Source organism: Streptomyces sp. NPDC046870, assembly GCF_040704595.1.
In the GTDB taxonomy this organism is placed as follows: Bacteria; Actinomycetota; Actinomycetes; order Streptomycetales; family Streptomycetaceae; genus Streptomyces; species Streptomyces argyrophylli.
The window spans coordinates 251533-308987 of record NZ_JBEYXM010000002.1 but is presented as its reverse complement, the minus strand read 5'-3'; the positions used below and the strand labels follow the sequence as shown (position 1 = coordinate 308987).

The following is a 57455-nucleotide window of genomic DNA, read 5'->3' as shown; positions in this document are numbered from 1 at the left end:
GGGGCTCCACTGGACACCACCAGAGCCGACAGGGGAGGTGCGGCCGCGCCCGGGGATCGGGGTGGAGTGCTGCGGCGCTTCCTCGGGTCGGCGGGCAGGCCGAAATCCGTGACCGACACCGCTGCCGACAGCCACGCCGCCGGCCTCGCCACGGGCGAGACCCAGACCGCGACCTTCGCCACCGACGCGGACGCTCAGGCGTGGACTCCGCCCGCGTGGGAGGAGATCGTCAGCACACACAGCGGCCGGGTCTACCGGCTCGCCTACCGCCTGACGGGCAACCAGCACGACGCCGAGGACCTCACCCAGGAGGTCTTCGTCCGTGTCTTCCGCTCCCTGTCGACCTACTCGCCGGGCACCTTCGAGGGCTGGCTGCACCGCATCACCACCAACCTCTTCCTGGACATGGTCCGGCGCAAGCAGCGCATCCGCTTCGACGCCCTCGGCGAGGACGCGGCGGACCGCCTGGCCAGCCGGGAGCCCACCCCGCAGCAGCTCTTCAACGACGCCCACTTCGACGCCGACGTCCAGCAGGCCCTCGACACCCTCGCGCCCGAGTTCCGCGCCGCCGTCGTCCTGTGCGACATCGAGGGCCTGTCGTACGAGGAGATCGCCGCGACCCTCGGCGTGAAGCTCGGCACGGTCCGCTCCCGCATCCACCGCGGCCGCTCCCAGCTCCGCAAGGCCCTCGCGCACCGCTCACCGGAGGCCCGCGCGGCCGAGCGGCGCTCGTTCCTGACCCCCCGTGTCCCCGCTCTGGGGGGAGGGGGCGCGACCGCGTGAGTGGATCTCGGCCGAAACCTGTCGAGGAGGCGCGCCTCGCAGAGCAGCACCTGGGAGACCGGCTCTCCGCCCTCGTGGACGGAGAGCTCGGTCATGAGACGCGTGAGCGCGTCCTCGCGCACCTGGCGACCTGCGCCCGGTGCAAGGCGGAGGCGGACGCCCAGCGCGCGCTGAAGAACGTGTTCGCGGAGGCGGCCCCGCCCCCGCCCTCGGCGAGCTTCCTGGCCCGCCTCCAGGGCCTTCCCGGGGGAGGTGACCCGGACGGCGGCGGCACGCCGTCACCCGGGGGCGGACTCCTCGGCGACGGCCCCACGGCCGGACCGCCCGACGGCCCCGGGCCGTTCGGAGTGAGCCGCGGCGAGCGCCTCCCGTTCGGCTACGTCCCCGCCCGCGCCCCCGGCTTCCTCCCGGCCCGCGCGGACCGGGTCGCCGCGCCCGAGGACCGCGGCTTCCGCATCCACCCCGTCGGCCGCACCGACGACGGCCGCTCCGCCTGGCGCGGACTGCGGTTCGCGTTCGCCGCCGCCGGCGCGGTGTCGCTGGCCGCGGTCGCTCTGGGCGGCGTGACCACCTCCCTCCCCGGCGACCTGACCACGGACGCCCGCGGCGGCACCGGTACCGGCAGCAACGTGACCCCGGCCCGCCCGGCCGGCACCGGCGCGGGCGGAGGCGCGGCCACACCGGACAGCCAGCGCCGGCGCCAGGTCGGGCCGCTGCTCGGCCAGGCCGGCACCCTGCTCGCGCCGGCCCCGGCCACCCTGTCCGCGCCGCTGCTCCCCGGCGGGCCGGCCCCGGCCGCGGGACAGGACCGGACGGAGCCGGTCCGCCCCGTCACCGCGCCGATGCTGGCCGGTGTGGCGGCCGTCTCCCCGCTGATACGCAAACTCGACGAGACCGTGGCCCTGCCGCTCGCCGACTGGTCCACCGCCCCCGGAGTCACCGGCTCCGGGCTGCTGTCCGCCCCCGTCCCCGACACCACCCCCGCTCCCTCCGCCCCCGCTCCCGCCGTGCCCCACCAGTCGCCCTGACCGGCCACTGCGCCCCGGCCCGCGAACCTGGTTGAATCCTGTGAGACCGCTCCCGCGGCGATGACCCGGGGGTGGTGGACGACGTTGCATGGCCGCGGCAGCGCGCGGTCGCGGCCCAGCCGTGGGGAGAGCATGAACGAGGGGAACCGTGTCCCGCCGGTGAACGGACCGGAGGGAGCGGCGGGGCCGGCACCGGCCGACCGGACCGGGGCGCCCGGGGATGCCGTACCGGAAGCCACCGGGTCCGACGGCGACTTCGAACTGGCCAGGCCGGCACGGCCGCCGGCGGGCGCGGACGGAGGGGAGCCCCACGGCACCGGCACGGAGGGCGCCATCGGGGGCGGTCCCGGCGCAGGAAGCGGGCCGGCCCCCGCCGAGCGGCCCAGGCCGCTGCACGACCCCGACCCCTACGGCACCCCGCCGTACGGCCAGCCCGGCCCCTGGGCGCCCGCACCGCCGGTGCAGCATCCGGCGGCGACCCCGGCGCACGGAACGGCCGTGTCCGCGCCCACGGCTCCACCGCCCGCCGCGCCCGCGCCGCACCTGACCGGCCCCGCACCGGCCCCGGCCGCCCACGCACCGGCGCCCGTCGCCCCGGCCCCTCCTGGCCCCGCCCCCCAGGGGACCGACCCCTGGAGCCGGTACGACCCCTGGGCCGCCGGTTCCGCCAAGGAGCAGGCGCTGGCCCGGGGGCCGCTCCAGCAGACCGGCGAGGCCGTGCCGACGGAGCAGCGGCGCAAGAGGAGCGCGCGGCGCCTCCTGTTCGCGTGGACCCTGGTCGTCGCCCTGTTCTCCGCGGGCGTCGGCGGAGTCGCCGGCGCCTATGTCCAGCGCGAGGGGCTGGGCGGCGGCGTACGGCTGCCGCAGGCCGGGAGCGTGCCGGCCGGCCGGGCGCCGGACAGCGTGGCCGGGATCGCGGCCCGCGCCCTGCCCAGCGTGGTCACGCTGCACGTCCGAGGGGCCGACGAGGCGGGCACCGGCACCGGCTTCGTGCTCGACGCCGAGGGGCACATCCTCACCAACAACCACGTGGTCGAGCCCGCCGGGACGGGCGGCGAGATATCCGTGACGTTCAGCAGCGGCGACACCGTCAAGGCCAGGGTCGTCGGCCGGGACAGCGGCTACGACCTCGCCGTGGTCCAGGTGCACGGCGTCCACGGGCTCACCCCGCTGCCCCTCGGCAACTCCGACGGCGTCCAGGTCGGCGACCCGGTCGTCGCCATCGGCGCCCCCTTCGACCTCGCCAACACGGTCACCTCGGGCATCATCAGCGCCAAGGAGCGGCCGATCACCGCCGGCGGGGAGAAGAGCGACGGCAGCGATGTGTCGTACGTCGACGCGCTGCAGACCGACGCCCCCATCAACCCCGGCAACTCCGGCGGTCCGCTGCTCGACTCCCGGGCCCAGGTCATCGGCATCAACTCCGCCATCCGCTCCGCCGGCAGCGGTTCCGAGGCCGAGGGCGGCCAGGCCGGGTCCATCGGCCTCGGCTTCGCCATACCCGTCAACCAGGCCAAGCGTGTCGCCGAGGAACTGATCGACCACGGCCGCGCCACGCACCCGGTGATCGGCGTCACCCTCGACATGGGCTACACCGGCGACGGCGCCCGTGTCGGCAGCAAGAGCGCGAACGGCGGTCCCGCCGTCACCCGGGGCGGTCCCGGCGAGCGGGCCGGGCTCAAGGCGGGCGACGTCATCACCGGGGTCGGCGGTGAGCGCGTCCACACCGGTGAGGAGCTGATCGTCAAGATCCGTGCCCACCGGCCGGGGGACCGGCTGCGGCTGACGGTCGAGCGTGACGGCACCGAGCGGGAGGTGTCACTCGTGCTGGGCGCGTCGGAGCAGAACTGACAGAAGTCTCACCTCGGGACGGTACCGGTCGGACAGGAACGCCGGGTACCGTTGAGCGACCGAGGACATCGCAAGGAGCGTCAGGTGTTCAATGACATAGGACCACTGGAGCTGGTGACGATCATCGTGCTCGCCGTGCTCGTCTTCGGTCCGGACAAGCTCCCGAAGGTCATCCAGGACGTGATGCGCACGATCCGGAAGATCCGCGAGTTCTCGGAGAGCGCCAAGCACGACATCCGAGCGGAACTGGGTCCCGAGTTCAAGGACTTCGAGTTCGAGGATCTGAACCCCAAGACGTTCATCCGCAAGCACCTGGACAACGACGAGCTGGGGCTCAAGGAGATCCGCAACGGCTTCGACCTGAAGAAGGAGATGGCGGAGGTCACGGACGCGGTCCACGGCCGCGACGGTTCGTCCGCCTCGCCCTCGTCCTCCTCGTCGTCCTCCGGTGGGCGCGTGGACATGACCAAGAAGCCCGAGACGCCCGGGGACGACGAGCGCCCGCCCTTCGACGCGGACGCCACGTAGACGCGTCCCACCTGGGCTCCCGCCCGCCGACACGCGCACGTCCGCACGCCGCGCACGTGACGCGTTTCATAGCGCACGCCCGTCGTTCACGACCCTGAACAGGCCGTACGCGCGACCCACCGCCCAGCGCCTGCCCTGCTGTCTTCGGCGGTGTGGATATGCTGCCGAGTTGTTGTGCGGACCGTGCGCGTACGCCCGAATGGGGGGCGGGCCACCGCGGTCCGACGAGAGCGAGGAGGCGTCCGGGCAGATGGAGACGACGAGTCGGGTGGGCGCGCAGGTGCCGGCCGCGGAGGGCGGACAGCAACTCCCCTCCGGCCGGCGTACGGTCGACGGCTACCTGCGGGCGCCCTTCCCGTGGTACGGGCTCGACGAGGCGTTCACGGGGCCGCGCTGGCTGATGCAGGTCGGCACGGCCGCCGACGGCGCCGTCGAGCACGGCTCGATCGGGCACGGCGACGAGCCCTCGGTGCGGGGCGAGACCGGCTCCGCCGGTGAGCCCCGGGAGAAGTTCGCGGTCGTGGTCACCGTCGCCGCCCAGCCGTCCCGGCGGAGCGCCGACGGCACGGGGCTGCTGGAGGCCACATCGGTGTCCTCGGCGGCGTGGCTGGCCGGGGTGGGGCTGCTGTCGTTCACCTGGCCCGGGCAGATGGACCACAGTCTGCGGGACGACTGGCTGGACCAGCAGACGGAGACGGCGTGGGCCCTGGCCGACGACCTCCAGGGCCCGGAGTGGTCCCGGCTCTCCCTGCCCGTCGACGGGGTGTCCGCCTCGTTCCACTACCGGGAGTCCGAGTACGGCTGGGTACTGGCCGGCACCACGGAGGCGGGGGTCCACCTGGGCGCGTACGGCCGGGGGATGAGCGCGTACGGCCTCGGCTTCTCGGTGATCAAGGACATCGCGGCCTACGCCTGACGGGCCGGGCCCGGGCGTGCCGCCGCCCGGGCCGGTCCGTGCGTTCAGCGGGTCAGGCTCTTGAAGATCGTCACGATGGCCACGAGCTGGGCCAGGATCCAGGTGACCCCCACGGACAGGCCGCGTAGCTGGTGGATGGAGAGCAGCAGGGCGAAACCGCTGGGCCAGTACTTGCGCTCCCTCTGGAACGTCGCCAGGTCCATCCAGACGCTGGTGAGCGTCAGGATGACGAGGAGGAGCGCGGCGTACAGCAGGAGCTGGCGCGGGTCCGTGTCCATGAGGTGGATGAGCGCGGCGGCCAGCACCGCCGGAAAGCCGTAGGCGGCCGTGAGGAGCCAGGCGCGCCCCTGGCTGCGGTGTCCGGGCAGCAGACGCCACAGCGCCCCCAGCGTGAAGCCGGCGACGGCCCACCCCAGCTGGTAGAGGACCAGGTCCGCGGCGAACTCCGGAAGGCCGATCGGGGAGTGCAGGGCCTGCTGGCGCGCGTAGGAGTCCTGTGCCTCGTAGTAGACGAGCAGCGCGGTGGCGGGCGTCCCGAACCAGAACGCCAGACGCGCCGCGCGGACCGCGTTGGACCACCAGTGTCCTTCCGGTCCCCAGGCCAGCGCGATGTCCAGCACCGAGATCTGCTCCGGTGGGTCGTCGCCTTCGTAGGCGGTGACCACCCACTGGTGCAGCCGGTTCAGTTTCTCTTCGAGCTGCTCGCAGGTCACCTGGCCGGCGTGCCCCTGGTCCAGCAGGTGCATCTGGTGGTTCGCGTTGCGGTACTGCCGGGCCTTCTCCAGCAGTTCGCTCCTGTCCCGCTCGCCGCTCAGCCGCACCCTGCGGAAGCGCTCTCCCATCCGGCTCAGCACGGACCACCGCCGCCCGAGGGCGAGAAGGGCGTACAGGGCGAGGATGTTCAGTCCCAGCCACAGGCCGTACAGCGCGCCGGCGCCCGCGAACCTCGCGGCCCGGACGCCGACGAAGAAGGCGAACAGCGAGACGGTCAGCAGGAGATCCGGCTTGCTCGGCCCCAGCGGGAACCGCTCCAGTCCCTGGCGGCCGGGTGCCCCGGACGCTCCGCTGCGGAAGCGCAGCAGAGCCAGCAGGGCGATTCCCGTCAGCACCCAGCTGTAGGCGAAGAGCCATCTCAGGTCGGTGTAGAAGAAGTTCGCGAACATCTGGCTCAGGGCCGCGTTGTGAGCAGCAGGGTCGGGTTGCTCGACGAGCCAGTTGACGCGTTTCCACCGTCGTTCGTTCACCCACCAGGCGCACACGAAGAGGGTGACGGCGACGGCGGCCAGCAGGCTTCCGACCACGGCCACGCACCGGACCGGGTCGTCGTCCCAGCACCTGGTCCAGCGTCGCCCGCGGAGCAGTCCTCCTTCGCGCACGAAGCGCCAGGCCCAGGCGGCCATCGCCGCCAGCCACAACCACACGGTCACCAGTCCCAGCAGGGCGAGCCCGGAGCGGCCGAAGGCGGTCGTCGTCCTCGCCCCCAGACCCGCGGGCAGTCCGAAGACGTCGTGGGCCAGGATCACCAGCAGGCCGGTGGCCGCCACCGCACCCGTGGTCGTCATGACGGCGCGTGCCTGACGACGCCGGCTGTCCGCCGTCCGGGCCGGCGCCTGCGGTCCGGCGCCGGCCGGGGTCCGTGCCGCGCCCGGGCTCCACGGGCGGGCGGCGAAGACCAGCGCCACGCCCGCGGGGATGCACAGTAGGGCGTGCGACCGGGGGGAGAAGCGGTCCTGCGGGACGAACAGGAGCAGTGCCAGAGCGACCCCCGCGCTCAGACCGGCCCATTCCAGCAGTGTGCGCGTGAAACTGACGTCCTGTCCGGAGCCCGTGTCCGAGGCGTGTGCCGTGGACCGCTGGGCCTCCTCGTCCGGTACCGGCCGCCGTGCCGCTCCGGGCCCGGTCGCTCCCTCGGCGGGCTCGGCGCGCAGAGCGGCCACGGCGATCAGGATCGAGGCGCACACCCACCACGAGGCGATGCCCGCGGTGGCCCAGAGCGACTGGCCGAGCTTCATCGGCAGCAGGCGCTGCCAGGGCGGATCGACCTCCACCTGGACCTCTTCGGGCAGCTTGTTCTTCCACACCAGATGGTTCCCGGTGGACAACGACGCGTGTTCCACGAGGTCGTTGAAGTTGAGGCCGTCCAGATCGACCTCGATCCGCTCCCACCGGACGGTCTGGAGCGTCGGCGGCCACAGGTAGATCATCCAGGTCCTCCCCGTGGGGATGACCTGCCATGGCCCCACGAGGACGGGATTCTCCGAGGTGATCCAGTTGTAGGCGACGTAGTGCACCGTGACCGCGGCGTCGGTGGCGGTCACCACCGGGTGGTGGGGGCGCCATTCGCTCCGGTCCCCGGGGGCCTCGTCCCCGAGCAGCAGGCACCGCATCGCCTGGCGGTACTGCGGGGACTTCTCACCGAACGTCAGATGCCTGGCGTGCGGCCACTGTCGGGGCACCCGTACCGTCATGTCGGACGTGAGCCGGGGGGCCGAGCGCTTGTGCTGCTCCAGCCGCAGGGTGGCGCTGACGGTGCTTCCGCCGAGGCCGTCCGACATGCAGTCGGTACCGGCATCGCGCTGCCGTGCCTGGGCCGGACCGCACCCCCCGGCCCAGGCCACCAGCACCAGGAGTGGCAGCAGCAGTCGCCACCACCGAGTCATCGCCATAGGGCCGCCACCTCTCCCTGTCCCGGCGAATGTAGACAAAGCGTTGTACATGTCATGCTCGGACACACGGCGCAGTGCCGTCGCCCACCTGCTTGGGCGTGCCGGTGGCATTTGCGGGGGCTGGTCGGGCGTCCGACAATGGAAGCCCGGTGACCGTCAGTCGATTGACGGAGGACCCATGACCGACACCGAAACGGGCGTCCCGCGCACTCCGCTTCCCCGGTTCGAGGAGGCAGAAGGACTGGGGCCCCAGGACGCCGAGTTCGTCGAGGATCTGGTGGCGGTGCTGGCCAAGCACGGGAATCTGGACCGGTTCGGCCTCTGCCTGCTGCACGACCACTTCCCGCTCCGCGCCGGTGAAGTGCTGGTGGAGACGAACGACCCCGTGGCCCGCACACTGCACGCCCACGTCGAGAACGCGGACGGGACACGGCACGCCAAAGCGTCGCAGTGGCGGTTCGTGCCGCATGCCGGCCAGGAGCCGGGCGACGCCGGGTCCGCGGGCGGCTCCTTCCAGGAGATCATGCTGTGCACCACGCTCGACCTCTGCCCCGGGCGCGCGAACGACCACGACGGCCGTTGAGGACGCCGGGTACGCCCAGGGCGCCGGGCACGGCGAAGGGGCGCCGTCCGTGCGGACGACGCCCCTTCGGCGTGGCAGACCCAGGGTCCTTCGTTCGGATCAGGCCGGATCAGGGCGCGGTGCCAGGGCCCGCGGGCCCGGCGTGATCCAAACGAGAGGCCCTAGAACTTGTTCTTCGGCGTGATCCCCAGCGCCAGCCCCGCCAGGCCCCGCTGCCGTCCGCCCAGCTTGCCGGCGATCGCGCGCAGCGCGGAGCCCGCCGGGGAGTCCGGGTCGGTCAGGACGACCGGCTTGCCCTCGTCGCCGCCCTCGCGGAGGCGGACGTCGATCGGGATGCTGCCGAGGACGGGAACGGACGCGCCCGTGGTGCGGGTGAGGCCGTCGGCGACCAGCTGGCCGCCGCCCGTGCCGAAGACGTCGACCATCTCGCCGCAGTGCGGGCAGGGCAGGCCGGACATGTTCTCGACCACGCCGACGATCTTCTGGTGGGTCTGCACGGCGATGGAACCGGCCCGCTCGGCCACCTCGGCCGCCGCCTGCTGCGGGGTCGTCACGACCAGGATCTCGGCGTTCGGGACCAGCTGGGCGACGGAGATCGCGATGTCACCGGTGCCGGGCGGCAGGTCCAGCAGCAGGACGTCCAGGTCGCCCCAGTAGACGTCCGCCAGGAACTGCTGCAGGGCGCGGTGCAGCATCGGGCCGCGCCAGACGACCGGGGCGTTGCCCGGGGTGAACATGCCGATGGAGATGACCTTCACGCCGTTCGCGGACGGCGGCATGATCATGTTCTCGACCTGGGTGGGCCGGCCGTCGGCGCCCAGCATGCGCGGCACGCTGTGGCCGTAGATGTCGGCGTCCACGACGCCGACCTTCAGGCCGTCGGCCGCCATCGCCGCCGCCAGGTTCACCGTCACCGAGGACTTGCCGACGCCGCCCTTGCCGGACGCGACCGCGTAGACCCGGGTGAGGCTGCCCGGCTTGGCGAAGGGGACCTCGCGCTCGGCCTGGCCGCCGCGCAGGGCCGTCGCCAGCTCCTTGCGCTGCTCGTCGCTCATCACGTCCAGGGTGACGTCGACGCGGGTGACGCCCTCGACCCGGGAGACCGCCTCGGTGACGCGCTGCGTGATGGTGTCGCGCATCGGGCAGCCGGACACCGTCAGGTACACGGTGACCGCGACCGCTCCGTCCGCGCCGATCTCCACCGATTTGACCATCCCGAGTTCGGTGATCGGGCGGTTGATCTCGGGGTCGTTCACCGTCGCCAGTGCCTCGCGCACCGCGTCTTCCGTAGCCATAAGGACGATGGTACGGCGCACCGGGGGGCGTCCGGGATGCCCCTCAGCGGTCGTCTGTGTCACGTCCCGGCGGCCGTTCCGCCCGTTCCGCCGGGAATACGACGTGACCTGGGTGCCCGTCGTGGCGGCGGCGCTCCTCCAGCTCCTTGACCAGGTCCTGGAGCTCCGAGCGGATCCAGTCGCGGGTGGCCACCTCGCCCAGGCCCGTGCGCAGGGCGGCGACCTCCCGGGTCAGGTACTCGGTGTCGGCGATGGACCGCTCGTTCTGCTTGCGGTCCTGCTCCAGGTTGACCCGGTCCCGGTCGTCCTGCCTGTTCTGCGCGAGCAGGATCAGCGGGGCCGCGTAGGACGCCTGGAGGGACAGCATCAGGGTCAGGAAGATGAACGGGTACTCGTCGAAGCGCAGGTGGCGGGGGGCGGCGACGTTCCACACCACCCACACGATGATGACGACGGTCATCCAGACGATGAAGCGTCCGGTGCCCAGGAAGCGGGCGATCTTCTCCGACAGCCGGCCGAAGGCCTCCGGGTCCCACTCGGGCAGGATCCGGCGGCGTGGCGTGCGCGGCTGGTCCAGCCGGGTGGTCCGGGGCCGCCCGGCGGCCGTGGCGCCCGCCGGATGACGCTCGCGGGTCGCGGTCTCGCGCTCAGGAGCCATGCGTGGGCGCCTCCTCTCCCTGCTCGAGGTGGAACTCGGTCTCCCGCCAGTCGTCGGGCAGCATGTGGTCCAGTACGTCGTCCACGGTCACCGCGCCGAGCAGCGACCCGGACTCGTCCACCACGGGCGCCGCCACCATGTCGTACGTGGCGAAGAACCCGGCGATGACCGGCAGGGCCGCGTCCGGGGACAGCGGCTGCAGATCGTCGTCCACGAGCGAGCTGACCAGGGTGTACGGCGGGTCGCGCAGCAGCCGCTGGAAGTGGACGGTGCCCAGGTACTTGCCGGTCGGGGTCTCGTCGGGCGGGCGGCAGACGTAGACCTGGGCGGCGAGGGCGGGGGACAGGTCCGGGTTGCGGACCCGGGCGAGCGCGTCGGCGACGGTCGCGTCGGGCCGCAGCACGATCGGCTCCGTCGTCATCAGACCGCCGGCCGTGTGCTCCTCGTACGACATCAGGCGTCGCATGTCGGCCGCGTCGGCGGGCTGCATCAGGCTCAGCAGCCGCTCCTTGTCCGCCTCGGGCAGTTCGGCGAGCAGGTCGGCCGCGTCGTCCGGGTCCATGGCCTCCAGCACGTCCGCCGCGCGCTCCTCCTTGAGCTTGCCGAGGATCTCGATCTGGTCGTCCTCCGGCAGCTCCTCCAGCACGTCGGCGAGCCGGTCGTCGTCCAGGGCGGCGGCGACCTCGGCCCGCCGCTTCGCGGAGAGGTGGTGCAGGACGTTGGCGAGGTCGGCGGGGCGCAGCTGCTCGAAGGTGGCGAGCAGGCTCTCGGCGCCCTGTCCGTGCTCCTCCAGCGAGAACCCGGTGACGGCCGACCACTCGGCGGTCAGCGTCTCCCCCTTCGCCCGGCGGAAGGCGCCGCCCTTCCTGCCCTTGCGCAGGAAGACGCGGTCGACCTCCCAGTCCCGGCGGGCGGGCAGCTGCTGCACGGACACGTCGAGGACGGTGACCTCCTCGCCGGTCTCCACCAGCGTCACGCGCCGGTCCAGCAGTTCGCCGAAGACCAGCCGCTCGGTGGGCCGCTGCTCGAACCGGCGGACGTTGACCACGCCGGTGGTGATGACCTGGCCGGACTCGATGCCGGTGACCCGGGTCATGGGCAGGAAGATACGGCGCCGGGTGGACAGCTCGACGACCAGCCCGAGGACGCGCGGGGGCCGTCGCCCGACGCGCAGCATGACGACCAGATCGCGGACGCGACCCACCTGGTCGCCGGTCGGATCGAAGACGGGGACCCCGGCGAGGTGCGAGACGAAGATCCGGGGGGCGCCGGCTGCCATGGCTCTGCTTCCTTTGCCTGGGAGTCGCTGGGAATTGCCTGGGAGTCGCTGAGGACTGCTGTGGGTGGAATTTGCTCGGATTTGCCCGCGCGGGTGCGCTTCAGGCTAGCCCGTACCGCTCGGATACGCCCTGGTGGGGGGTCCGGACGGACTGGCTCCGCCGGGCGGGCGGGGCACCGGTACGCTGCGGTACGCCGCTCAGGAACCGTCAGAAAGGCGATCCCACCCGTGACTGCGATGCCCCGGGGCCGTGCCCGCCGGACCGCGCTGCTGACCGCGACCTGCGCCCTGGCGGTGGCGGGAGCGATGGTGCTGTCGGGGTGCGGCGGCGACGACCCGGACGCGGGCACCAACGGGGTGGGCAAGCTGCCCGCCGACAGGATCCAGGCGAAGACGCGGGCGGCGGCGGAGTCGGCGTCGGCCGTGCGGCTGGCCGGGACCGTGGTGACCAGCGGCCGTACGTACCGGCTGGACATGCGGCTCAAGGACGCCGGCGGGACCGGCTCGGTGACCTCGCAGGGGGCGACCTTCAAGCTGCTGCGGATCGGCGGGGAGCTGTACCTCAAGGCCGACGCGGACTTCTGGAACCACGCCGACGGCAGCGACGGCGCCGCGGGCAAGCTGGACGGCAAGTACGTGAAGGTGCCGCAGGGGGATCCCTCGTACAAGAAGTTCAGCGGTTTCACGGACAAGGACGTCCTCCTCGACGGTCTCCTCACGCTGCACGGCACGTTGGCGACGGACGGCCACCACACCGACGGGACGGGTACCCGCACGATCCGCATCACCGGCGACAAGGGCGCCGGCGGCACGCTGGACGTGTCCCTCGAGGGCACGCCCTACCCGCTGCGCCTGGTCCGCGCCGGCGACGCGGGGACGCTCCGCTTCTCCGACTGGGGCAGGAACTTCAGCGTCGAGGAACCGGCCAGGTCGGAGACCGTGGACTACGGCAGGCAGCTGCCGGCGTCGTAGGGGAGCGGTGGGGCCGTAGGACGGTTGCCGCGGGGGCCGCCGGTCACTTGCCCTTGCGGCGTCTGAGCAACAGTTTCGGCAGGCCTGCCGGCACCGGTCCGCGGGTGGTCGCCGGCGTCGTGACCGGGCGCTGCGCCAGGTTGCCGTCCGGCAGCGGGGCCACCGGCCCGGTCGGCGCCAGGCGGAGCACCCGGCACTCGCGGGCCCAGCGGGCCGGCATCCGCTCGCCGTCGGGGGCGTTCAGCCGCTTGCCCTTCAGCTCGGCGACGGCCGCCTCCCACTCCGGCGAACCGGACGCGAGCTCGGACACGGCCGCCGTGAACGTCACCAGCCGGCCGCCCTTGTCCTTGCTGCGCACGCTCACCTCGGCGGAGCCCCCGTCGGCGAGCCCCTCCAGCGGCTGCTCGCCCGGCCCGTCACCGACCACGCACACCGCGCCCTCGTGCCACACGTGCCACAGCGCCCGCGCGGCCGGAGCCCCGGCGCCCCTGACCCAGATCAGGCCGGACTTCTTCGCGGCCTCCTCGATGAGGGCCCGGTCGAGCAGCTCGCTTGTCATGCGCCCCAGCCTAACCAGGCCGTACCGGCCCGCTCACAGCCAGCCGTTGCGCTTCAGCGTGCGGTGGATGCCCACACACAGCGCGGCCGTGATGCCCATGATCACCGGGTAGCCGTACCTCCAGTGCAGCTCGGGCATGTACTGGAAGTTCATGCCGTACACCCCGCAGACCATCGTCGGCACGGCGATGATGGCCGCCCACGCGGTGATCTTGCGCATGTCCTCGTTCTGCGCGACGGAGGCCTGCGCGAGGTTGGCCTGGAGGATGGAGTTCAGCAGTTCGTCGAAGCCCAGCACCTGCTCCTGGACCCGGGCGAGGTGGTCGGCGACGTCCCGGAAGTACTTCTGGATGTCCGGGTCGATCAGCCGCATCGGCCGCTCGCTCAGCAGCTGCATCGGCCGCAGCAGCGGCGCCACCGCCCGCTTGAACTCCAGCACCTCGCGCTTGAGTTGGTAGATCCGCGCGGAGTCCACACCGCGCGAGACCCCGCCCCGGCGGCCGGGTGAGAACACCTCGGTCTCCACCTCGTCGATGTCGTCCTGGACGGCGTCGGCGACCGCGATGTAGCCGTCCACGACGTGGTCGGCGATGGCGTGCAGCACGGCCGAGGGGCCCTTGGCGAGCAGCTCCGGGTCGTCCTGGAGGCGGTGCCGCAGGGCCCGCAGCGATCCCTGGCCGCCGTGCCGGACGGTGATGAAGAAGTCCCGGCCGGTGAAGCACATCACCTCGCCGGTCTCCACGACCTCGCTGTTGGCGGTGAGCCGGTCGTGTTCGACGTAGTGGATGGTCTTGAACACGGTGAACAGCGAGTCGTCGTACCGCTCCAGCTTCGGCCTCTGGTGGGCCTGCACCGCGTCCTCGACGGCCAGCGGGTGCAGTCCGAACTCGCTCGCGATACCGGCGAACTCCGCCTCGGTCGGCTCGTGCAGCCCGATCCAGACGAAGCCGCCGTCGCGGCGCACCAGCCGCATGGCCTCCTGCGGGCTGAGCGGCCCCGGGCTCTGCACACGGGCGCCGTCGCGGTAGACGGCGCAGTCGACGACGGCCGAGGGCGAACCGGGAACGCGGGTGGCGTCGTACGACGTGCTCGTGTCCTTGCGCAGCGAGACACGGGACGACGGGCGGACCGCGGCGCGCAGGTCACGGATCATCGACATGGGCAGGCTCCTTCGCGGGCGGGCAGCGAGGGCACGCGGCGACGGATGGAACTACCCGGAATGGGGACGTCCTGAGTGCGTGTGTTTGGCACGTCCACAAAGCGGGGAGCACCGCACCGTCACGGTGGCGACTTCGCTGCTGACGCAGAACTGATTCAGGTCAGACAGATCAGGCAAAGCGAAACGAAGTGCTCTTCCGAACGACGGAGCGCAAGGGAAGGCGGCGGCCAGCCGGTAACTACATCAGCAGCCGGAAGAGCGAGTGGTACTGCACGGTCGACTTCGATCCATGACAGCCCCACCTCCTCCGGCCGGTCCCTCGTAAGGGAGTCCCATCGGCGTCGGGACCCGACGGCACGCTTCGGCGTGCTGGCCCCGAACCACCGGCTCAGAGTACCAGCCGCCCGTACTGTCAAGGCGCCGCTTTGCCCGCTGCTGACGAGTTCTATGCTCGGCGCATGGCTGATGTTCTTCCTCTGGTCGAGGCCCGGTTGACCACCGCGCTGGGCGCGCCGGACGCGCGCGCCGCGGTCACCTTCCTCGGCACGGACCGCATCGAGGTGCTCCGCTTCCAGGAGGGGGACGTCGTCCGTTACGCCACCCTCGGCATGTCCCAGCACCCCATGGCGGACCCCACGGCGATGCTCGCCGACCCGGTCAAGGGCCCACGTGCCGAACTGGTCCTGTCGGTGCGCGCGGGCCTCGCCGACACCGGCAAGGTGCTCCGCCCGCTCGCCGTGCTCGCCGCGACTCCGCAGGTGGAGGGGCTGGTGGTGACGCCGGGCGCCTCGCTGGACGTGGGCGAGCCGCTGTGGCCCGGCGCCCCCTTCACCTCCGTGCTGGTGGGCGAGCCCGGTGGGCTGGTGGAGGACCTGGAGCTGGACGCCCCGATGGACCCGGTGCGGTTCCTGCCGCTGCTGCCGATGACCCCGAACGAGGCCGCCTGGAAGCGGGTGCACGGTGCCCAGGCCCTCCAGGAGCGCTGGCTCGGACACGGCACGGACCTGCGGGACCCCGCCCGCAGATCCGTTCCGCTGGACTGAACCGGCACCGGCCGCGCGTGACCGATCTCACCAACACAAGGCCGGATCCGGTCAGTTGGCGAAGACGCCGACCCCGTCCTCGGTGGCGTGCCGCGGCTCCAGCTCCTCCGCCTCGTGCGTGAGGGCCCCGCGCCGGACGACGACCACGAGCGCGCCCAGCACCGCCGTGACGGCCGCGACCACGAACGGGACGTGGATGTCGGTCCACTCCTCGATCTTCGGCGCGAAGTAGGGCGCCGCCGCGGCGGCGAACCAGCGGACGAAGTTGTAGCCCGCGCTCGCCACCGGGCGCGGCGCGTCCGACACCCCGAGGGCCAGCTCGGTGTAGACCGTGTTGTTCACGCCGATGAAGGCACCGGACAGGATCGTGCAGACGACGGCCGCGGTGTGACCGCCGTAGCCGAGCACGAGGACGTCCGCCGCGAGCAGCACCAGCGAGCCGCCGAGCACCTTCAGCGAGCCGAACCGGGCCTGCATGCGCGGGGCGACGATCACCGAGAAGACGGCGAGCAGCACACCCCAGGCGAAGAAGACCGCGCCCGAGCGGTACGGGGTCATGTTCAGCACGAACGGCGTGAAGGCCAGCACCGTGAAGAACGTGTAGTTGTAGAAGAAGGCCGAGACCGCCGCCGAGGCCAGGCCGCCGTGGCCGAGCGCCTTGAGGGGGTCGAGGACCGAGGTCTTCCGGGCCGGCTTCGGCTGCTCCTTCAGGAACGCCGTGATGCACAGGAAGCCGATCGCCATCAGCGTGGCCGTGCCGAAGAACGGGTAGCGCCAGCTCACGTTGCCGAGGACCGCGCCGAGCAGCGGGCCGCAGGCCATGCCGAGGCCGAGCGCGGACTCGTAGAGCAGGATCGCGGCCGCGCTGCCCCCGGCCGCCGCGCCGACGATCACCGCGAGGGCGGTCGAGACGAAGAGGGCGTTGCCGAGCCCCCAGCCGGCCCGGAACCCGACGAGCTGGCCGACCGAGCCGGAGGTGCCGGCCAGGCCGGCGAAGACGACCACGAAGGCGAGGCCGAGCAGCAGGGTCTTGCGGCCGCCGACGCGGCTGGAGACGAAGCCGGTCAGCAGCATCGCCACGGCGGTGATCAGGAAGTACGAGGTGAAGAGCAGGGACACCTGGCTGGCGGTGGCGTGCAGGCCCTGCGCGATCGACGGCAGGATCGGGTCGACGAGACCGATGCCCATGAAGGCCACGACGGAGGCGCCGGCCGTGGCCCAGACCGCCTTGGGCTGTCGCAGGATGCCACCGGCTCCCGCGTCGAGGGGGTCCATGTGCTTCTCCCATCGTCACAGAGATAGTTGGGCTATGCACATAGTAAGTTAGGTCGGCTAATTAATGCAAGGCGCATCTATCCCGGTCGGTGAGGCATCCGGAGGGCTCTTCGGTCCGGACGGGTGATCGTCCTTGACGTGGGCGGGCAGGGGTAGGACCGTGGAGCCCTATGAGGGGCGAACCCAGTTGCCCGAGGTGTGGTGGCCGGGTCAGGGCTCCCGGACTCTTCGCCGATGCCTGGCAGTGCGACGTGCACGGCACGGTGTATCCGCTGCAGCCCGTGATCCCGCCCAGCGTCGAGGCGCTCAACGTCGTCGTGCACCGCACGCAGGTGCCGGTGTGGATGCCGTGGCCGCTGCCGGTCGGCTGGCTGTTCACGGGTGTGGCGTACGCCGGCGACGACCGCAGCGGCGGCCGGGCGACCGCGGTGGCCTGCTCCGGCCCCGGACCGCTCGGCGGGCCGGGCGAGCTGATCCTGATCGCCGAGGAGCTGGGCGTCGGCCTCGGCGCGCACTACGCGGGCATCGACGGCCCGGACCCGGGGTCGTACATGAACGTGGAGAAGCCGCCGGAGGCCAAGGTGCTGGCCGCCGGCCGTCCCACCCCGCTCTGGCACGTCTACCGCACCCCGGACGACCGCGCCGTCTTCGCCGGCGAGGCGCTCGGGATGTGGCTGTGGGCGGTCATGTGGCCCGAGCAGTCCGGTCTGCTCATGTACGACGAGCTGGTGCTGACCGACTTGCGGGAGGCGGGGGCGGAGCTGGACCTGGTGCCCTGCGGGGCGTTGTCGCCGCGCCTGCTTCGGCCGTGACGCCCGCGGGGGTGCCGAGTGCGCTCCGCGGGCGGCCGCGGGTGCGTCGTGGCTTGTCGCGCAGTTCCCCGCGCCCCTTCCGGGCGCTGGGGTAAAGGGTGCTCACCGGTTGCGGGGGTGACAGCGCGGTCGAAAACACCGTTATCCTTGGGTGTCCCCTTGCTTCCGCCGGTGTTCTGGAGTTGTCGTGCGCATTGACCTGCACTGTCACTCCACGGCTTCCGACGGTACGGACAGCCCGGCCGAGCTGGTGCGCAACGCCGCCGCCGCCGGCCTGGACGTCGTCGCGCTGACCGATCACGACACCACGCGGGGGTACGGCGAGGCGATCGGCGCGCTGCCCGAGGGCCTGACGCTGATCACCGGAGCCGAGCTGTCCTGCCGGGTCGACGGCGTCTCGATGCACCTGCTGGCCTACCTCTTCGACCCCGAGGAGCCCGCCCTGCTCGCCGAGCGCGAGCTGGTCCGCGACGACCGGGTGCCGCGGGCCAAGGGCATGGTCGCCAAGCTGAACGCGCTGGGCGTACCGGTGACCTGGGAACAGGTCGAGCGGATCGCCGCCGGAGGGTCGGTGGGGCGCCCGCACGTCGCCTCGGCGCTGGTCGAGCTGGGCGTCGTACCCACGGTGAGCGACGCCTTCACCGAGGAGTGGCTGGCCGACGGCGGGCGGGCCTTCGTGGAGAAGCACGAGACCGACCCCTTCGAGGCGATCCGGCTGGTCAAGGCCGCGGGCGGGGTCAGCGTGTTCGCGCACCCGGCCGCCGCCAAGCGCGGCCGCACCGTGCCGGAGTCCCGGATCGCGGAAATGGCCGAGGCCGGCCTGGACGGCATCGAGGTCGACCACATGGACCACGACGCCGACGCCCGGGACCGCCTGCGGGGCCTGGCGAAGGAGCTGGGGCTGCTGGTCACGGGCTCCTCGGACTACCACGGCAGCCGCAAGACCGTGGCGCTCGGCGCCTTCACGACCGACCCCGAGGTGTACGGGGAGATCACCCGGCGGGCGACGGGCGCGTTCCCGGTGCCGGGGACCGGCGGAGCCTGAGGCCCCGGGCCCGACCCGCCGCACCGCTTCACACCCGCGCTCCGTACTGCCTCATGCCCGCGGTCCGGACCGCCTCACGCCCCGTAGTTCCTCTTCCCGCAAGGCCTGTACTTCCCCCATGTTCGACATCGCCGTCTTCGGCTCGCTGTTCCTGACCCTCTTCGTCATCATGGATCCCCCCGGGATCACCCCGATCTTCCTCGCCCTGACCGCCGGGCGGCCGGCCAAGGTGCAGCGGAGGATGGCCTTCCAGGCCGTCTGCGTGGCGGGCGGGGTCATCGCCGTCTTCGGCGTCCTGGGCCACCAGATCCTGAACTACCTGCACGTGTCCGTGCCCGCCCTGATGATCGCGGGCGGACTGCTGCTCCTGCTGATCGCGCTGGACCTGCTGACGGGCAAGAACGACGAGCCCCAGCAGACCAAGGACGTCAACGTGGCGCTCGTACCGCTGGGCATGCCGCTGCTGGCGGGGCCCGGTGCGATCGTGTCCGTGATCCTGGCCGTGCAGAAGGCCGACAGCGTGTCGACACAGCTCTCGGTGTGGTCCGCGATCCTCGCGATCCACGTCGTGCTGTGGCTGGTGATGCGCTACTCGCTGCTGATCATCCGGGTCATCAAGGACGGCGGCGTCGTCCTCGTGACGCGGCTCGCGGGCATGATGCTCTCCGCGATCGCCGTGCAGCAGATCATCAACGGGGTCACTCAGGTGATCCGGGGGAGCTGAGCCGTCGGCGGCTCGGCTCCCCCGGAAAGCTTGAGTGACGGACGGGCCCGTGCGCGGGTCGCCCGTGTGCGGGTTACGAGGCCGGGGTCTCGGCCGGGCGGATCCACAGGCGCTGCCCTACGGCGGCGGCCTGCTGAACGATCCGGTTGACGGAGGCGGCGTCCACGACGGTGCTGTCCACGGCGGTGCCGTCGACCTCGTCGAGTCGCATGATCTCGAAGCGCATGGCTTCTCCCTTCGTCTGGTCATCCTCCTGCGGAGAACTACTTGGTGTGACCTCTGGTGTATCCAGCGTCGTACCTAGTCAACGCGCCGCTTGTTACAAACATTCCCTACGCTAAAGAAATTTTTCGAACAACTAATTACCGACCGGTAAGCGACTTGGCCGAAGCCGGGACGGGACCCACCGGGACCGGTTGTGTCCGCAGTGTGACCACCGGGACAATGGAGGCGATGAACGACGACCTGGCCGGCCTCGGTGCCCGTATCGACCGCACGAACGAGCTGCTGGAACGCATGCTCGCCGAGGTGGCCAAGACGCCCTCGACCCACGCGATCTTCGTCGACGCGGGCTACCTGTACGCGGCCGTCGGCCGGCTGGTCGCCGGGACCGAGGACCGGCGCGCCTTCGACCTGGACGCCGAGGGCCTGATCGACGCGCTCATCGACAAGGCGCGCACCATCTTCGCGGACAGCCGGCTGCTGCGCGTCTACTGGTACGACGGCGCCCGGCGCCGCATCCACACCGCCGAGCAGCAGGTCATCGCCGAACTGCCCGACGTCAAGGTCCGCCTCGGCAACCTCAACGCCAACAACCAGCAGAAGGGCGTCGACTCGCTGATCCGGACCGACCTGGAGTCACTGGCACGGCACCGCGCGATCAGCGACGCCGCCCTCCTCGGCGGCGACGAGGACCTGGTCTCGGCGGTCGAGGCGGCCCAGGGCTACGGCGCCCGCGTCCACCTCTGGGGCATCGAGGCGCCCGAAGGCCGCAACCAGGCCGAGCCGTTGCTCTGGGAGGTCGACAGCCAGCGCACCTTCGACCTGCAGTTCTTCAAGCCGTACGTCTCCCGGCGCACGGCCGCCGCGTTCGAGTCCGCCGGCGGGGCCCGCCCCAGCCGCGAGGACGTGCGCTTCGTCGGCGCCCAGATCGCGGCACGATGGCTCGCCTCCCGCGGCCGCGATGCGATGGTCGAGCTGTTCCCCGGCCACCCGTACCTGCCCGGCTCCGTCGACCAGGACCTGCTGGTCGAGGCCGAGGAACTGCTCCAGTACTCCCTGCGCGGCCAGGCGGACCTGCGACGGGCGCTCAGGGACGGGTTCTGGGAGCATCTGCAGTCCCAGTACTAGGTCCTGTCGTCCGCGGGACCCAGGCGTTCCTCTACCGGGCGATGCGCGGGGCGGTGTCGTCCCAGAAGTCGGCGAGCGCGCGGGCCGTCTCCAGCGGGCGGTCGGTGTTGGGGGAGTGCTCGGCGCCCTCGATCACCGTCCGGCGCGCCTCCAGCCGCACCGCCATGTCGTCGAGCAGCGGCAGCGGCCAGGTGTCGTCGCGCGCCCCCGACAGCACGTGGAACGGCAGCGGTACGGCCGCCAGTTCGGCGACGCGGTCCGGTTCGGTGCACAACTGGCGGCCCGTGGCGAGGAGTTGCGCCGACCTGGTGCCCAGCCAGCGGCGCCGCAGGTCGGCCCGGTCGTCCAGGCCCGCGTCGAGCGCCGGGGTCTCCGTCTCCTCCGGCGGCTCCATCGCCTGGATGGTCTCCCACACCTCCGCCATGCTCAGCACCGCCAGCGCGTCCCGGAGCAGCTTCACGCGCTCCTGCTGGTGCGCCGAGATCTGTGCCGGGCCCGAGGCCATCAGCGTGAACGACACGAAGGGGGTGTGGTCGAGCAGGACGGCCGCGCGCCCGATCTGGCCGCCGAGCGAGTGGCCCAGCAGATGCACCGGGCCGCCGATCGCCTCCGCCTGCGCGAGCACGTCCCGCGCCAACTCCTCCTGCGCGTAGGCGGCCTCGTCCGTCGCCGGTCCGTCCGACTCGAACTGCCCCCGCCCGTCCACGGCGACGGTCCGGTATCCGCGCTCGGCGAGCGGCACGTGCAGCGGATTGAAGTCCTCCTTGCTGCCGGTGAACCCCGGCAGCAGCAGCGCGACGCCCTTCGGCTCGACACCGACGGCCACGGGCGCGTCGACCACGGCGAACTCACCGCGCGCCGTCCGAAGTGAGTACGCGCGGGCGCCGGGGGGCGGGACGAAGGTGGGGGGCCTGCTCATGGGGAGAGGTTATCGGGAGGGGGCGGGGTCGGCTGATCGGAGCGGGCGGGTGGGGGACGAAGGGCGGCCCGGGGGGTGGGGGTGCCGGGTCCCCCGGAAACGCCGATGGCCGGGTCCACTGTCGTGAACCCGGCCATCGCGCGCTGGATCAGGCCTCGGTAACCTCAACGGCCGCCGTGGCCTTGCGGGTCCGGCGCCGCGGCTTGACCTCCGGCTCCTCGGTGGCCTGCGCCGGAATCTCCGGAGCTGCCGCCTCGGCAACGGCCTTGCGGGTCCGCCGGGCCTTGGGAGCGGTGACCGCCTCCCCGTCGACCGCGTCCACGGCGGCGACGGCCGTCTTGCGCGTGCGACGCGGCTTGGCCTCGGCCTCGGGGGCCTCCGGCGCGGCGGCGGTCTTGCGGGTCCGGCGCGGCTTGGCCTCGGTGGCCTCGGCGGTGTCGACGGCGGCCTCGGCGGCAGCCGCGGTCTTCCGCGTGCGGCGCGGCTTGGCCTCGGCCTCCGTCTCGGTGGCCTCCGGTGCCGTGGCGGCGGTCTTGCGGGTCCGGCGCGGCTTGGCTTCCGTGGCCTCTGCCGTGTCGGCGGCGGCCGTCGCGGCGGCGGTCTTGCGCGTGCGGCGCGGCTTGGCCTCGGCTTCGGCCGTCTCCGGCTCGGCAACCGTGGCCTTGCGGGTCCGGCGCGGCTTGGCCTCGGTGGCCTCGGCGGTGTCGACGGCGGCCTCGGCGGCAGCCGCGGTCTTGCGCGTGCGGCGCGGCTTGGCCTCGGCTTCGGCCGTCTCCGGCTCGGCAACCGCGGTCTTGCGGGTCCGGCGCGGCTTGGCTTCCGTGGCCTCGGCGGTGTCGACGGCGGCCTCGGCGGCAGCCGCGGTCTTCCGCGTGCGGCGCGGCTTGGCCTCGGCCTCCGTCTCGGGGGCCTCCGGTGCCGTGGCGGCGGTCTTGCGGGTCCGGCGCGGCTTGGCCTCGGTGGCCTCGGCCGTGTCCAGCGCCGCTTCCACCGGGGTCGCCGGCTCGGCCGTCTTGCGGGTACGACGGCGCGGCTTGGTCTCCGCGGCCGGGGCGGCCTCGGCGGCGGGCTCCGTCACCGGGGCCCTGTCCACGGTCTGCTCGGTCACCGGGGGTTCGGCCTGAGCCGGGGTCACGGCGGACTCGGTCACCGGGGACTCGGCCGCGGCCGGCCGGCGGGTGCGGCGACGGCGCGGCTGCTCCGGGGTGTCGAGCGCCGCGGGGCCCTCGGCCGTGGCCACCGTCTCCACGGCGGTCTCAGGAGCGGTCGTCGGCGTGGCGGCGGCCGTCACCGGCTCCGCCGACGCTCCGCCGCGCGTGCGGCGACGGCGGCGCGGGGTGCGGGTGGCGCCCGGCGTCTCCTCACCGGAGGTCTCCGTGGCCGGCGCGGCCGGGGAGGCGTCCAGCGGGGTGCCGCCGCGCGTGCGGCGACGGCGGCGCGGCGTACGCGCGGGACGCTCTCGCTCGGCCGGGGCCGACTCGGCGCGAGCACCGCGGCCACTGCGGCCGCGACCGCCCCGTCCGCCGGTCTCGCCCAGGTCCTCCAGGACCTCCGCGTCCAGCCCGGCACGGGTCCGCGCGGAGCGGGGCAGGGTGCCCTTGGTGCCCTCGGGGATACCGAGGTCGGAGAACAGGTGCGGGGAGCTCGAGTACGTCTCCACCGGGTCGTTGAAGTCCAGCTCCAGCGCCTTGTTGATCAGCTGCCAGCGCGGGATGTCGTCCCAGTCGACGAACGTGATCGCCGTGCCCTTGGCGCCCGCGCGGCCGGTGCGGCCGACGCGGTGCAGGTACGTCTTCTCGTCCTCGGGGGACTGGTAGTTGATGACGTGGGTCACGCCCTCGACGTCGATGCCGCGGGCGGCGACGTCGGTGCAGACGAGGACGTCGACCTTGCCGTTGCGGAAGGCCCGCAGGGCCTGCTCGCGGGCGCCCTGGCCGAGGTCGCCGTGGACCGCGCCGGAGGCGAACCCGCGGTGCTGGAGCTGCTCGGCGATGTCGGCGGCCGTGCGCTTGGTACGGCAGAAGATCATCGCCAGTCCGCGGCCGTCGGCCTGGAGGATGCGGGCGACCATCTCCGGCTTGTCCATGTTGTGCGCGCGGTAGACGAACTGCTTGATGTTCGCGACCGTGGCACCCTCGTCGTCCGGCGCGGTGGCGCGGATGTGGGTGGGCCGGGACATGTAGCGGCGGGCGAGGCCGATGACCGCGCCCGGCATCGTGGCCGAGAACAGCATCGTCTGGCGCTTGGCCGGCAGCATGTTGACGATCTTCTCGACGTCGGGCAGGAAGCCCAGGTCGAGCATCTCGTCGGCCTCGTCGAGGACCAGGCACTTGACGTGCTTCAGATCGAGCTTCTTCTGGCCCGCGAGGTCGAGCAGGCGGCCCGGGGTGCCGACGACCACGTCGACGCCCTTCTTCAGGGCCTCCACCTGGGGCTCGTAGGCCCGGCCGCCGTAGATCGCGACCACGCGCACGTTACGGACCTTGCCGGCCGTCAGCAGGTCGTTGGTGACCTGGGTGCACAGCTCGCGCGTGGGGACGACCACGAGCGCCTGCGGGGCGTCCGTGAGGGCCTCGGGGGCGGCGCGTCCGGCCTCGACGTCGGCGGGGACGGTGACGCGCTCCAGGAGGGGAAGACCGAAGCCCAGCGTCTTGCCGGTGCCGGTCTTGGCCTGGCCGATGACGTCCGTGCCGGAGAGGGCGACGGGGAGTGTCATCTCCTGGATGGGGAAGGGGGTGGTGATGCCGACGGCCTCCAGGGCCTCGGCGGTCTCGGGGAGGATTCCGAGTTCTCGAAACGTCGTAGTCAGGGTGCTGCCTCTTCTGTGTGCGCGGTGCGAGGCGAGCGAGCGGGGGTCGTGTCCGACCGTGCCGGGGGACGTCGGCTGCCGTACGGACGAACCACTCGGGCAAGTCGTATGACACGGGACCTCTGCCGACGCTCTAGCGCTCGTACCGCTGAGGGTTCCCTCCTGCCGTCGTACGATCACTGCCGTACGGCCTTTGGAGGGCTGTCGGGTCGGAGCCGATCGGGCCACCGACCGGGCATCCTCATGCGTGCGGCCTGTCGCGACACGTCGAGCATCGTCGACGCACTCTGGCAGGCGCATTACCACCATACCCCGGATTCGCGCACATGCGGTGGCCGATTTGGTCACGTAGTCGTGGTCACACTCGTTGACCAGGGCTTGAGCGGGGCGTGGAGCGGGCTATTGTGCGCCTCATGACTAGCTCTGACAAGCCTGAGAACGCGTCCGCCGAACCCGCCGAACCCACCGGTGTCGCCGCCCAGGACTGGGCGCGGGCGTCCGCCGACCCGCAGTACCGCGCCGCTGTCGTGGATCTGCTCGGCGCTCTCGCGTACGGGGAGCTTGCGGCGTTCGAGCGGCTCGCGGAGGACGCCAAGCTGGCGCCGACCCTCGCGGACAAGGCGGAGCTGGCGAAGATGGCCTCGGCCGAGTTCCACCACTTCGAACGGCTGCGGAACCGGCTGACCGAGATCGGCGAGGAGCCCACGGCCGCGATGGACCCGTTCGTCGCCGCGCTCGACGGCTTCCACCGGCAGACCGCGCCCTCGGACTGGCTGGAGGGCCTGGTCAAGGCGTACGTCGGCGACTCGATCGCGAGCGACTTCTACCGTGAGGTCGCGGCCCGGCTCGACTCCGACACCCGCGAGCTCGTGCTCGCCGTCCTCGACGACACCGGGCACGCCGAGTTCGCGGTGGAGAAGGTGCGGGCCGCCATCGACGCCGACCCGCGCGTGGGCGGCCGGCTGGCGCTGTGGGCGCGGCGGCTGATGGGGGAGGCGCTGTCGCAGTCCCAGCGGGTGGTCGCCGACCGGGACGCGCTGTCCACGATGCTCGTGGGCGGGGTGGCCGACGGGTTCGACCTCGCCGAGGTCGGCAGGATGTTCTCGCGGATCACCGAGGCGCACACGAAGCGGATGGCCGCGCTGGGCTTGGCGGCGTAGCGCTCCGGCGGGAGCGGTCGCGGGATGCCGGACGGAGTCGCGCGGCCGCGGGTGCGCCGTGGTCGCTCGCGCGGTCCCCGCGCCCTTCGGGAACAGCCCTCACGCCGTCGCTGATCGGCGGCGGAGGCGGCCCGCGGGGCGCAGGAGCAGGGACAGGGACGCGACCGAGATGACCGCGGCACCCAGAAGGCTGAGCAGGGCCGTGCCGGGGCCGAGGGCGGTGTGGGTGACGAAGTCGCCGAAGAGGGCTCCGGCGATGCCCGTGCAGTACACCAGCGGGCGGGCCGGCAGCCGGTGGGCGAGGCGTTGGGCCGCCGCCCACGCGAGGAGCAGACCGAGCACGGCGGAGCCGAGTGCTTCGAGGATCATGTCGGGGGTCCCTCCCACGGCCGGTCTGGCTCGACGGTCGTAGCCCGTCTTACCCGTGACCTGCGGATTGCAATCCTGCCCTGTGAGGGACCTGTGCTCCACCCGTGTGCACGTCACGCGGAAGGGCCCGGCGGCACACGGCCGCCGGGCCCTTCTCACGACTGCGGCCTAGAGCGCGCCGAAACCGACCTTGCGCACGGTCGGCTCGCCGATGTCCACGTACGCCAGACGGTCCGTCGGCACGAGGACCTTGCGGCCCTTCTCGTCCTGAAGGCTGAGCAGCCCCGTCTTGCCCGTCAGCGCCTCGGCCACCACACGCTCGAGCTCCTCGGCGCTCTGACCGCTCTCCAGAACGATCTCGCGGGGCGCGTGCTGCACGCCGATCTTGACCTCCACGGCTATGTCCCTCCGACGGTCAGTGATGTGCGCGATCTTCCGCGCCCTACGCTGCACACATTAGCCCGGTGAGGGGGGCGTACACGCTGCGGGCCGGAACGCCAGGAGCGAACACCGCGCGGGAACAAACGGCCGTCAGTGGTGCTCGCTGCCGTGCAGCGGGAAACCGGCGATGCCGCGCCAGGCCAGCGAGGTCAGCAGCTGCACCGCCTGGTCGCGCGGCACGCTGCGGTCGCTGTGCAGCCAGGAGCGGGCGACCACCTGGGCGAGTCCGCCGAGACCGGAGGCGAGCAGCATCGACTCCGCGCGCGAGAGGCCGGTGTCCTCGGCGATGACGTCGCAGATCGCCTCGGCGCACTCGTTGGTGACCTTGTCCACGCGCTCGCGCACCGCGGGCTCGTTCGTCAGGTCCGACTCGAAGACCAGGCGGAAGGCGCCGCCGTCGTCCTCGACGTAGGCGAAGTAGGCGTCCATCGTCGCCCGGACGCGCTGCTTGTTGTCGGTCGTCGACGCGAGCGCGCTGCGCACCGACTGGATCAGCGACTCGCAGTGCTGGTCCAGCAGAGCGAGGTAGAGGTCGAGCTTGCCGGGGAAGTGCTGGTAGAGCACCGGCTTGCTCACGCCGGCCCGCTCGGCGATGTCGTCCATCGCCGCCGCGTGGTAGCCCTGCGCGACGAAGACCTCCTGAGCGGCGCCCAGCAACTGGTTCCGCCGGGCTCGGCGCGGCAGACGCGTGCCCCGTGGGCGTGCCGCCTCAGTTTGCTCGATGGCTGTCACGCCGCCTCCCAAAGTCGTCCACATGCGGTGTAGGCCGCGCGGCCATCGTACTTTTCGGTAACCGTGGTGTGCGCGGTGCGAGCGCAGAATTTCACGTACCGGACGGGTGGCGAAAGCCGTACGGCCCGCCGGCCGGGACCGGGCGGCGTCCGCGTGGACCAGCGAGGTCGGCGCCGGGCGCCCCTCGCCGGCGCGGACGGTGGCCTTCCCCGGCGCGGCGGTGGGCGTCCTCGGCCTTCGTGGCGGCCAGTCCCGGCGCGGTCAGGGTCTTTCGTTCGGATCAGGCCAGACCCCGCGAGCCCGGCATGATCCCAACGAGAGGCCCTAGCGGTAGTCGTCCTCGTCGAGCGAGACCACGCGCGCCTGTTCGACGAGATCGGCCTCGTTGCCCCGGTACGGGTCCACGCCCGTCAGCGGGTCGTCACGGTCCGGCGCGATGTCCGTGTGCTGCTCGGCGGCGTCCACCTCGGGCGCCTCGACGTCCCTCTCCGCTGCCGCGTCGGCCTCCAGGTCCTCGATCTCCTCGATCGCGTCGGGCTCGGTGGGGTCATAGGCCATGGTGGGCTCCCTTCCTACGAACGTCCCTGGAAGCGTCAGGGGCCACACGCGGGTGCCCTCTGTACGAGACTAGGAGACGGCTTATCCGGACGCCATGCCGTCGGGCCCGTTCGGTGCCTGGTTCTCCTGATCCGGCCGGTTCAGTCTGTGACGGCGAACACATCAATCCTGACGTGATCACCTCGTAACATTGCCGCATGTCTTCGACCGAGTCGCCCTCCGTGCCGGCCGCCAGTGTGCTCCCCAGGGTGGCGCCCGTCCGGGTCGGCGAGGGCGAGCGGCTGCGGTCCGTGGGCCTGCCCGGCGTCACCCTGACGGTCCGTTCGCGGCCCCCCGCGCGCGAGGACCTGCCGCCCGCGCTGTACGTGCACGGGCTCGGCGGTTCCTCACAGAACTGGTCGTCGCTCATGGCGGAACTGGACGGTGTCGTCGACGGTGAAGCGCTCGACCTCCCTGGTTTCGGCGACTCCCCGCCCCCGGACGACGGCGACTACTCCGTCACCGGGCACGCGCGCGCGGTGATCCGCTACCTCGACGCGGCCGGCCGCGGCCCGGTGCACCTCTTCGGCAACTCGCTCGGCGGCGCGGTCGCCACGCGCGTCGCCGCCGTACGGCCCGACCTCGTCCGCACGCTCACGCTCGTCTCGCCCGCCCTGCCCGAACTGCGGGTGCAGCGCAGCGCGGTGCCGACCGCCCTGCTCGGCGTCCCGGGCATCGCCGCGCTGTTCACCCGGCTCACCAGGGAGTGGACGGCGGAGCAGCGCGTACGCGGTGTCATGGCGCTCTGCTACGGCGACCCGGGCCGGGTCTCGCCGGAGGCGTTCCGGTACGCCGTGGAGGAACTGGAGCGGCGCCAGCGCCTCCCGTACTTCTGGGACGCGATGACCCGCTCCGCGCGCGGGATCGTCAACGCCTACACGCTCGGCGGGCAGCACGGGCTGTGGCGCCAGGCCGAGCGGGTGCTGGCCCCCACGCTGCTGATCTACGGCGGCCGCGACCAGCTCGTCGGCTTCCGCATGGCCCGCAAGGCCGCCCGGGCCTTCCGCGACTCCCGGCTGCTGTCCCTGCCGGACGCCGGGCACGTGGCGATGATGGAGTACCCGGACGTGGTGGCGGGCGCGTTCCGGGAACTGCTGACGCAGACGTCCGGCGCCGGCGCGGCCGGCCACCCGGCCGTCACGGACACGAGGAGCTGAGGTCCGGGGTGGGACGCCACAGCCGCCGCGGACCGGCCCCGAAGGGCGACTCCGCGGACATAGCCGCAGGGCGTGAGCGGCGCGGTGCGCGCTCCGAGGACGGGCGCGGCGCGCATGCGGAGGGTGACAGGGGCGACGGGCCCGGCAGGGCCGACCGGCGCGACGGTGGCGACCGGGGCGCCGGCGGTGGCGCGGCCCGGCTGCCGGGAGGCGGCCCCGCGGGTGCGCCCCGTCCGGCCGGGGGCACCCCGGCGCGCGGTGTGCCGAGGGTCGCCGACGGTGCCCCGGCACGTGGGGTTCCGAGGGCTGCCGACGCGACGCCGGCGCGCGGTGTGCCGAGGGTTGCCGACGGCACTCCCGCCCACGGCGTGCCGGGGTTTGCCGGTGGCGCGCCGGTGCGGGGTGCGCGGGGCGGCCATCCCGAGCAGCGGGAAGCCGGCGGGGGCTGGGGCGAGTTGGCCGGGCGGCGGGCCGGCACCGGCGGGCCCGGTGTGGTGTTGCCCCGGCAGCGGCAGGCGGAACCGGGTGCCCCGGGACCGGGCGGGGCGCGGCGCCGCCAAGGGCCCCGGCGGGAGTACCTGGAGGCCTTCGACGGCTCCGGCGGCTCCGGAGACGGCCCGCGGGAGACCGGGAACGCCGCCGCCCCCGCGCCCGGCACCGGTGTGCCCGCGCAGCGCGGCGGGACCAAGGGGTGGGCGTTCACCGGCATCGCGGCGGCCGCCGTCACCACCGTGCTCGCGGTGGTCGTCGCCGGGCAGGTGACCAAGGGGCAGGACGGCACCGGCGCGCGGTCGCGGCCGGCCGCCGGCGCGGCCGGTGAGGCGCGTCTCCCGGGGGACGTGGCGGGAGCGACGCCCTCCGCCGCACCCGCGGTGACACTGACGTACGACCAGAAGATGGGCCGCACGTACCCGCTCGACGCCACGCTGAAGGGCCCGGGGAAGTTCGACGCCGTGCCCGGGTTCGACAAGGCGCCCGGCGCGGGCCGCAAGTACCGGTACCGCGTCGACGTCGAGGAGGGGCTGGGACTGGACGGCGCGCTGTTCGCCGAGGCCGTGCAGCGGACCCTGAACGACAAGCGCAGCTGGGCCCACGGCGGCGCCCGTACCTTCGAGCGGATCTCCTCCGGGAAGCCGGACTTCGTGATCACCCTGGCCAGCCCCGGCACCACGGCGACGTGGTGTGCCAAGTCGGGCCTGGACACCACGCAGGACAACGTTTCCTGCGACTCGGCCGCGACCGAACGCGTCATGATCAATGCGTACCGGTGGGCTCAAGGAAGCAAGACATACGGTGACCGGATCCATGCGTACCGGCAGATGTTGATCAATCATGAGGTCGGCCACCGGCTCGGTCACGGACACGTCAGCTGCCAGAAGGACGGCGAGCTGGCGCCCGTCATGCAGCAGCAGACCAAGTTCCTGGACCACGACGGGATCCACTGCCGCCCCAACCCATGGCCCTATCCCGCCAGTTGACAGGCACCGCATATGTCACATTGACATCAGCCGCAGGGTCGTCCATATTTCTGCCCATGTGGTCTAGTCATGCCGTCTGCAGCAGCGCCGCCATCGAGCTGGCGCTCATCGGCGTGACCGCACTCTGCGTGGCCGACATCCACTGTCGCTGACGCCGCCTCCCCGGCGTTCGCGTCGCGACCTTCTCCTCCTTCTCGTCCGTGACCGCGTCACGGATTTCTTCGACGACCCGACGCCGGGGCCGACGTCTGTCCGCAGACGTCTCACTCCTCGTCCACATGTCTCATCAGTCGAGAAACCCTCGACGAGCCCCACCACGTCACCCCGAGAGGTCGTCATTCCGATGCGTCAACCGTCCGTCATAGCGCGCCGCGTGGCCGTGGCATCCGTCAGCCTGGCCGTGGCAGCGGGCGCCGCCGCCTGCGGCCCGGAGGACAACGATGCCAAGGGCTCCGGTGGCGACTCCACGCCCCACAAGGGCGGCACGCTCACGGTCCTGAACTCACAGCCGCAGTCGGACTTCGACCCCGCGCGCCTGTACACCTCCGGCGGCGGAAACGTTCCCTCGTTGGTGTTCCGCACCCTCACCACGCGCAACCGCGAGAACGGCGCGGCCGGCGCCAAGGTCGTCCCCGACCTCGCCACCGACACCGGGCGCCCCAACAAGGACGCGACCGTGTGGACGTACACCCTGAAGAAGGGCCTGACGTACGAGGACGGCACGCCGATCACCTCGGCCGACATCAAGTACGGCATCGAGCGCTCCTTCGCCCCCGAGCTGTCCGGCGGCGCGCCCTACCTGCGGGACTGGCTGGTCGGCGCCGCCGACTACCAGGGGCCGTACAAGGACAAGAAGGGCCTGTCCGCGATCGAGACGCCGGACGCCCGGACGATCGTCTTCCATCTGAACAAGCCCGAGGGCGAGTTCCCGTACCTGGCCACGCAGACGCAGTTCACCCCGGTGCCGCGGAGCAAGGACACGGGCACCAAGTACGAGTCGCACCCGGTCTCGTCCGGCCCGTACAAGGTCGTCAAGAACGAGAACGACGGCGAGCACCTCGTCCTGGAGCGCAACACGCACTGGTCGGCGGCGACCGACGAGGAGCGCAAGGCGTACCCGGACCGCATCGACGTGCGTTCCGGCCTGGACTCCTCGGTGATCAACCAGCGGCTGTCCGCGTCCCAGGGCGCGGACGCCGCCGCCGTCACCACGGACACCAACCTCGGCCCGGCCGAACTCGCCAAGGTGACCGGCGACAAGGAGCTGGCCGCGCGCGTGGGCACCGGCCACTTCGGCTACACGAACTACCTCGCCTTCAACCCGAAGGTGAAGCCGTTCGACAACCCCAAGGTGCGCCAGGCCGTCGCGTACGCCATCGACCGGTCCTCCGTGGTCAACGCCGCCGGCGGCAGCGCCCTCGCCGAGCCCGCCACCACGTTCCTGCCGGACCAGAAGTCGTTCGGCTACACGCCGTACGACCCCTTCCCGGCGGGCAAGTCCGGCGACCCGGCGAAGGCCAGGGAACTGCTGAAGCAGGCCGGCTACGCGAACGGCCTCACCATCACGCTGACCCACTCCAACAGCAAGGACTTCGAGACCAGCCCGGAGATCGCCACCGCCGTCCAGGACGCGCTCAAGAAGGCCGGCATCACGGTCAAGCTGCAGGGCCTGGAGGACAACGACTACCGGGACAAGGTCCACAGCGTGAAGACCGAGCCCGGTCTCTTCCTCGCCCACTGGGGTGCCGACTGGCCCTCCGGCGGCCCCTTCCTCGCCCCCATCTTCGACGGCCGGCAGATCGTCAAGGACGGAGCGAACTTCAACACGGGCCAGCTCAACGACAAGTCGGTCAATGACGAGATTGACGCGATCAACAAGCTGACCGACCTCGACGCCGCGGCCCAGCGCTGGGGCGCACTGGACAAGAAGATCGGCGACAAGGCCCTCGTCGTGCCGCTGTTCCACCCTGTGTACAAGCGCCTGTACGGCAAGGACGTCAAGAACATCGTCATCAGCGACTGGACCGGCGTCCTGGACATCTCCCAGGTCGCGGTGAAGTAGCACCGTGAGCGAGGCACTTGCCGTCGTCGAGACCGCCGGGACGGGCACCTCCGTCCCGGCGGTCTCGGGGGCACGTCAGTTCTGGCGGCGGCTGCGGGCGCAGCGCGCCGCCCTGGTCGCCGCGGCCGTCGTCGCGCTGCTCGTCCTGGTCGCGCTCGCCGCGCCGCTGCTCACCGCGCTGGAGGGCCAGGACCCCACGACCTACCACCCCACCCTGATCGACTCCGCGCGCGGCGGCGTGCCCATCGGCTCCTTCGGCGGCGTCAGCGCCGACCACTGGCTGGGCGTCGAACCGCAGACCGGACGCGACATGTTCGCCCGGCTGGTCTACGGCGCGCGGGTCTCGCTGGGCGTGGCGCTCGCCGCCACGGTGGTCCAGGTCGCCATCGGCGTCGCAGTCGGCGTGGCCTCCGCGCTCGGCAACCGATGGGTTGATCAACTGTTGAGCCGGGCCACGGACATCATCGTCTCGATGCCCTTGATGATCATGTCGTTGGCACTGCTGGCCATCGTGCCGTCCAGCTTCCCCCGGCCGGTCCTGGTGACCCTGGTCATCGGTCTGATCGCCTGGGGCACCATCGCGAAGATCGTGCGGGCCCAGACCCTCTCCCTGAAGGGCCTCGACTACGTCTCCGCCGCCCGGCTGAGCGGCTGGGGCACCTGGCGGATCGCACGCCGCGAACTCCTGCCCGGCCTCGCCGCGCCCGTCATCACGTACGCCGCGCTGCTGGTGCCCATGAACATCTCCGTCGAGGCGGCGCTGTCCTTCCTCGGCGTCGGCGTGAAGCCGCCCACCCCGTCCTGGGGCCAGATGCTGACCGCCGCGGACGTCTGGTACCAGGCGGCACCCCAGTACCTGCTGCTGCCGGCCGGCGCCCTGTTCGTCACCGTCCTCGCCCTCACCGTCCTCGGCGACGGCGTGCGCACCGCCCTCGACCCGCGCGCCGCCTCCCGCCTGCGCGTCGGCACCGGCCGCAAGGCCGCCACCGGGGCCGGGAACGCGGCCGGGACCGCGACCGAGAAGGAGGCCTCCGCATGAGCGGCTTCGGCGGATTCCTGCTGCGCCGCACCGCCGGCGCGGTCGTCACCCTGCTGGCCATCTCGGTGATCGTCTACGTCGTCTTCTACGTCACCCCCGGCAACGTCGCCCAGATCACCTGCGGCCCGCGCTGCTCTCCGGAGCAGGTGCACCAGGTCGCCGAGCAGCTCAAGCTGGGCGACCCCCTCTACCTGCGCTACTGGCACTTCCTCGAGGGACTGTTCGCCGGCCAGGACTTCTCCACGGGCACCTCGGTCGAGCACTGCGCCGCGCCCTGCCTCGGGCAGTCGTACCAGACCGACCAGCAGGTCCTGGACATCATCCTGGCGAAGCTGCCGGTCAGTGTGTCGCTGGTCGTCGGCGCCATGGTGCTGTGGCTCCTCCTCGGCATCGGCACCGGAGTGCTGTCCGCCTGGCGACGCGGCCGGGTCTCCGAGCGCGTGCTGACCGCCGTCACCCTCGCGGGCACGGCCACGCCCGTCTTCGTCATCGGCCTCGTGCTGATGATCGTCGTCTGCGGCCAACTGCGGCTGCTGCCCTTCCCGCAGTACGTGAACTTCTCGGACGACCCCGAGCAGTGGGCGTGGAACCTCCTGCTGCCCTGGCTCTCGCTCGCCCTGATCGAGGCGGCGGCCTTCGCCCGTCTCACCCGCGCGTCCATGCTGGAGACCCTCGCCGAGGACCACATCCGCACCTTCCGCGCGTACGGCGTCGCGGAGCGCTCCATCGTCGGCCGGCACGCCCTGCGCGGCGCCCTCGCGCCCGTGATCGCGCTGAACGCCAACAACGTGGGCGCCGCCGTCGGCGGTGCCGTCCTCACCGAGACCCTCTTCGGCCTGCCCGGCATCGGCCAGGAGCTGGTGCACGCGGTGAAGGTCGTCGACCTGCCGGTGGTCGTCGGCATGGTCCTGGTGACCGGCTTCTTCGTGGTCCTCGCCAACGCCGTCGCGGACGTCCTGTACGCGGTGGCCGACCGACGGGTGGTGCTCGCATGAGCCTGGTGGAAGCGGCGGACACGCGCGAGGCAGCGGCGGACGACAGCCTGGTGGAGGTGTCGGACCTGACCGTGGAGTTCGGTGCCCTGCGCGCCGTCGACGGACTCTCCTTCCGCCTGGCGAAGGGCGCCGCCCTGGCCCTGGTCGGCGAGTCCGGCTCCGGCAAGTCCACGGTCGCGGGCGCCCTGCTGGGCCTGCACCGGGGCACCGGAGCCCGGATCGGCGGCTCGGTGCGGGTGGCCGGCACCGACGTACAGGCGGCCTCCGACGAGGAGCTGCGCCGGCTGCGCGGCGCCAGGGCCGCCATGGTCTTCCAGGACCCGCTGTCCTCGCTCGACCCGTACTACGCCATCGGCGACCAGATCGCCGAGGTCCATCGCGTCCACACGCGCGTGTCGCGCCGTGCCGCACGCGCGCGTGCCGTAGAGGTGCTGGAACGGGTCGGAATCCCGGACGCCGCCCGCCGGTCCCGGTCCCGGCCGCACGAGTTCAGCGGCGGCATGCGCCAGCGCGCCCTCATCGCCATGGCCCTCGCCTGCGAGCCCGACCTGCTGATCGCCGACGAGCCGACCACCGCACTCGACGTCACCGTCCAGGCGCAGATCCTCGACCTGCTGCACGGGCTGCGCGCGGAGACCGGCATGGGCCTGCTCCTCGTCACCCACGACGTGGGTGTGGCCGCCGAGTCCGTGGACGACGTCCTCGTCATGCGGCACGGCCGGGCCGTCGAGCGCGGCCCCGTCGGCACGATCCTCACCGCACCCGCCGAGCCGTACACCCGGGAACTGCTCGAAGCCGTCCCGCGCGTGGACGCCCGCCGCACCGGCTCCCCGGCCGGCGACGAGGTCGTGCTGGAGGCCACCGGCGTGCGGCGCGAGTTCGGACGCGGCAAGCGGGCGTTCGCGGCCGTGGACGACGTCTCGGTGACCGTCCGGCGCGGGGAGACCCTCGGCGTGGTCGGCGAGAGCGGCAGCGGCAAGACCACGCTCGGCCGCATGCTCGTCGGGCTGCTGGAGCCGACCGCAGGGGAGATCCGCTACGAGGGGCGCCCGCACACCGGCGTGGACCCCTCCGTCCAGATGGTCTTCCAGGACCCCGTCTCCTCCCTCAACCCGCGCCGCAGCGTGGGCGAGTCCATCGCCGACCCGCTCCGCGCGCGCGGCGAACGGGACGAGGAGCGCATCCGGGGACGCGTGACCGAACTGCTGGAGCGCGTCGGGCTCGAAAGGGCGCACTACGACCGGTACCCGCACGAGTTCAGCGGCGGACAGCGCCAGCGCATCGGCATCGCGCGGGCGCTCGCCGCCGAGCCGCGCGCCATCGTCTGCGACGAGCCCGTCTCCGCGCTCGACGTCACCACGCAGGCGCAGGTGGTCGCCCTGCTCGGCGAACTCCAGCGGGAACTCGGCCTCGCGCTGGTCTTCATCGCGCACGACCTCGCCGTCGTCCGCCAGGTCAGCGACCGGGTCGCGGTGATGCGGCGCGGCCGGCTCGTCGAGTACGGGCCCGCCGACGAGGTGTACGACAGCCCCCGCGAGCCGTACACCAAGCAGCTCCTGGCCGCCGTACCCGCGCTCGACCCGGAACTGGCGGCCCGGCGGCGCGCCGCCCGGCGCAAGCCGGCAGCGGTGTAGCGGTACAGCGCCGTAACGTTTCACGCTCGGGCGATCACTGTCTGATCCCTTAGCGCGACGGAACGCGACCCGCACGCGAAAGTTACGACCGTTCACCCCTTTTGGTGGTGCGACGGACAACCGTCCGTCGCACCACCGCCTTGTCCCCTTACGTTCGTCCCGCTGCGAGCCGTCAGGACAACGGCGGCTCCCCGGACGGGAGATCGGGGGTGCACACGTGCGCATAGGACTGCTTACCGAGGGTGGCTACCCCTATGTGGGCGGTGACGCCATGCTCTGGTGCGACCGGCTCGTGCGCGGGCTCGACCGGCACGAGTTCGACGTCTACGCGCTCAGCCGCGGCCCGCGCCAGGAGGCCGAGGGCTGTGTTCCGCTCCCACCGCAGGTCGGCCGGGTGCGCACGGCGCCGCTGTGGACGGCCGCGGACGACGGGGTCGTGTACGGACGACGCGCACGCCGGCGCTTCGCCGAGTGCTACGGGGAACTGGTCGCGGCGGTGTGCGCCGGGGGCGGGTCGGCGGGAAGCACCGTGGCCGGGGCCTGGCGCGAGCTCGGGGCCGGGCCCGGACGCGCTGCGGACATCCGGTCGCAGGACGCTTCCGCCGATCTGGCGGACCGTTTCGGCAGCGCCCTGTACGCGCTCGCCGAACTCGCCCGCGAGGAGGGCGGACTCGTCGGCGCCCTGCGCTCCGACGCGGCCGTGCGCGCGCTCGAACGCGCCTGCCGCGCCCCTCGGGCGCTGCGCACGGCGCGCGAGGCGCGCGTACCCGATCTGCTCACCGTCGCCGCGCACCTCGAACGCGCCCTGCGCCCCCTCTCCCTCGACTGGTACGGCGACGACGGCCTCGGCGCGGCCGACCTCTGCCACGCCACCTCCGGCGGCCCCGCCGCCCTCTGCGGTCTCCTCGCCCGGCACTTCTCCGGCGTACCGCTGCTGGTCACCGAATACGGCGTGCACCTCCGCTCGCACTACCTGACCCTGGGCCCCGACACCGCCACCCCCGCCGTACGCGCCCTGCTCGGCGCCTTCCACCGCCGGCTCGCCACCGAGGTCTACCGGGGGGCCGAGATCCTCACCCCGGGCAACGCCCACGCCCGCCGCTGGCAGGAACGCTGCGGCGCCGACCGTTCCCGTGTCCGCACGGTGTACCCCGGCATGCCGGCCGACCGGTTCACCGAGGTCGGCGAGTCCCCGGACCGTGCCGACCCGCACACCCTGGTCTGGGTGGGGCGCGTGGACCCCGCGAAGGACCTGGTGTCGCTGCTGCACGCCTTCGCGGAGGTGCGCAAGGACGAGCCCGAGGCCCGTCTGCGGATCGTCGGCTCGCCTTCCGGCCCCGAGGGCGGGGCCTACCTGGGCCACTGCCGGGCGCTCGCCGCGCAGCTCTTCCCGGACGAGGCGGAGGGCGCGCACGCCGTGGGCGACAACCCCGTCTCCTTCGAGGAGATCGGCGGCCCCGACGTCCCGACGCTGCCCGACGCCTACGCCGCCGGCGCGGTCGTCGTCCTCTCCAGCGTCGTTGAGGGTTTCCCGATCAGCCTCGTCGAGGCGATGTTCTGCGGCCGGGCCACCGTCTCCACGGACGTGGGCGCGGTGGTGGAGGTCATCGGCGGCACGGGACTGGTGGTCCCACCGCGCAACCCCAGGGCGCTCGCCGGGGCGTGCCTGGCTCTGTTGCGCGACCCCGAGCGCCGTGAGCGCCTCGGTGCCGCCGCGCGCGCCCGGGCGCTGGAGCTGTTCACCGTTGAGCAGAACATCGCGGCATTTCACGGCATTTACCTGGAGATCGTCTCGCACTGCCCGGTCCGCCGGGTGGTCCTGGACGAGTCCGGCGAACCCCTGCCGTTCGCCGCCCCCGCCGAGTCCCACGTCCCCGGCCACTGGACCGGCCTCACCCCCCGCGTCCTCCCGCGCGGCCTCCCCAGCTGGGCCACGAGCACCCCGGTCCGGGCGACCCCGCTGGCGACGGAGGGCGCCCGATGAGCGAGCTGGACGCTCGTCCGGCGGACGGGCCGGCCACCGGCCCGGCGCGTGAGCCGGACGGTGCCGACGTCGCCAGGAGCGGCGACACGCCGGGCCGGAGCGAGCCGGCCGGAGCGGACCGGCCCGGGATGCCGAGCGGAGCCGATCCGTGGGACACGCGGTCGGGGGAGTGGCTGGCGGATGTACCCGACGAGCCCTCCGCGCGCGCCACGGGATCGCCGCTCGCCCCGGCCGGGCAGGCCTCTCCCTCGTCGTCTCCGCCCGGCTCCCGCGCCGTACCGGATGCGAGGCCGGGGGAGGGGGGCCGACGGCGGTGGGCGCCGGCGCCCCGCCGTGGGCCCGTCGACCCGGTGAAATCCCTGCTGCACCGGCACAGGGAACTGTGTGAGCGGGCCGTGGACCCGTGGGAGATCGCCGCGGGGCTGGAGGCGCACGGCCTCACCGACCGGACCGTCGCCCGCTTCCGGCACCGTGACGTCTTCTCGCTCGCCGAAGAGCTGTACGCGCGCGTGCCGCGCACCGCCGAGCCACGCCCGGAACCGGAGCCCCTGCCGGCCCCCCGCGTCCGCGCGGGCTGGGCCCTGCTCGCCCTCCTGCCCGGAGTGCTCGGCGCGGCCACGGTGACCGGAGTGCGCCTCACCCAGGGACACCCCCGCCAGTCGGTGGCACTGGGCGGCCTCCTCGCCGTCGCCCTCGCCACGCGCGCGGCACTGCGTCACGGCCCGCTCGCCGGTCCACCCGGCACGCGGGCGTGGGGCGCCACGATCGGCACGCGCGCGTGGACGATCTGGCTGCTCGGATACGCCCTCCTCGGCGACGGCCTCCTGCACGCCGTCCTGACGGGCGGCCCGGACACCCCGCCCACCGCGGCCCCCGACGGCCCCTGGCCCACGGCCACCGCGCCCGTCCTGGCCCTCCTGCTGTCCTGCGCCCCGGCGGCCTGGTCCGCGCACCTCCTCGCCGCGGGCGCCCGCCGCGGACTCGCCCGGAGCCGGGGCCTGGCGGAGTTCACAGCCGCCGCGAGACCCCTGCTGCTCGGCGTGCTCGCCGCGTTCCTGGGGGTCCTCGCCGCACTGCTCGCGCTCTGCGGCACCCTCCTGCACGCGCCCGCGGCCTACCCGCAGGCACTCTCCCTGGGCGCCCTGCTCCTGCTCGCCCGCCTGCTCACCGTGCACCGCCACCGGCACGCCCCCGCGCTCGCGCTGGGCGCCGCCGTGGCCACGGAGGCGGCGGCCCTGGCGCTGCCACTGGCCGGCCGGCTGCCCGGCTGCGCCTTCCTGGCGACTCCCGTCGAGACCCTCGTCGGCGCCTGGGGCGAGGCCGCAGTACCGGCCCTCGCCTGTGGCACCGCGGCCCTGGCCCTGCTCTGGCACGCCGGCCGCACCCTCACCCAGGCCGCGGCGCACGCGCCGACGGGAGCCCCCGACTGAACCCTCCGCCACCGGCCCGAGGCACCGCCGGAGGCAACCGCATCACCCCCTGAAGGAGAACACCAGATGACCACCTCCCGACCCGGAGCGTCCGGCACCCCCGGAACCACCGGAGCGCCCGGCGCAGCCGAAGGAGCCGTCGAGACGGCCGGTACCACCGGCGCGCACACCCCGGGAGCCGTCCGATGAGGGTCCTGCTGATCGGAGCCAACGGATTCATCGGCCGCTTCGTCGCCGACCGTCTGCTCGCCGACCCGGCCGTCCAGCTCACCGCACTCGGCCGCGGCGACGACGCCGACGTCCGTTTCGACCTCGCCACCGGCAGCCCGGGCGCACTCACCCGCTTCCTCGACGCGGTCCACCCCGGAGTCGTCATCAACTGCGCGGGCGCCACGCGCGGAGGCGCCCGCGACCTCACCCGGCACAACACGGTCGCCGTGGCCACCGTCTGCGAGGCCCTGCGCCGCAGCGGCTGCGGTGCCCGTCTGGTGCAGATCGGCTGCGGTTCCGAGTACGGCCCCAGCCAGCCCGGTTCCTCCACGGCGGAGGACGCCGTGCCGCGTCCCGGCGGCCCGTACGGCGTCAGCAAGCTCGCCGCGACCGAACTGGTCCTCGGCTCCGGACTGGACGCCGTCGTCCTGCGGGTCTTCTCACCGGCCGGCCCCGGCACCCCGGCCGGCTCCCCGCTCGGCCGGCTCGCGGAGGCCATGCGCCGCGCCATGCAGTCCGGCGACGGCGAACTCAAGCTCGGCGGCCTCGGTGTCCAGCGCGACTTCATCGACGTCCGCGACGTGGCCCGGGCCGTGCACGCGGCCTCGCTCTCCGCCGCGCAGGGCGTGATCAACATCGGCTCCGGCCGTGCCGTCCGGCTCAGAGACGCCGCCGCCGTCCTCGCGCGCGTGGCCGGATACGGCGGTGCCCTCCACGAACTCGACGCCCCGCCCGGTCCGCTGCGCGGCGCCATCGGCCACCCCCGCGGCGACTCCGAACACGCCCTCCCGGTGGCGTACCCGTACCCGGACGGCTGCGGCAGCTGGCAGCAGGCCGATGTGCGCACCGCACGCGACCGGCTCGGCTGGCGGCCCCGCATCAACCTCGAGGAATCCCTGGCCGACATCTGGATGGAGGCGGCATGCCGCATCTGACCAGCACCGCCGCGGGCACCACCGGCACCGGCGTCCGCACCGCCCTCGGCATCCCCGGGTACGCACACCCGCTCGTCGCCCCGGCCCAGTGGGCGGAACTCGCCCGCCCCGGCACGCCGCTGGACTGGGTGGTCCTCGACGTCGCCGCCGGCCCCGGCACCCGCCCCGACCCGCACTGCCTGGAAGCCGCGGGCCGGCTCCGCGCCGCCGGTGTCCGCGTCCTCGGCCACCTGGACCTCACCCACGGCGCCCGCGCCTTCGGCGACCTGCTCTCCGACGCCCACCGGCACCTCGACTGGTACGGCGTCGACGGCTTCCTGCTGGACCGCTGCCCCACCGAGCGCACCGCGCTGCCCGAGGTGCGCCGCGCGATCACCACGCTCCGGGCGATCAGTGACACCGCCCACGTCGTCCTCGGCCACGGCCGCCACCCGCACCCCGGCTACGCCGAGAACGCCGACCAGCTCGTGACCTTCTCCGGTCCCTGGTCCGACTACCGCTGGTCCCAGGCGGCCGAGTGGACCGCCGACTACCCGCCCGACCGCTTCTGCCACTTCGTGCACGGTGTGCCCCGCGGCCACCTGGACGAGGCGCTGAGGATCGCCCGCTGGCAGGGGGCGGCCACGATCTACTTCACGGACCGTACGGACAGGGACGGTCGCGTGGACCCCTGGGAGACCGTGCCCGGCTACTGGGACGACATCGTCTCGCGCCTCGGAACAGGTGTCTCGGAATGAAGAAGGCCGTGGCAGTGTTACGAGAAGAACAACCGTAGTGATCGACCGACCAACGGAGTCCCCGTGTCGCTGCCACCCCTGGTCGAGCCAGCTCCTGAGCTCACCGTAGACGAGGTCCGCAGGTACTCCCGCCACCTGATCATCCCCGACGTGGGCATGGACGGGCAGAAGCGGCTGAAGAACGCCAAGGTGCTCTGTGTGGGCGCCGGCGGCCTGGGCTCGCCGGCGCTGATGTACCTGGCCGCCGCGGGCGTCGGCACCCTCGGCATCGTGGAGTTCGACGAGGTCGACGAGTCGAACCTGCAGCGTCAGATCATTCACAGCCAGTCCGACATCGGCCGCTCCAAGGCCGAGTCCGCGCGCGACAGCGTCAAGGGCATCAACCCGTACGTGAACGTGATCCTTCACGAGGAGCGGCTCGAGGCCGACAACGTGATGGACATCTTCAGCCAGTACGACCTGATCGTCGACGGCACCGACAACTTCGCGACCCGCTACCTGGTCAACGACGCGTGCGTGCTGCTCAACAAGCCGTACGTGTGGGGCTCGATCTACCGCTTCGACGGCCAGGCCTCGGTGTTCTGGTCCGAGCACGGTCCCTGCTACCGCTGCCTCTACCCGGAGCCCCCGCCCCCCGGCATGGTCCCCTCGTGCGCCGAGGGCGGCGTCCTGGGCGTGCTGTGCGCGTCCATCGGCTCGATCCAGGTCACCGAGGCGATCAAGGTCCTCACCGGCACCGGTGAGCCGCTGGTCGGCCGGCTGATGATCTACGACGCCCTGGAGATGCAGTACCGCCAGGTCAAGGTCCGCAAGGACCCCGACTGCGCGGTCTGCGGCGAGAACCCGACGGTCACCGAGCTCATCGACTACGAGGCCTTCTGCGGCGTCGTCTCCGAGGAGGCCCAGGCGGCGGCGGCCGACTCCACGATCACTCCTAAGCAGCTCAAGGAGTGGATCGACGACGGCGAGAACATCGAGATCATCGACGTCCGCGAGCCGAACGAGTACGAGATCGTCTCCATCCCGGGCGCCAAGCTGATCCCGAAGAACGAGTTCCTCATGGGCACCGCTCTGGAGGGCCTCCCGCAGGACAAGAAGATCGTCCTGCACTGCAAGACGGGTGTCCGCAGTGCGGAAGTCCTCGCGGTCCTGAAGTCCGCGGGCTTCTCCGACGCGGTCCACGTCGGCGGCGGCGTCATCGGCTGGGTCAACCAGATCGAGCCGGAGAAGCCGGTCTACTGAGCCGGTGACCCGGTGTGCGTGGCGGGGGCTTCGGGTGCGTACGGCGCCCGGGGCCCCCGTTCGCGTCAGGAGCAGACCTTGCCGTCCTTCGGCACCGTCCCGTTCAGCAGATAGGCGTCCACCGTCGAGTCGACGCAGTCGCTCCCGTTGCCGTACGCCCCGTGTCCCTCGCCCTTCCAGGTGAGTTCGACTCCCACACCCCGGCCCAGTTCGTCGGCCATCCTGCGGGCGCCCTCGTACGGGGTGGCCGGGTCGCCGGTGTTGCCGACCAGCAGGATCGGTGCCGCGCCGGGTGCGCTGACCTCCGGAGTGTCGTACTGGCCCGGCACCGGCCAGTCGTGGCACCAGCCCGCCGTGTCCCAGCCGAGGAAGTCCCCGAAGACCGGCGATATCCGCCTGAACTCCGCCAGCCGCCCCTTCGTCTCGGCGAGCGTGGGCCGCTGCTTGTCGTCCAGGCACGATATGACCCGCTGGGAGTGCGTCGTCGTGCCGTAGCGCCCCGATGCGTCCCGGTCGTTGTACTCGTCGGCGAGCGCCAGCAGCCCCGAACCGTCGCCCCGCTCCGCGGACTTCAGGGCGTCGGTCAGCCTCGGCCACATCGACTCGCTGTAGAGCGGCAGGATGATCCCGGTGACCGCGAGCGTCTGGGTGAGCTTCCGGCCGGATGACGTCGGCAGTGGTTCGGCGTCGATCCGGGCCAGCAGGCCGGCCACCTTCCGGGAGCCCTGCTCGGGGTCCTGGCCGGTGGACTTGAGGTAGTCCTCCAGGGCCCGTTGGAAGCCGCGCGCCTGGTTCTCGGCGTGGCCCACGGTGTCCGCGGCCGGGTCGACCACCGCGTCGAGGACCAGCCTGCCCACCCGCTCCGGGAACAGGTGGGCGTAGACACCGCCGAGTTCGGTGCCGTAGGAGATGCCGAAGTAGTGCAGTTCGTCGTCGCCGAGGACCTGGCGCATCAGGTCCATGTCGCGGGCGGTGTCGGTGGTGGACACATGGGCCAGCAGCGGGCCGGCGGCCTTCTGGCAGCCCTTGCCGAAGTCGGTGGCGTCCTGGAGGTACGCCTTCTCCTCGGCCGGGGTGTCCGGTGTGGCGTCCACGGATTCGGCGGCCTGGATCTCCCGGTCGCCGCGGCAGCGGACGCCCCCGCTCGCGCCGACTCCCCGGGGGTCCCAGCTCACCAGGTCGTAGTGCTCGCGGAGAGCGGAGACGGAGGGCTCGAAGTACGGCATCGTCGACACGCCGGAGCCGCCCGGGCCGCCGAAGTTGAACAGCAGCGAGCCGATGCGGTCGCCGCCGGTCGCCCGTGCGCGGACGAGGGCGAGCTTGACCGTGCGGCCGTCCGGCCGGGACCAGTCCAGCGGCACCTTGAGTGTCGCGCACCGCCAGGCGTCGCCCGGCGGGGACGAGGTCCCGGTGGCTTCGCAGCGGTGCCAGTCGAGGCGCTGGGAGGTGAGGGAGGACGGAAGGGCCGTCGGTGTCGGCGCGGTCGTGGAGCGTGACGGCGACGGGGGAGCCGAGCCCGCCGCCTTGCCCTCGTCCCTGTTGCCGTCCCCGTCGGACGAGCCCCCGCACCCGGCCAGCAGCAGCCCTGCCGCCAGCGCGGCCGTCCACCGCAGGAATCGCATCATGCGCACCCCCCTGACAGGCCCGCCGCATCGTGCCGCGCCGGGCGTTCAGGCCATCGTAGGCGTCCCGGGCCCGGTCGGCGGGGGCCTGTGGATAACCCTCTGACCTGCGGATTAGCCTGCCTTGAGGGTCTGTGGTTGTCGGGGGTCCGTCAGGAGCAGACCGTGTTGGCCTTCGGCTTCCTTCCGTCCAGCAGATAGCCGTCCACCGCGCTCTGCACGCACTTGTTCTTGCTGTCGTACGCGCCGTGCCCCTGGCCCTTGTACGTCAGCTCGATGCCGACGCCCTTGCCGAGTGCGTCCACCATCTTCCGCGCGCCCTCGTACGGGGTGGCCGGGTCGCCGGTGTTGCCGATGACGAGGATGGGCGCCGCCCCGGGGGCGCTGACGTCGGGGTGGTCGGCCGCGCCCGGCACCGCCCAGTCCGTGCAGCTGACCATGCCCCAGGCCAGGAAGTCGCCGAACAGCGGGGAGGCGGCGCGGAACTCGGGCAGCTTCCGCCGGACGTCGTCCGCGGTGTACCGGGGTTTCTCGTCGGAGCAGTTGATGGCGATGTTCGCCGCGGTGAGGTTGCTGTACTCGCCGTTCTCGTTGCGGCCGTTCATCGCGTCGGAGAGCAGCATGAGGATCTTGCCGTCGCCGTCGTAGGCCTGTTCCAGGCCCTCGGTGAGGTACTCCCAGAAGTCCTTCGAGTACAGGGACTGCGCGATGCCGTTGGTGGCGGCGGTCTGTGTCAGCTGACGCGGGAAGATGCCGGGGATCGGCTTCTTCTCCAGGTCGGCGAGGAGCTGCGCGATGCGGTCCTTCACCTCCTGCTCGGTGCTGCCGATCGGGCACTCCTCGGTCTTCGAGGTGCAGTCCCTGGCGAAGTTGTCGAGCGCCAGCTGGAAGCCCCTGGCCTGCCCGAGCGCGCTCTGCTCCGGGGTCTGCGTGGGGTCCACGACCCCGTCCAGGACGGCCCGGCCGACGTTCTTCGGGAACAGGTGGGCGTAGACACCGCCGAGTTCGGTGCCGTAGGAGATGCCGAAGTAGTGCAGCTTGTCGTCGCCGAGGACCTGGCGCATCAGGTCCATGTCGCGGGCCGCGTCCGTGGTGCGCACATGCGGCAGGATCTTCTGCGAGTTCTTCTCGCAGGCCGCGTTGAACTGTTTGGTGCGGTTCACGAGCTGGACCTGTTCGGCGCGGTCCTCCGGGGTCGCGTCCTGCTGGAAGTACTCGTCCAGCTGCGCGTCGCCCTCGCACTCCACCGGTGCGCTGCGGCCGACCCCGCGCGGGTCGAAGCTGACCAGGTCGTAGCGGGTGCGCAGGGTCGCGTAGTCCGCGCCGAACGCGGGCAGCGTGGTCACGCCGCTGCCGCCCGGGCCGCCGAAGTTGAACACGAGCGAGCCGATCCGCCTGCTCGCGGGCCCACTGGCCCGGGCGCGGATCAGGGCGATGCCGATGGTGTCGCCCTTCGGCCTCCTCCAGTCCAGCGGCGCCTTCATGGTCGCGCACTGCCACTCCCCGCCGTTCGGCAGCGGCGAGGGAGGGCTGCCGCCGCCCTCCGCCTCGGAGGGGGCCGGGCAGGACTCCCAGTCCAGCTTCTGCGCCGTGAGATCCCCGCCCTTGTCGCTGCCTCCGCATCCGGCCAGTACAGCGGAGAGCAGCACAGCGGTGGTGGTCAGCGCGGCGGCGCGCAGCCGGAAGGGGTTCGCCATACCCCCATCGTGGGGGCGCGCCCGCCGGGGCGCGCGGGACGCGGGCCGTAAGAGGTACCCGCCGGCGGGGCCGGGACCGCACCGGGCAAGCCCCCTTACAGGGCTCCCTTGCGGGTGAGGTGGCTGAAGGCCAGCCAGCCCGGCAGCACCGGCAGCCACAGGGTCAGCAACCGGAAGAGCAGGACGGCCGGGGCCGCGACCTCCTTGGGCAGGCCCACGGCGATCAGGCCGACGGTGAGGGTCGCCTCGACCGCGCCCACGCCGCCGGGGGTGGGCGCCGCGGAGCCGAGCGCGTTGCCGGCGAGGAAGACGACGGCGACGCTGGCGATGCTCAGCGACGCCGATCCGTCGCCGAAGGCCCGGATGGAGGCGTCCAGGCACATCACGAAGCAGGCGGTCAGCAGCAGCATGCCGCCGATGCCGGTGACGAGCTTCTGGGGCCGCTGGAGCACGTCGAGCATCCGCGGCACGACACCGGCGAACAGCGACCTCACGCGCGTGACGACGAATTTCCGCAGGAACGGCACCGATGTGACCACGAGGACCAGTACGGCCACGGTCAGCAGACCCGCGATGACCGTGCGGGACGGCGACAGCGACGGCGTCTTCTCGGTGCCGGTCAGATAGCCGAAGGACAGCAGCATCAGGATGTGGCAGCCGAGCCCGAACAGCTGCGAGGCGCCGACGCTCGCCACCGCGAGTCCCGGGCGTACGCCGGCGCGCTGCAGGAAGCGCGTGTTGAGGGCCACACCGCCGACCGCGGCCGGCGCCACGATCTTCACGAACGACCCGGCGACCTGCGCGGCCACGGTCCGCGGGAACGGCACCCGTTCCGGTACGAAGCCCAGCAGGGCCATCGCGGCGGCGACGTAGCTGAGCGCGGAGAACAGCACCGCGGCGGCCACCCAGCCCCACTGGGCCTGCGCGAACAGCGTGGCGAACTCGATGTGGGTGAGCTGCGTCAGCAGGTAGTAGGCGCCGATCGCCCCCGCGATGAAGCTGATGAGGGTGCGCGGCCGGACCCGTTCCAGGCGGGCCGGTTCCACGGGCGCCTGGGGCCTGATCCGCAGGACCTGGTGCCGGATCTGGGTGAGGAGATCCTCCTCGCGCGCCTCTTCGAGGGCTTCGTCGATGGCCCGCTTCTCGGCGCGCTGCTCGGCGCGGACCGCCTTCTTGTCGGGCTTCTCGGGCCCGGGCGGGGCCGTCTCCGACGCCTCCTCCGCACGGGCCAGCTTGGCCTGCCGGGAGGCTTCGAGCACGGCTTCCCGTTCGCGCTGGGCCCGCTCCCGGGCCAGTCGGCGCAGCGTCGCGCGCGTGGAGCGCGTCAGCGCGATCGGCTGGAGCATCGGCAGACAGTCGGCCACCGCGTCCGGGCCGAGCACCTTCACCGCCGAGGCCACCGCCCGCTCCGCACCCACCCGCAGGCCGAGCGTGGTGACCAGCTGGGCGACGTCCATGCGCAGCAGCAGATCGCCGGCCGCGATCTCGCCGCCGCGCAGTTCGGTGAGGATGACCCTGCCGGAACGATCCACCAGGATCGCGTCCCCGGCCAGCCTGCGGTGCGCGATGCGCCGGGACTGCAGCGCCCGCACCTGGTGCCAGGTGTTCCGCAACAGCTCGTCGGTGATCTCCTCGTCGGCCAGCGAGTCCAGGGTGCGCCCACCGGTGTGCTCGTAGACGAGCATGACCGCGTCCGGGCCCAGTTCGGAGGTGGCGATCAGCTTGGGCGCGTTGGCGCCCGCGGCGATCGCCGCGTACGCCAGCAGCGCCTCCTGCTCCAGCGCCTGGCGCAGTGACTGGAGGCTGGAGCGGGTGGCGAAGCCGCGCAGGGTGAGGTTGCGCCACGCGCGGTAGAAGAAGCCCTGGGCCTGCTGCTCCCGGTCGACGACCGTGACGTCCAGCGGCGGGCCGTCCTCCAGGGAGACGAAGTAGCGCCGGCCCCGGTCGCCGTTCTCCGTCTCCACCACTTCCTCGCGGGCCGCGCCGACGGGGTGGAAGCCGACGTGCCGCAGGCCCGCCATCAGGGTCTGGCCGGTCGGGCGGACGTTGGGGGAGCCGACCGCGTACAGGGTGCCGTAGGCGATGGTCCAGCCGATCAGCACGGTCAGGATGATCGAGAAGGGGGTCGTGTAGCCGGTGACCAGCATCGAGAACGCGTCGAGCAGCAGCACGATCCACAGCACCGCGCGCCATCTGGGTCTGCGGGACATGCCGACGGCCGTCATATAGGCGATCACGGGCGCCAGATAGCCGTGCACCGGGTCGGTCAGGGCGTGGATGTCACCCGGCGAGGGCTGGGTGAGCGCCTCCTGGATCGAGTCCGGGGCGGCCCGGGCGACCCACAGGTCGGTGGCGAGCGTCACCCCGTGCGCCAGGACGGCCGCGAGGACGCCGTCGGCGATGCGCAGCCCGTCGCGTTTGATCAGCCGTTCGATCGCGAACGCGACCGGCACCAGAAGGATCGCGATGCTGGAGGCCAGCCCCGCGATCTTGATCAGCAGGTCCGGGGCCTGTCCGGTGCCCTTGTTGATGTCCTGTTCGAGGCCCGAGGTGGTGCCGTGCGCGAAGGCGGCGATCGCGAGCAGCACCACGATGCCGAGCAGGCCGACCAGGAGCCGCATCAGGTCGGAGGGGCGGTGCACGCGCGCGGGGAGCAGCGGTTCGTCGCGCTCGACCTGCTCGGCGTGGGGGTCGTCGTCGGCGCACGGGGAGTGGTCCGGGGGCGTGCTCCCGGGCATCCGCGCCGTCCCGGCGAGGGGCGGCCTCTCGGCGGCATCCGCTTCGCCGTCGCCCTCCGCGCGGGCGGCGTCGTCCTCGCGCCGACCTGCGTCCTCCTGGCTGAGCCGGCCGCTGTCTTCCTGCTGCGCGCCGGTGCCGCCGCCGTCCGCGCGGGCGGGACCGGGGCGCGCGGAGGCGTCAGGGGTGCCCGCCGCTCCTTCGGGGTGCACGCCCTGCTCCTTCGTGGTCTCTTCGTGGTCTCGTATCACCAGTCACCGCCCGCACGATGGTGGCATGCCCCACCGACACTCGCGGGCATCAGGGTGCGGATGCGCGGGCGGACAGTCTGCCCCAAGGACCGGGCGGGGGCGAGCGGACCGTTGCGCACGGCCCCCTCCGGAACGTCGGTGGGGTGCGGCAGGATGGGTCGGATGAGCGAGCAGAGCCCTCCCGAGGACGCCCGCGCGGAGTGCGCGGACGCGCTGCCGGGGCACGCGGACGCACTCCCGGAGTACGCCGAGCGGGTCCTGGACGTCGCCGAGCGGATTCCGCCGGGCCGGGTCATGACCTACGGCGACGTCGCGGAGTGGCTGGAAGACGGCGGGCCGCGCCAGGTCGGCCGGGTGATGGCCCTCTACGGCGGCGCGGTCCCGTGGTGGCGGGTCGTCCGCGCCGACGGCGTGCTGCTGCCCGGACACGAGCTGCGCGCGCTCGCCCACTACCGCGCGGAGGGCACCCCGCTGAAGCAGGCGGCCAGCAGCGCCGAGGGCCATCTGCCGCGGCTCGACATGCGCCGTGCCCGATGGGACGGCGGCGCGGGTGCGGAGGATCACATCTGACAGCTTCCGCCATCGGATGCCGCCGCGGAGGGGCCGTGGCCCGTTCGGGGGACATGGGGGACGTCCGTGGCATGCCGTACGTTCGTGAGATGTGGGATGCGCGTGACCGGAGTGCCGCGAGGGAAGAAGCGGAAGCCCTGCTTCCGTCCGGAGCGGCGGCGTAGCGTCGGCAGCACGTGTCCCCCTCATCCCGCGGCCACCGCCTCGCGCGCGTGACCGCCTGCCCGCCAGCACGACCACCAGGACCGGCACATCACGTGAGCTCCTCTTCCTCCACCCGGCGCCCGCCGCACCCACCGGTGCGGCAGGGGAACCGTGGCGCTTACCGACTGGTCCGTACCCCTCCGGCCGTCGTGGACCCCCCTCGTCTGGACGCGGCACAGCGTGCCGTGGTTGACCACCGCAGCGGACCACTCCTCGTCCTCGCCGGTCCCGGCACCGGCAAGACCACCACGCTGGTCGAGTCCGTGGCCGCCCGGATCGCCCGGGGCGGCGACCCCGAGCGCATCCTGGTGCTCACGTTCAGCCGCAAGGCCGCCGTCGACCTGCGCGACCGCATGGCCCTGCGCATGGGCGCCGCCCGCGCCCCCAGGGCGACCACATTCCATTCGTACTGCTACGCGCTGGTCCGTGCCCACCAGGACAGCGGCCGGTTCACCGAACCCCTGCGCCTGCTCTCCGGTCCCGAGCAGGACGTCACCGTCCGCGAGCTGCTCGCCGGCCAGCCCGAGCTGGAGCGGCTCGGCCTGACCCATGTGCGCTGGCCGGACGAACTGCGCGCCTGCCTGACCACGCGGGGCTTCGCCGACGAGGTCCGTGCCGTCCTCGCCCGCAGCCGGGAGCTCGGCCTCGGCCCGGACGCCCTGGACGCCTTCGCCCGCCGCATCGGCCGCCCCGACTGGCGCGCGGCCGCCGCGTTCCTCGCCGAGTACCTCGACACCCTCGACCTCCAGGGCGTCCTGGACTACGCGGAACTGGTCCACCGCGCGGTCCTGCTCGCCCGCCGCCCGGAGACCGCGGCACGGCTGGCGGCCCAGTACGACGCCGTGTACGTCGACGAGTACCAGGACACCGACCCCGCCCAGGTCCGGCTGCTGCGCGCCCTGGCGGGCGGCGGGCGCACCCTCGTCGCCTTCGGTGACCCCGACCAGTCGATCTACGCCTTCCGGGGAGCCGACGTGAACGGCATCCTCGACTTCCCGGCCGCCTTCCCGCGCGCGGACGGCCGTCCCGCCCCCGTGGCGGTGCTGCGCACCTCGCGCCGCTCCGGTGCCGCGCTGCTCGCCGCGACCCGCCTGATCACCCAGCGGATGCCGCTGACCCGGCTGCCCGCCGAGAAGGTCCGCGCCCACCGGGAGCCGGCCCCCGTACGGGACGGCGGCCGGGTCGAGGTCCACACGTACCCGACGCCCGGCGCGGAAGTGGACAACATCGCGGACATCCTGCGCCGGGCGCACCTGGAGGACGGCGTCCCCTGGAGCGACATGGCCGTCCTGGTACGCGCGGGCTCCCGCCTCCCGACCCTCCGCCGGGCCCTCACCGCCGCCGGCGTCCCCCTGGACGTCGACGGCGACGAGCTGCCCCTGCGGCACGAGCCCGCGGTCGCACCGCTGCTCACCGCCCTCCGCGCGGTGGCCACGGCGGAGGCACGCCACCGGGGCGAGGAGTCGGCGGCGGGTGCGGAGGACGGCGAACCGGCTGGCGGAGAGGCCGCCGGTGAACAAGCGGACGCCGCCGAGGAACGCGCCGGAGCCGCCGCGGAACCGGCCCCGGACTCCTCCTGGCTGGACACCGAGACCGCTCTCACCCTGCTCACCTCCCCGCTCGCCGGCATGGACGCCGCCGACCTGCGCCGCCTCGGGCGTGCCCTGCGCGAGGAGGAGCGGGCCGCCGGGAACCCGCTGCCGCCCCCCTCCGACGAGCTGCTCGCGCGGGCCCTCGCCGAACCCGAGCGTCTGGCCGTGCACGACCCGGCGTACGCGCGCGGGGCGCAGCGCCTCGGCACGCTGCTGCGCAAGGCCCGTGAGCGTCTCGCCGGCGGCGGCACGGCCGAGGAGGCGCTGTGGGACCTGTGGCAGGGCACACCGTGGCCCGGACGCCTGGAGCGGGCCGCACGGCGCGGCGGCGCCGCCGGCCGCAACGCCGACCGGGACCTGGACGCCGTGTGCGCGCTGTTCGCCACCGCCGCGCGCGCCGAGGAGCGGTTCGGCGGCCGCGGCGCCCTGAACTTCCTGGAGCAGATCGAGGCCGAGGACATAGCCGCCGACACGCTCGCCCGCTGCGCGGTACGCCCGGACGCCGTCCGCGTGATGACCGCGCACCGCGCCAAGGGCCTGGAGTGGCGGCTGGTCGTCGTCGCCGGCGTCCAGGAGGGGCTCTGGCCCGACCTGCGGCGCCGCGGCTCGCTGCTGGAGGCCGACCGCATCGGCCGCGACGGACTCGCCGAACCGCTCACCCCGGGCGCGCTGCTCGCCGAAGAGCGCCGTCTGTTCTACGTCGCCGCCACGCGCGCGCGTGACCGCCTCGTCGTCACCGCGGTGAAGGCACCGGCCGACGACGGCGACCAGCCGTCCCGGTTCCTCACCGAGCTGGGCGTCGAGCCGAGGGACGTCACCGGGCGCCCCCGCCGGCCGCTGTCCGTCGCCGCACTCGTCGCCGAGCTGCGCGCGACCACGGTCGACCCGCGCGCGTCGGCCCCGCTGCGGGAGGCGGCGGCCCGCCGGCTCGCCCGGCTCGCCGCGCTCGCCGACGAGGACGGCCGCCCGCTGGTTCCGTCCGCACACCCCTACCGCTGGTGGGGCATGTTCGACCCGACCGAGAGCAAGGTGCCGCTGCGCCACCGGGACCAGCCCGTGGTGCTCTCCGGCAGCGCCCTCGACCAGCTCGCCAACACATGCGCGCTGCAGTGGTTCCTGGGCCGTGAGGTGAAGGCGGACGCACCCGCCACCACCGCGCAGGGTTTCGGCAACGTCGTCCACGTCCTCGCCGACGAGGTCGCCTCCGGCCGCACGCCCGCCGACCTCGACGTCCTCATGGAACGCCTGGACTCCGTGTGGAACGCGCTGGCCTTCGACGCGCCGTGGAAGTCGCGGCAGGAGAAGGACAACGCGCGCGTGGCGCTCGAACGCTTCCTCAACTGGCACGTACTGGACCGGGCCGGCCGGACCCCGGTGGTGAGCGAGCACGACTTCGACGTCACCCTCGAAGCGGGCGACTACCAGGTCCGCATCCGCGGCCAGATGGACCGCGTGGAGACGGACGCCGAGGGCCGCGCCTACGTGGTCGACTTCAAGACCGGCAAGCAGGCACCCACCGCGGGCGAGGTGGAGCGGCACCCCCAGCTCGCCGTCTACCAGCTCGCCGTCCGCGAAGGCGCCGTCGACACGGCCTTCGACGGCGCACGCCCCGAACCGGGCGGCGCGGAGCTGGTCCACCTCAGACAGGGTGCCGCCAAGCGCGACGGGGGCGACGGCCTGCCCAAGGTGCAGACCCAGGAGCCGCCGACGGGGGAGTGGGTCGGCGAGCTGCTGGCCACCGCCGCCGGAAAGGTCCTCGACGAGCGGTTCACACCGAGCGCCGGCCAGCACTGCGCGCACTGCGCGTTCCGGGCGTCGTGCAGCGCCCGCCCGGAGGGACAGCACGTGGTCGAGTGATCCGAGCGATCCGCGTGACGTACGGCACCACAGGCGCTGACCTGCGCTTCTCACGCCCCGGCCGACCGATCCGGTCTCGACTGTCAGTCCCCGCCGCTAGCCTCTTTCGACATGCCCCCCCGTATCACCGACCCCGAGCAGCTCAAAGAGCTCCTCGGCATCCCGTTCACCCCGGAGCAGACGGCCTGCATCACGGCGCCGCCCGCCCCGCAGGTGATCGTGGCCGGCGCCGGGTCGGGCAAGACCACCGTGATGGCGGCCCGCGTGGTCTGGCTCGTCGGCACCGGACAGGTCGCCCCCGAACAGGTCCTCGGCCTGACCTTCACCAACAAGGCCGCCGGTGAGCTGGCCGAACGCGTCCGCAAGGCCCTGATCAAGGCCGGCGTCACCGACCCCGACGTCATCGACCCCGACAACCCTCCGGGCGAGCCGGTCATCTCGACGTACCACTCCTTCGCCGGCCGTCTGCTCACCGACCACGGCCTGCGGCTCGGCCTGGAGCCCAGCTCGCGCCTCCTGGCCGACGCCACCCGCTTCCAGCTCGCCGCGCGTGTGCTGCGCGAGGCCCCGGGCCCGTACCCGGCGCTGACCCGCTCCTTCGCCGACCTCGTCAGCGACCTGCTCGCGCTCGACTCCGAACTCGCCGAACACCTCGTCGGCCCGGAGGAACTGCGCGCCTGGGACACCCACCTGCTGCGCACCCTGGAAGGGACCAGACTCGGCAACGCCGACCTGCGCAAGGTCCCGGAGACCGCCGCGGCCCGCCGGGAACTCGCCGAACTCGTCCAGCGCTACCGGGCCGCCAAGCGCGCGCGGGACCTGCTCGACTTCGGCGACCAGATCGCCCTGTCCGCCCGCCTCGCCGGCATCCCCGAGGTGGGCCGCCTGCTGCGCGAGGAGTTCCGCGTGGTGCTCCTCGACGAGTACCAGGACACCTCCGTGGCCCAGCGCGTCCTGCTCGCCGGCCTGTTCGGCGGCGGCACCGGCCACCCCGTGACCGCCGTCGGCGACCCCTGCCAGGCCATCTACGGCTGGCGCGGTGCCTCCGTCGCCAACCTGGACGACTTCCCCGACCACTTCGCGCACGCCGACGGCAGCCCCGCCACACGGCAGGCGCTCAGCGAGAACCGCCGCAGCGGCGGGCGCCTGCTCGACCTCGCCAACGGCCTCGCCACACCCCTGCGCGCGATGCACGCGGGCGTGGAGGCCCTCCGCCCGGCCCCCGGCGCCGAGTACGACGGCATGGTCCGCTGCGCCCTGCTGCCCACCCACGCCGAGGAGATCGACTGGATCGCCGACTCCCTCGCCCACCTGGTGCGCACCGGCACGCCACCCGGTGAGATCGCCGTACTGTGCCGGACCGCGACCGACTTCGCCGAGATTCAGGGCGCCCTCGTCGCCCGCGACATCCCCGTCGAGGTCGTCGGCCTCTCCGGCCTGCTCCACCTGCCCGAGATCGCCGACCTCGTCGCCGTCTGCGAGGTCCTCCAGGACCCCGGCGCCAACGCCGCCCTGGTGCGCCTGCTGACCGGACCGCGCTGGCGCATCGGCCCCCGCGACCTCGCCCTGCTGGGCCGCCGCGCCCGGCTGCTGGTCGCCCACGCGCGCGTGGACGGCACCGACGACCCGGACCGCCGGCTCGCCGAGGCCGTGGAGGGCGTCGACCCGTCCGAAGTGATCTCGCTCGCCGACGCCCTGGACACCTTCCTGGAAGCACCCATGGAGGAGGGCGACGACGACGGGCTGCCGTTCTCCCCGGACGCGCGCGTGCGCTTCGCCCGGCTCGCCGCCGAACTGCGCGACCTGCGCCGCTCGCTGTCCGACCCGCTGATGGACGTCCTGCACCGCGTCCTCGCCGTCACCGGCCTGGAGGTGGAGCTGTCGGCGTCGCCGCACGCGCTCGCCGCCCGCCGCCGCGAGACCCTGTCCAACTTCCTGGACATCGCCGCCTCCTTCGCCGCCGGCGACAGCGAGGCCACCCTGCTGGCCTTCCTCGGCTTCCTGCGCACCGCCGCCCAGTACGAGAAGGGCCTCGACAACGCCCTGCCCGGCGGCGAGAACACCGTCAAGGTGCTCACCGCGCACAAGTCCAAGGGCCTGGAGTGGGACGTCGTGGCCGTCCCCGGACTCGTGACCGGCACCTTCCCCAGCGCCCAGGGCCGCGAGAAGTGGACCGCCCAGGCCAAGGTGCTGCCCCACGCCCTGCGCGGCGACACCGACACCCTGCCCGACGTGCAGTCCTGGGACTCGCGCGGCATGAAGGCCTTCCACGAGGCCATGAAGGAGCACCAGCGCACCGAGGAGCTCCGCCTCGGCTACGTCACCTTCACCCGTCCCCGTTCGCTCCTGCTCGGCTCCGGCCACTGGTGGGGGCCCAGCCAGAAGAAGCCGCGCGGCCCGTCGGACTTCCTCACGGCCCTGTACGACCACTGCGCCGCCGGGTACGGCGAGATCGAGGTCTGGGCGGACCCGCCGGCCGAGGACGAGGAGAACCCGGCCCTGCACGCCGCCACCGCCGACCAGGTGTGGCCGCTCCCGCTGGACGCCGCCGCCCTGGCCCGCCGCCGCGCCGCCGCCGACACCGTCCTCAGCCACCTGGACGCCCTCGCCGCCGCGCCCGCCGACGGGCGACGGCCGGCCGTCCTGCGCGACCCCGCCGGCGCCGAGGACCCGGACTGGCCCACCCCACCGGAGGACGAGCCGTACGGTGAGGACCCGTACGGTGACAACGCGTACGGTGACGACGCCTACGGTGACGACGCGTACGGCGATGATCCGTATGGCGAGGAGCCGTACGCGGACCTGCCTCAGCAAGGTCCGCCCGACGATCCCTTCGGCGACGACCCCTTCGCCGGTGAACCCTCCGCCGCCGACCTGCCCGCAGGCGCCCTCGACGGTGAGCCCTTCGGCCAGGACGCCCGGAACGCCGAACGGCCCACGGTCCCGCACCAGGCACCCGCCCCGAGGGACCGCCCCCGTGCCGCCGGACCACGGCCCGCCGCCGCCCTCACCCCGGAGGAGGCCCGCACCATCGCCTCCTGGGACCGCGACCTGGACGCGCTCACCGGAGAGCTGCTGCGCGCCCGGCAGACCGTCACCGAGGTCCCCCTGCCCACCACGCTCACCGCGACCCAGCTGCTGCGGCTCGCCGAGGACCCGGACGGGCTCGCACAGGAACTCGCGCGCCCCATGCCCCGCCCCCCGCAACCGGCCGCACGCCGGGGCACCCGGTTCCACGCCTGGGTGGAAACCCGCTTCGAGGAGCTGACCCTGCCCCTGCTGGAACCCGACGAGCTGCCCGGCGCCGACGCGGAGATCGCCGACGAACGCGACCTGGAAGCCCTCAAGGCCGCCTTCGAACGCACCGAGTACGCCCGGCGCACCCCGTACCGGGTCGAGGCCCCCTTCCAGCTCACCCTCGCCGGCCGCGTCGTCCGCGGCCGCATCGACGCCGTCTACCGGCACGGCGACGGCGACCGGACGACGTACGAGATCGTCGACTGGAAGACCGGCCGCAGCGGCACCGCCGACCCGCTCCAGCTCGCCGTGTACCGGCTGGCCTGGGCCGAGCAGCAGGGCATACCGCCCGAGTCGGTCACCGCCACGTTCCTGTACGTGCGCAGCGGCGAGGCCGTACGCCCCGAGGGCCTGCCGGACCGGGCCGCCCTGGAGCGGCTGCTCACAGGTGAGACGGAGCGCACACCGGAGCCAAGCTGAGTGTGACGAACCGCCCGCCGAGGACGCCGCCGCGGGCGGATAGGCTCGGAAGCATGAGCCAGACCCCGGACAGCGCCGTCCGCACGTACATCGAGCAGCACCGCGCCGCCTTCCTCGACGACCTCGCCGCATGGCTGCGCATCCCCTCCGTGTCGGCCCAGCCCGAGCACGCCCCCGACGTACGGCACAGCGCGGACTGGCTCGCCGCCAAGCTGACGGACACCGGCTTCCCGACCGCCGAGGTCTGGCAGACCCCCGGGGCCCCCGCCGTCTTCGCCGAATGGCCCTCCGGCGACCCCGAGGCACCCACGGTCCTGGTCTACGGCCACCACGACGTGCAGCCCGCCGCCCGCGAGGACGGCTGGGACAGCGACCCCTTCGAACCGGTCGTCCGGGACAACCGCCTCTACGCGCGCGGGGCGGCCGACGACAAGGGCCAGGTGTTCTTCCACACCCTCGGCGTCCGCGCCCACCTCGCCGCGACCGGCCGCACCGCGCCGGCCGCCAACCTCAAACTGCTGATCGAGGGCGAGGAGGAATCCGGCTCCCCGCACTTCCGGACCCTGGTGGAACAGCGCGCGGGGCGCCTCGCCGCCGACGCCGTGATCGTCTCCGACACCGGCATGTGGTCCGAGGACACCCCGACCGTGTGCACCGGCATGCGCGGCCTCGCCGAGTGCGAGATCCGGCTGTACGGCCCCGGCCAGGACATCCACTCCGGCTCCTTCGGCGGCGCCGTGCCCAACCCGGCCAC

The 57455-nt window shown here is 73.1% G+C and carries 46 protein-coding genes (1 of these 46 running past the window's edge); 29 read left to right on the top strand and 17 right to left on the bottom strand.

The features are described from left to right. The first annotated feature begins 66 nt into the window (after nt 1–66). The 5 genes from sigE to AB0946_RS05830 all read left to right on the top strand — a co-directional run bounded on the left by sigE (nt 67) and on the right by AB0946_RS05830 (nt 5106). Nucleotides 67–783 (top strand): RNA polymerase sigma factor SigE, encoded by a 717-nt coding sequence (gene sigE, locus AB0946_RS05850; RefSeq protein ID WP_366752065.1) that lies wholly within the window; start codon nt 67–69, stop codon nt 781–783. Next, nucleotides 780–1811, top strand: a complete 1032-nt coding sequence (locus AB0946_RS05845; RefSeq protein WP_366759354.1) for a zf-HC2 domain-containing protein — start codon at nt 780–782, stop codon at nt 1809–1811. Before sigE ends, AB0946_RS05845 begins: the two co-directional genes overlap by 4 nt. Before the next feature lie 132 nt (nt 1812–1943). Further along, nucleotides 1944–3662, top strand: coding sequence for a trypsin-like peptidase domain-containing protein (locus AB0946_RS05840; RefSeq protein ID WP_366759353.1), 1719 nt, complete (start codon nt 1944–1946; stop codon nt 3660–3662). An 84-nt stretch (nt 3663–3746) separates the two neighbouring features. Next, the gene (locus AB0946_RS05835) at nt 3747–4190 is read left to right on the top strand and encodes a sec-independent translocase (protein ID WP_366759352.1); all 444 of its coding nucleotides are present in this window, start codon (nt 3747–3749) and stop codon (nt 4188–4190) included. Between the two features lie 250 nt (nt 4191–4440). After that, complete coding sequence (locus AB0946_RS05830; protein WP_366759351.1) at nt 4441–5106, top strand: hypothetical protein; 666 nt, start codon at nt 4441–4443, stop codon at nt 5104–5106. A 44-nt stretch (nt 5107–5150) separates the two neighbouring features. On the opposite strand, the gene AB0946_RS05825 is transcribed toward AB0946_RS05830, so the two are convergent. Further along, nucleotides 5151–7772 carry a DUF6185 family protein gene (locus AB0946_RS05825; protein ID WP_366759350.1) on the bottom strand — a complete coding sequence of 874 codons (2622 nt, stop codon included), beginning with the start codon at nt 7770–7772 and terminating at the stop codon, nt 5151–5153. A gap of 178 nt (nt 7773–7950) precedes the next feature. Here AB0946_RS05825 and AB0946_RS05820 point away from each other — a divergent pair, with 178 nt between their 5' ends. Next, a complete protein-coding gene (locus AB0946_RS05820) occupies nt 7951–8355 on the top strand; it encodes a hypothetical protein (RefSeq protein ID WP_366759349.1) in 405 nt (134 codons plus the stop codon). Nucleotides 8356–8516: 161 nt separating this feature from the next. Here AB0946_RS05820 and AB0946_RS05815 read toward each other — a convergent pair whose 3' ends face one another. From AB0946_RS05815 to AB0946_RS05805, 3 genes are read right to left on the bottom strand one after another with little or no spacing between them, the layout of a single operon-like run. Continuing rightward, the gene (locus AB0946_RS05815) at nt 8517–9650 is read right to left on the bottom strand and encodes an Mrp/NBP35 family ATP-binding protein (protein WP_366759348.1); all 1134 of its coding nucleotides are present in this window, start codon (nt 9648–9650) and stop codon (nt 8517–8519) included. 43 nt (nt 9651–9693) lie between these two features. After that, nucleotides 9694–10308, bottom strand: a complete 615-nt coding sequence (locus AB0946_RS05810; protein ID WP_366759347.1) for a DUF1003 domain-containing protein — start codon at nt 10306–10308, stop codon at nt 9694–9696. Beyond that, nucleotides 10298–11587, bottom strand: coding sequence for a CBS domain-containing protein (locus tag AB0946_RS05805; RefSeq protein ID WP_366759346.1), 1290 nt, complete (start codon nt 11585–11587; stop codon nt 10298–10300). The genes AB0946_RS05810 and AB0946_RS05805 overlap by 11 nt, the downstream gene beginning before the upstream one ends. Before the next feature lie 237 nt (nt 11588–11824). Here AB0946_RS05805 and AB0946_RS05800 point away from each other — a divergent pair, with 237 nt between their 5' ends. Next, nucleotides 11825–12559, top strand: coding sequence for a hypothetical protein (locus AB0946_RS05800; protein ID WP_366759811.1), 735 nt, complete (start codon nt 11825–11827; stop codon nt 12557–12559). A 43-nt stretch (nt 12560–12602) separates the two neighbouring features. Here AB0946_RS05800 and AB0946_RS05795 read toward each other — a convergent pair whose 3' ends face one another. Together AB0946_RS05795 and AB0946_RS05790 are read right to left on the bottom strand one after the other, a co-directional pair. Further along, the gene (locus tag AB0946_RS05795; RefSeq protein ID WP_366759345.1) at nt 12603–13118 is read right to left on the bottom strand and encodes a hypothetical protein; all 516 of its coding nucleotides are present in this window, start codon (nt 13116–13118) and stop codon (nt 12603–12605) included. 33 nt (nt 13119–13151) lie between these two features. Further along, entirely contained in the window at nt 13152–14276 is a 1125-nt protein-coding gene (locus AB0946_RS05790) for a magnesium and cobalt transport protein CorA (protein ID WP_366759344.1), read from the bottom strand. A gap of 458 nt (nt 14277–14734) precedes the next feature. Between AB0946_RS05790 and AB0946_RS05785 the strand changes: the two genes are divergently transcribed. Next, on the top strand, nt 14735–15319 hold the full coding sequence (locus AB0946_RS05785; protein ID WP_366759343.1) for a suppressor of fused domain protein: 585 nt from the start codon (nt 14735–14737) through the stop codon (nt 15317–15319). A gap of 51 nt (nt 15320–15370) precedes the next feature. Here the strand turns inward: AB0946_RS05785 and AB0946_RS05780 are convergent, their stop codons facing one another. Further along, nucleotides 15371–16594 carry an MFS transporter gene (locus AB0946_RS05780; RefSeq protein WP_366759342.1) on the bottom strand — a complete coding sequence of 408 codons (1224 nt, stop codon included), beginning with the start codon at nt 16592–16594 and terminating at the stop codon, nt 15371–15373. A 170-nt stretch (nt 16595–16764) separates the two neighbouring features. On the opposite strand from AB0946_RS05780, the gene AB0946_RS05775 reads away from it, so the two are divergent. The 3 genes from AB0946_RS05775 (at nt 16765) to AB0946_RS05765 (ending at nt 19175) form a co-directional block, all read left to right on the top strand. After that, a complete protein-coding gene (locus AB0946_RS05775; protein ID WP_041665487.1) occupies nt 16765–17406 on the top strand; it encodes a DUF6758 family protein in 642 nt (213 codons plus the stop codon). 187 nt (nt 17407–17593) lie between these two features. Beyond that, a complete protein-coding gene (locus AB0946_RS05770) occupies nt 17594–18451 on the top strand; it encodes a PHP domain-containing protein (RefSeq protein WP_366759341.1) in 858 nt (285 codons plus the stop codon). Nucleotides 18452–18569: 118 nt separating this feature from the next. Then, nucleotides 18570–19175 (top strand): MarC family protein, encoded by a 606-nt coding sequence (locus AB0946_RS05765; protein ID WP_366759340.1) that lies wholly within the window; start codon nt 18570–18572, stop codon nt 19173–19175. 73 nt (nt 19176–19248) lie between these two features. Here AB0946_RS05765 and AB0946_RS05760 read toward each other — a convergent pair whose 3' ends face one another. Beyond that, nucleotides 19249–19401, bottom strand: a complete 153-nt coding sequence (locus AB0946_RS05760; RefSeq protein WP_171153060.1) for a hypothetical protein — start codon at nt 19399–19401, stop codon at nt 19249–19251. A gap of 218 nt (nt 19402–19619) precedes the next feature. Here AB0946_RS05760 and AB0946_RS05755 point away from each other — a divergent pair, with 218 nt between their 5' ends. Further along, entirely contained in the window at nt 19620–20525 is a 906-nt protein-coding gene (locus tag AB0946_RS05755) for an NYN domain-containing protein (protein ID WP_366759810.1), read from the top strand. A gap of 31 nt (nt 20526–20556) precedes the next feature. On the opposite strand, the gene AB0946_RS05750 is transcribed toward AB0946_RS05755, so the two are convergent. After that, entirely contained in the window at nt 20557–21444 is an 888-nt protein-coding gene (locus AB0946_RS05750) for an alpha/beta hydrolase (protein WP_366759339.1), read from the bottom strand. A 148-nt stretch (nt 21445–21592) separates the two neighbouring features. After that, nucleotides 21593–24160 (bottom strand): DEAD/DEAH box helicase, encoded by a 2568-nt coding sequence (locus AB0946_RS05745; RefSeq protein WP_366759338.1) that lies wholly within the window; start codon nt 24158–24160, stop codon nt 21593–21595. Between the two features lie 497 nt (nt 24161–24657). On the opposite strand from AB0946_RS05745, the gene AB0946_RS05740 reads away from it, so the two are divergent. Further along, entirely contained in the window at nt 24658–25413 is a 756-nt protein-coding gene (locus AB0946_RS05740) for a ferritin-like fold-containing protein (protein WP_366759337.1), read from the top strand. A 99-nt stretch (nt 25414–25512) separates the two neighbouring features. On the opposite strand, the gene AB0946_RS05735 is transcribed toward AB0946_RS05740, so the two are convergent. The 4 genes from AB0946_RS05735 to AB0946_RS05720 form a co-directional block, all read right to left on the bottom strand. Then, nucleotides 25513–25782, bottom strand: coding sequence for a hypothetical protein (locus AB0946_RS05735; protein ID WP_171153056.1), 270 nt, complete (start codon nt 25780–25782; stop codon nt 25513–25515). Between the two features lie 168 nt (nt 25783–25950). Then, a complete protein-coding gene (locus AB0946_RS05730) occupies nt 25951–26178 on the bottom strand; it encodes a DUF3107 domain-containing protein (protein ID WP_212768354.1) in 228 nt (75 codons plus the stop codon). 135 nt (nt 26179–26313) lie between these two features. Next, on the bottom strand, nt 26314–26955 hold the full coding sequence (locus tag AB0946_RS05725) for a TetR/AcrR family transcriptional regulator (protein ID WP_330337941.1): 642 nt from the start codon (nt 26953–26955) through the stop codon (nt 26314–26316). A gap of 324 nt (nt 26956–27279) precedes the next feature. Further along, nucleotides 27280–27513, bottom strand: coding sequence for a hypothetical protein (locus AB0946_RS05720; RefSeq protein ID WP_366759336.1), 234 nt, complete (start codon nt 27511–27513; stop codon nt 27280–27282). Between the two features lie 197 nt (nt 27514–27710). Between AB0946_RS05720 and AB0946_RS05715 the strand changes: the two genes are divergently transcribed. The 12 genes from AB0946_RS05715 (at nt 27711) to moeZ (ending at nt 42455) form a co-directional block, all read left to right on the top strand. Further along, nucleotides 27711–28709 (top strand): alpha/beta hydrolase, encoded by a 999-nt coding sequence (locus AB0946_RS05715; RefSeq protein ID WP_366759335.1) that lies wholly within the window; start codon nt 27711–27713, stop codon nt 28707–28709. A gap of 8 nt (nt 28710–28717) precedes the next feature. Continuing rightward, entirely contained in the window at nt 28718–30187 is a 1470-nt protein-coding gene (locus AB0946_RS05710) for a DUF3152 domain-containing protein (protein ID WP_366759334.1), read from the top strand. Between the two features lie 56 nt (nt 30188–30243). Beyond that, entirely contained in the window at nt 30244–30339 is a 96-nt protein-coding gene (locus AB0946_RS05705; RefSeq protein ID WP_309550493.1) for an Ms4533A family Cys-rich leader peptide, read from the top strand. A gap of 191 nt (nt 30340–30530) precedes the next feature. Continuing rightward, nucleotides 30531–32249: an ABC transporter substrate-binding protein gene (locus AB0946_RS05700; protein WP_366759333.1), complete on the top strand. Its 1719-nt coding sequence runs from the start codon at nt 30531–30533 to the stop codon at nt 32247–32249. Between the two features lie 4 nt (nt 32250–32253). Next, nucleotides 32254–33288, top strand: a complete 1035-nt coding sequence (locus tag AB0946_RS05695; RefSeq protein ID WP_366759332.1) for an ABC transporter permease — start codon at nt 32254–32256, stop codon at nt 33286–33288. Then, the gene (locus AB0946_RS05690) at nt 33285–34283 is read left to right on the top strand and encodes an ABC transporter permease (protein ID WP_366759331.1); all 999 of its coding nucleotides are present in this window, start codon (nt 33285–33287) and stop codon (nt 34281–34283) included. Before AB0946_RS05695 ends, AB0946_RS05690 begins: the two co-directional genes overlap by 4 nt. After that, nucleotides 34280–35917, top strand: coding sequence for an ABC transporter ATP-binding protein (locus tag AB0946_RS05685; protein WP_366759330.1), 1638 nt, complete (start codon nt 34280–34282; stop codon nt 35915–35917). The genes AB0946_RS05690 and AB0946_RS05685 overlap by 4 nt, the downstream gene beginning before the upstream one ends. A 217-nt stretch (nt 35918–36134) precedes the next feature. Then, nucleotides 36135–37901 (top strand): DUF3492 domain-containing protein, encoded by a 1767-nt coding sequence (locus AB0946_RS05680; RefSeq protein WP_366759329.1) that lies wholly within the window; start codon nt 36135–36137, stop codon nt 37899–37901. 128 nt (nt 37902–38029) lie between these two features. After that, entirely contained in the window at nt 38030–39331 is a 1302-nt protein-coding gene (locus AB0946_RS05675) for a hypothetical protein (protein ID WP_366759809.1), read from the top strand. Between the two features lie 185 nt (nt 39332–39516). Continuing rightward, entirely contained in the window at nt 39517–40476 is a 960-nt protein-coding gene (locus tag AB0946_RS05670; protein ID WP_366759328.1) for an NAD-dependent epimerase/dehydratase family protein, read from the top strand. Beyond that, nucleotides 40464–41213 carry a spherulation-specific family 4 protein gene (locus AB0946_RS05665; RefSeq protein ID WP_366759327.1) on the top strand — a complete coding sequence of 250 codons (750 nt, stop codon included), beginning with the start codon at nt 40464–40466 and terminating at the stop codon, nt 41211–41213. The genes AB0946_RS05670 and AB0946_RS05665 overlap by 13 nt, the downstream gene beginning before the upstream one ends. A 63-nt stretch (nt 41214–41276) precedes the next feature. Continuing rightward, entirely contained in the window at nt 41277–42455 is a 1179-nt protein-coding gene (gene moeZ, locus AB0946_RS05660; protein ID WP_171153032.1) for an adenylyltransferase/sulfurtransferase MoeZ, read from the top strand. A 65-nt stretch (nt 42456–42520) separates the two neighbouring features. Here moeZ and AB0946_RS05655 read toward each other — a convergent pair whose 3' ends face one another. The 3 genes from AB0946_RS05655 to AB0946_RS05645 form a co-directional block, all read right to left on the bottom strand. Next, nucleotides 42521–44080 (bottom strand): alpha/beta hydrolase, encoded by a 1560-nt coding sequence (locus AB0946_RS05655; protein WP_366759326.1) that lies wholly within the window; start codon nt 44078–44080, stop codon nt 42521–42523. Nucleotides 44081–44229: 149 nt separating this feature from the next. Beyond that, on the bottom strand, nt 44230–45774 hold the full coding sequence (locus tag AB0946_RS05650; RefSeq protein WP_366759325.1) for an alpha/beta hydrolase: 1545 nt from the start codon (nt 45772–45774) through the stop codon (nt 44230–44232). A 95-nt stretch (nt 45775–45869) separates the two neighbouring features. Further along, nucleotides 45870–48512 (bottom strand): lysylphosphatidylglycerol synthase domain-containing protein, encoded by a 2643-nt coding sequence (locus AB0946_RS05645; protein WP_366759808.1) that lies wholly within the window; start codon nt 48510–48512, stop codon nt 45870–45872. 411 nt (nt 48513–48923) lie between these two features. Between AB0946_RS05645 and AB0946_RS05640 the strand changes: the two genes are divergently transcribed. From AB0946_RS05640 to AB0946_RS05625, 4 genes are all read left to right on the top strand, one after another. After that, nucleotides 48924–49331: an MGMT family protein gene (locus tag AB0946_RS05640; protein WP_366759324.1), complete on the top strand. Its 408-nt coding sequence runs from the start codon at nt 48924–48926 to the stop codon at nt 49329–49331. Nucleotides 49332–49588: 257 nt separating this feature from the next. Beyond that, nucleotides 49589–52984 (top strand): ATP-dependent DNA helicase, encoded by a 3396-nt coding sequence (locus AB0946_RS05635; protein ID WP_366759323.1) that lies wholly within the window; start codon nt 49589–49591, stop codon nt 52982–52984. A 111-nt stretch (nt 52985–53095) separates the two neighbouring features. Further along, the gene (locus AB0946_RS05630) at nt 53096–56701 is read left to right on the top strand and encodes an ATP-dependent DNA helicase (RefSeq protein ID WP_366759322.1); all 3606 of its coding nucleotides are present in this window, start codon (nt 53096–53098) and stop codon (nt 56699–56701) included. A gap of 53 nt (nt 56702–56754) precedes the next feature. Next, nucleotides 56755–57455 carry the beginning of a dipeptidase gene (locus AB0946_RS05625; protein ID WP_366759321.1) on the top strand. Its footprint extends 703 nt past the window's final position, so the window shows 701 of its 1404 coding nt (coding positions 1–701); the start codon lies at nt 56755–56757; its stop codon lies off the right edge, out of view.

What these genes read in the sequence shown, in the direction of transcription:
- AB0946_RS05840 (WP_366759353.1), top strand. Translation starts at nt 1,944, where the DNA reads ATGAACGAGGGGAACCGTGTCCCGCCGGTGAACGGACCGGAGGGAGCG.
- AB0946_RS05830 (WP_366759351.1), top strand. Translation starts at nt 4,441, where the DNA reads ATGGAGACGACGAGTCGGGTGGGCGCGCAGGTGCCGGCCGCGGAGGGC.
- AB0946_RS05825 (WP_366759350.1), bottom strand. Translation starts at nt 7,772, where the DNA reads ATGGCGATGACTCGGTGGTGGCGACTGCTGCTGCCACTCCTGGTGCTG.
- AB0946_RS05820 (WP_366759349.1), top strand. Translation starts at nt 7,951, where the DNA reads ATGACCGACACCGAAACGGGCGTCCCGCGCACTCCGCTTCCCCGGTTC.
- AB0946_RS05815 (WP_366759348.1), bottom strand. Translation starts at nt 9,650, where the DNA reads ATGGCTACGGAAGACGCGGTGCGCGAGGCACTGGCGACGGTGAACGAC.
- AB0946_RS05810 (WP_366759347.1), bottom strand. Translation starts at nt 10,308, where the DNA reads ATGGCTCCTGAGCGCGAGACCGCGACCCGCGAGCGTCATCCGGCGGGC.
- AB0946_RS05805 (WP_366759346.1), bottom strand. Translation starts at nt 11,587, where the DNA reads ATGGCAGCCGGCGCCCCCCGGATCTTCGTCTCGCACCTCGCCGGGGTC.
- AB0946_RS05800 (WP_366759811.1), top strand. Translation starts at nt 11,825, where the DNA reads ATGCCCCGGGGCCGTGCCCGCCGGACCGCGCTGCTGACCGCGACCTGC.
- AB0946_RS05795 (WP_366759345.1), bottom strand. Translation starts at nt 13,118, where the DNA reads ATGACAAGCGAGCTGCTCGACCGGGCCCTCATCGAGGAGGCCGCGAAG.
- AB0946_RS05790 (WP_366759344.1), bottom strand. Translation starts at nt 14,276, where the DNA reads ATGTCGATGATCCGTGACCTGCGCGCCGCGGTCCGCCCGTCGTCCCGT.
- AB0946_RS05785 (WP_366759343.1), top strand. Translation starts at nt 14,735, where the DNA reads ATGGCTGATGTTCTTCCTCTGGTCGAGGCCCGGTTGACCACCGCGCTG.
- AB0946_RS05780 (WP_366759342.1), bottom strand. Translation starts at nt 16,594, where the DNA reads ATGGACCCCCTCGACGCGGGAGCCGGTGGCATCCTGCGACAGCCCAAG.
- AB0946_RS05775 (WP_041665487.1), top strand. Translation starts at nt 16,765, where the DNA reads ATGAGGGGCGAACCCAGTTGCCCGAGGTGTGGTGGCCGGGTCAGGGCT.
- AB0946_RS05765 (WP_366759340.1), top strand. Translation starts at nt 18,570, where the DNA reads ATGTTCGACATCGCCGTCTTCGGCTCGCTGTTCCTGACCCTCTTCGTC.
- AB0946_RS05760 (WP_171153060.1), bottom strand. Translation starts at nt 19,401, where the DNA reads ATGCGCTTCGAGATCATGCGACTCGACGAGGTCGACGGCACCGCCGTG.
- AB0946_RS05755 (WP_366759810.1), top strand. Translation starts at nt 19,620, where the DNA reads ATGGAGGCGATGAACGACGACCTGGCCGGCCTCGGTGCCCGTATCGAC.
- AB0946_RS05750 (WP_366759339.1), bottom strand. Translation starts at nt 21,444, where the DNA reads ATGAGCAGGCCCCCCACCTTCGTCCCGCCCCCCGGCGCCCGCGCGTAC.
- AB0946_RS05745 (WP_366759338.1), bottom strand. Translation starts at nt 24,160, where the DNA reads ATGACACTCCCCGTCGCCCTCTCCGGCACGGACGTCATCGGCCAGGCC.
- AB0946_RS05735 (WP_171153056.1), bottom strand. Translation starts at nt 25,782, where the DNA reads ATGATCCTCGAAGCACTCGGCTCCGCCGTGCTCGGTCTGCTCCTCGCG.
- AB0946_RS05720 (WP_366759336.1), bottom strand. Translation starts at nt 27,513, where the DNA reads ATGGCCTATGACCCCACCGAGCCCGACGCGATCGAGGAGATCGAGGAC.
- AB0946_RS05715 (WP_366759335.1), top strand. Translation starts at nt 27,711, where the DNA reads ATGTCTTCGACCGAGTCGCCCTCCGTGCCGGCCGCCAGTGTGCTCCCC.
- AB0946_RS05705 (WP_309550493.1), top strand. Translation starts at nt 30,244, where the DNA reads ATGTGGTCTAGTCATGCCGTCTGCAGCAGCGCCGCCATCGAGCTGGCG.
- AB0946_RS05700 (WP_366759333.1), top strand. Translation starts at nt 30,531, where the DNA reads ATGCGTCAACCGTCCGTCATAGCGCGCCGCGTGGCCGTGGCATCCGTC.
- AB0946_RS05690 (WP_366759331.1), top strand. Translation starts at nt 33,285, where the DNA reads ATGAGCGGCTTCGGCGGATTCCTGCTGCGCCGCACCGCCGGCGCGGTC.
- AB0946_RS05685 (WP_366759330.1), top strand. Translation starts at nt 34,280, where the DNA reads ATGAGCCTGGTGGAAGCGGCGGACACGCGCGAGGCAGCGGCGGACGAC.
- AB0946_RS05675 (WP_366759809.1), top strand. Translation starts at nt 38,030, where the DNA reads ATGCCGAGCGGAGCCGATCCGTGGGACACGCGGTCGGGGGAGTGGCTG.
- AB0946_RS05670 (WP_366759328.1), top strand. Translation starts at nt 39,517, where the DNA reads ATGAGGGTCCTGCTGATCGGAGCCAACGGATTCATCGGCCGCTTCGTC.
- AB0946_RS05665 (WP_366759327.1), top strand. Translation starts at nt 40,464, where the DNA reads ATGCCGCATCTGACCAGCACCGCCGCGGGCACCACCGGCACCGGCGTC.
- AB0946_RS05655 (WP_366759326.1), bottom strand. Translation starts at nt 44,080, where the DNA reads ATGATGCGATTCCTGCGGTGGACGGCCGCGCTGGCGGCAGGGCTGCTG.
- AB0946_RS05650 (WP_366759325.1), bottom strand. Translation starts at nt 45,774, where the DNA reads ATGGCGAACCCCTTCCGGCTGCGCGCCGCCGCGCTGACCACCACCGCT.
- AB0946_RS05645 (WP_366759808.1), bottom strand. Translation starts at nt 48,512, where the DNA reads ATGCCCGGGAGCACGCCCCCGGACCACTCCCCGTGCGCCGACGACGAC.
- AB0946_RS05640 (WP_366759324.1), top strand. Translation starts at nt 48,924, where the DNA reads ATGAGCGAGCAGAGCCCTCCCGAGGACGCCCGCGCGGAGTGCGCGGAC.
- AB0946_RS05630 (WP_366759322.1), top strand. Translation starts at nt 53,096, where the DNA reads ATGCCCCCCCGTATCACCGACCCCGAGCAGCTCAAAGAGCTCCTCGGC.